Raw genomic sequence first — 57,671 nt, 5'->3', positions numbered from 1 at the left:
CCATTGGAACCGATTGCCGACCGCACGGCTCCTTCCTTCCATGCCTTCGACCTCCATTCCTGCCACGCCGGGCCGCTGTCGTCCGGCGGCTAGGTTCGTCACCTGCCATTTTCGAACTTTCAAGGAGAAAGCCCCGTGCAGAAAATCAGCTTCCAGCTCTACAGTGCCCGCAACTTCCAGCCCTTTTCCGAGGTGTTTCGCGTCGTCTCGCAGGCCGGCTACAGCCAGGTCGAAGGCTACAGCGCGCTCTATGCCACGCTCGACGACGCCGCAATCGCCGCGACTAAAGCCGATCTCGACGGGAACGGGCTCTCCATGCCGACGGCCCATTTCGGCATCGACATGCTGGAGGACGAGGTGGAGCGCGTGCTGGAGATCGCCCGCACGCTCGGCATCGAGGCAATCTACTGCCCCTACCTGCTGCCGGAGGATCGGCCGACCGATGCGAGCGGCTGGCGCGCCTTCGGCGAGCGGCTGCAGAAGGCGTCGGTGCCCTATCGCAAGGCCGGGCTCGACTTCGGCTGGCACAACCACGATTTCGAGTTCTTCGCTCTTCCGGACGGCAGCTTTCCGCAGGATCACATCTTCGCCGGCGGCCCGGACCTCTCCTGGGAGGCTGACATCGCCTGGATCGTCCGCGGCGGTGCGGACCCGTTGGCCTGGATCGAAAAATATGCCGATCGCATCACCTCCGTCCACGTCAAGGACATCGCACCCTCCGGCGAAAACGCTGACGAGGATGGCTGGGCGGATGTCGGTCACGGCACGCTGCCCTGGGGTGACCTGATGAAGGCGCTTTCCGGCACGAGGGCGAAATACTTCATTGTCGAGCACGACAACCCGAAGGACCTGAAGCGGCTCGCAGACCGGTCCATCGCAACGATCAAGGCGTTCTGAGGATGGACATCATGACAAAAGAATTCGGCGTCGGCATCATCGGCTGCGGCAACATCTCCGGCGCCTATTTCAAGCTGATCCCGCTCTACCGTAACCTGAAGCTTGCAGCCTGCGCGGACATCAATCCGGCAGCGTCAAAGGCGCGGTCGGCGGAGTTCGGCGTCCCCGCACAGGAGATCGAGGCGCTGCTTGCCAATCCGGCGGTCGACGTCGTCGTCAACCTGACGATCCCCGAGGCACATTACCCCGTGTCGAAGCAGGCACTGGAGGCGGGCAAGCACGTCTATTCGGAAAAGCCGTTCGTGCTGACGCTGGAGCAGGGCGAGGACCTGCGCCGGATCGCCGATGCGAAGGGGCTGAAGGTCGGATCGGCGCCCGACACCTATCTCGGCGGGTCGCACCAGTTCGCCCGGCACCTGATCGACAGCGGCCGAATCGGCAAGGTCATGTCGGGCACAGCGCACGTGCTCGGACCGGGCATGGAGAGTTGGCACCCGAACCCGGACTTCTTCTTTGCCCCCGGGGGCGGACCGATCCTCGACATGGGGCCGTACTACGTCAACAATCTCGTCAACCTCGTCGGGCCGGTGAAGCGCGTCGTGGCGCTCGCCAACAAGGCGCGGACGGAACGGACGATCGGGATCGGGGCGCGCAAGGGAGAGAACGTGCCGGTGGTCGTTGCGACCAACATCCACGCCGTGCTCGAGTTCGTCAGCGGCGCGCAGATTTCGCTGATGGCGAGTTGGGACGTCTGGGCCCATCGCCACCAGAACATGGAGCTCTACGGCACCGACGGTGCGATCTTCGTTCCCGATCCGAACTTCTTCGGCGGCGCTGTGGAGGTGGCCGGCATGGACAGGGAACCGAAGCCGGTCGAGGTATGGGACCATCCGCTGACGGCGAAGAATTATACCTTCGACTGGGGTACGCAGGCGAACTACCGCGGTGTGGGGCTTGCCGACATGATGGCGGCGGTTGCCACGGGCGGCGATTACCGCTGCTCGCTCGATCGCTCGCTGCACACGATCGACGTTCTGACGGCGATACTGCGCTCGGCCGAGGAGGGCCAGGCAATCGACATCGTCACCACCTGCACCCAGCCGGAGGCGCTGGGTATCGAGGAGGCGCGGGCGCTGTTGCGCGACGACGTCGAGGCGCCGGCCGTCGAAGCGGCCGCCGAGTAGGCGGCGGGGACGGCTCGATCGCCTTGCGGCGTCGCGCGCCCCCTTGCCGGAACGGCTCGGGCGGGAGTATCCATTCCCGCCCGATACATGAATTGGAGGACAGACATGGCCTGGTCACCTGCGGAAAACCGCTACGAAAGCATGAAATACAACCGCGTTGGACGCTCCGGCCTGAAGCTCCCGGCCATCTCGCTCGGCCTCTGGCACAATTTCGGTGGTGACACGCCGCACGAGCGCAAGGTCGAGATGTGCCGCACCGCCTTCGATCTCGGCATCACCCATTTCGACCTCGCCAACAATTACGGTCCGCCGCCGGGTTCGGCCGAGACCGCGTTCGGGGAAATCCTGCGTACCGATTTCGCCGGTTTGCGGGACGAACTGATCATCTCGTCCAAGGCCGGCTATGACATGTGGCCGGGACCGTATGGCGAATGGGGCAGCCGCAAGTACCTGATCGCCTCCTGCGACCAGAGCCTGAAGCGGATGGGGATCGACTATGTCGACATCTTCTATTCGCATCGCTTCGATCCGGACACGCCGCTGGAGGAGACCTGTGCGGCCCTCGACCACATCGTCCGCTCGGGACGCGCGCTCTATGTCGGCATCTCGTCGTACAATTCGCAGCGCACCCGTGAGGCGGCAACAATCCTCAAGGACCTCGGCACGCCCTGCCTGATCCACCAGCCGAGCTACTCCATGCTCAACCGCTGGATCGAAACCGACGGACTGGTCGATACGCTCGATGAACTCGGCATCGGCTCCATCGTCTTCTCGCCGCTGGCGCAAGGCATGCTGACGACGAAGTATCTCGGCGGCATTCCCGAAGACAGCCGCGCGGCGCAGAACCATTTCCTGAAGAAGGACTTCATCCGCCCGCAGACGATCGACAACATCCGCAAGCTGAACGACATCGCACAGGCGCGCGGCCAGACGCTGGCGCAGATGGCGATCGCCTGGGTGCTTCGCGGCGGCCGCATCACCTCGGCGCTGATCGGCGCCAGCCGTTCCTCGCAGATCGTCGATTGCGTGAAGGCGCTGGAGAAGGCGGAGTTCAGCGAGCAGGAACTGAAGGCGATCGACGTCTATGCACGCGAGGCGGACATCAATCTCTGGACCCGTTCTGCCGAACTTGTCTGATGAAACAGCGCAGGCGCCGTGCGGCAGCTCTGCCGTGCGGCGCTTTCCTGCTGAAGAGTTCGCATTATTATTTGTTTATAACTCTCTGATATAATTACGAAAGTTTAATTTAAATTTCAGTTTCCGTTCATCGGTCGAGCCGTAGTTTTGGGCCGTCAAGACGAAAGGAAACACCCATGAAAAAGCTCCTCACGCTTCTCATCGCCACCTCGGTCCTCGCCACCCCGCTGGCGGCGGTGCAGGCCCAGGCACAGGACCATCGCGGGCATCAGGTGGAACGCAAGGTCGTGACGACCACCACCACAAAGACCAAGACCCGTGAAGTGACCAGGAAGCACCGGTGGAACAAGGGCAACAAGCTGACGCGCTCGGAGCGACGGCAGATCATCAATTCCCGCGACTACCGGCGTCATCACCTGCATGCGCCGCGCCGCGGAGAACAGTGGGTGCGGGTGGACAACCAGTTCCTGCTCATCAGCGCTGCAACGGGCCTGATCCTCGGGATCGCAGCAGCGAACTGACCAATTCCCTCACGTGATCGAAGGGCGGCACGTGTGCCGCCCTTTTTGCGTTTGCAGTCCGGTGCCTGCTAAATCAGCGGGTAGCCTCTTGCCGGTGCCTGCCGCACGGCCGCTTCAGACCTCGGCTTTGACGATACCATCGAGCCCGGTTTACCGGCAGACCTTGCCTGAATGTCGAAAGCGGATCTTCCGGCTTCCCAACGGAAAAGGCCCGCGCTTTCGTCGCGCGGGCCTTTGGGGCTTTGTCTCTGCTGCACTCCGCGTGGGTGCAGGTGTCTTACGAACCGGCGCTGACAACATCCGCATGGGCGGGGAAGAAGCGCTCCAGGCTGCGGCGCTTGCCGAACATGATGTCGTGCTGGAGGTAGCGGTAGTCTCGGATCAACGGATCGATCTTCTTGTTGCGCGCCCAGTCGGCGGCCGCCTTGCCGTCGTGACGGATCAACTGGTAGCGGTCGATGACGTCGTAGCGCTCCTGCACGCGGCCTAGGAAGCCGGTGTAGTAGGGATGCTCGTAGCCCGCCTCCTTGAGGATATGATAGGGGAGCAGCGACGGGCTGATCGTGCCGATATCCTTCTTGGCGCCGGTCTTGTTCGACCAGACCAGCAGGGGGGTCTCGTGCTCGCGCTTCATCTGCTCGACTGACGCGCGACGTGCGGCGGTGATATCGTTCATGTAGCCGGTCGAGGTGTAGACGGTGTTGAGCGGCGGCAGGTGATCGCCGAACATGACGATGATGGTTTCGCGATCGCGTTCCCTTGCCCAGTTCATCAGCGTCTTGAGGCTATCGTCGGCCTCCTTTACGCCCTGCGCGAAGGTCGCCAGCATCTGGCGGTCCGCATAGGGAAGATCGCCCTCGATCTTGATCGTGTTCTTCGCGTAGCGGCCTGCCTCGTAGGGGCCGTGGCCCTGTAGCGTCACGGCGAAGAAGAAGAACGGATCTTCCTGGGCATCGGCCTGGCGCATGATCTCCTTGGTCAGCGATTCGTCGGAGGCGAAGATGCCGCGCTTGGTCATTGGAGGCATCGTCTCTTCGGTCTTGAAGGTCTCGAAGCCGAAGGAACTGTAAACCGAGGTGCGGTTCCAGAACCAGCCCGCGAAGGGGTGGATGGCGCGCGCCGCATAGCCTTCGCCGCGGAAGAAGGTCGCAAGCGAGGGGATCGGATCGCGCACATACTGCTGGTATGGAATGCTGCCTGTGGGCAGGAAGGCATTCGAGAAACCCGTCAGCGCTTCGAACTCGACGTTGGCCGTCAGGCCGCCGAATTCCGGCGAGAACACCGCGCCCGCGGCGTTCTTGCGGATGGTCGGCATCGGATCAGGGCTCAGCTTGACGTTGGTGAGCTTCGTCGGATCCCACAGGGATTCGCTCATGATCACGATCACGTCCGGCTTGCTGCGGTGGCTCGTTCCGGCCGGCAGCGGATCCTGGTTGATCTGGTCGATGGCATCGGCGGAATAGCCGCCCGGCGCCTTGACGTTGGCCATCGGCAGGTTGATCGCGAAGGCGAGCATGAAACCGTTGTGACGGTAGTTTTCGGCCTGGTCCCACATGATCGGAGAGACCTTCAGGCGATCACGGACCCAGAAATATTGGTTGTAGTCGATGATCGAGGCGAATCCGGTGATGAGGGGGAGGGCGACGGCAAGCCGAGCGAGCCGTTCCTTGCGGCTCAGCGGACGGAAACGGCGCCAGGCGAAGACCCAGAGCGTTACGAGAGCTGCGAGGGCGGCGATCGAGCCGACGACGATGGCGACTGCGGTCATCGGGCGATCGCGCACGAGCGCCGGCATCAGTTCCATGATCTGGCGGCCAAAGAGCAGGTCGGTCGGATAGAGCGGGTCGGTGAGGAAGATCTGCTTCTGCTCGGAAACGAGCGCAAGCAGGATCGCGGCCGGCGCCAGAACCAGGACAGCCTTGTGCTGCTTGCCGATCAGCGCATCGAAACCGAGAAAAGCGATGAAGAACAGGCCGAACGTGGTCCAGCCGGGCTGGGCAGCAGACGTCAGGAAGGTGAACGTGTCGCCGAACGACTTGCGGGTGATGAACTCGACCGCAGCAACGGTGACGACGGCAAAGAGCAGCGTCAACGCAAGCGATCCTATCGTCTTGGAAAGCCCGGAGAAGCGGGTGGACGTGCCGACACCGACGGAATAGTTCTCCTTGACAGCTGTCGCCGCTACGGCAGAGGTCGAAGATCTCACGCGCTACTCCAAACTTCACAAAATTTTCGCTTATCTGTCATATCGGTGTCATGTTGAACAGGGGATGAATGCGGGCCTGAACGCCGCTCGTCACCTTTCGTTTCCGGCAGGGCGGCCCGTCCGGCGCTCGCGCCGCCGCCAAAGGCGTCCATCGAAAAGCCTTCGTTTTCAAACGGGCCGTCATCCTCTAAAGAGCATTTGGCCCCGATGTGTTCGGGCAAGACGCTTGAGGATCGAAATGACTGGTAACAACGACAGGACGACACTTCGCATCGCGGTTGCGCAGCTCAATCCGACGGTAGGCGATGTGGCCGGCAATCTGGCCAAGGCGCGGGCGGCCCGCGAGGATGCGGCCCGCCAGGGCGCTGACCTTCTGCTTCTGACGGAGCTTTTTATCTCCGGCTATCCGCCGGAGGACCTCGTGCTCAAGCCTGCATTCCTCAAGGCCTGCCAGGCGGCGGTCGATGGACTTGCTGCGGACACGGCCGATGGCGGGCCTGGCGTGATCGTCGGCTTTCCCCGGCAGGGCGAGGCCGGGCGGCACAATTCGGTCGCCGTTCTGGATGGCGGCAAGGTCCTGGTCCTGCGCGACAAGCTCGACCTGCCCAATTACGGTGAGTTCGACGAAAAGCGCGTCTTTTCCGAAGGGGCGATGCCGGGGCCGGTGAACTTTCGCGGTGTCCGGCTCGGCATTCCGATCTGCGAAGAGATCTGGAACGATCTCGGCGTCTGCGAGACGCTGGCCGAAAGCGGGGCCGAACTCCTGCTGGTGCCGAACGGTTCGCCCTACTATCGCGGCAAGGTGGAGGTGCGCCATCAGGTGGCGCTGAAACAGGTGATCGAGACCGGGCTTCCGCTCGTCTTCGCCAACCAGCTCGGCGGTCAGGACGAACTGGTGTTCGACGGCGCAAGCTTCGGCCTCAATGCCGACAAGACACTTGCCTTCCAGATGAGCCAGTTCGAGGAAACGATTGCGCTCGTCACCTGGAAGAAGGTGGACGGCGTCTGGCATTGCGACGGTGGCCCGATGTCCAAGCTGCCCGAGCGCGAGGAGGCGGACTACCGCGCCTGCGTCTTGGGCTTCCGCGACTACGTCAACAAGAACGGCTTCAAGAACGTGGTGCTGGGCCTATCCGGCGGCATCGATTCGGCCATCTGCGCGGCGATCGCAGTGGATGCGCTCGGCGAAGAGCGCGTGCGCTGCGTCATGCTGCCCTACCGGTATACCTCGCAGGAATCGCTGACGGATGCTGCGGCCTGCGCCAGGGCGCTCGGCTGCCACTACGACATCGTGCCGATCGAGGCGCCGGTGACAGGCTTCATGGAGGCGCTTTCGGATATGTTCGAGGGCACCGAGCAGGGGATCACCGAAGAGAACCTGCAAAGCCGGGCGCGCGGCACGATCCTGATGGCGATCTCCAACAAGTTCGGCTCGATGGTGGTGACAACCGGCAACAAGTCGGAGATGTCCGTCGGCTACGCCACGCTCTACGGCGACATGAACGGCGGCTTCAATCCTATCAAGGATCTGTACAAGATGCAGGTGTACGCGCTTTCGCGGTGGCGCAACACGACCGTGCCGCCCGGCGCGCTCGGCCCCGCCGGCGAGGTGATCCCGAAGAACATCATCGACAAGGCTCCGTCTGCGGAGCTGCGGCCAAACCAGACCGACCAGGATTCGCTGCCACCCTATCCGGTGCTGGATGACATCCTCGAGTGCCTGGTCGAAAACGAGATGGGCACCGAAGAGATCGTGGCGCGCGGGCACGACGAGGCGACCGTGCATCGCGTCGAGCACCTGCTCTACATCGCGGAATACAAGCGCCGGCAGTCCGCGCCGGGTGTGAAGATCACGAAGAAGAATTTTGGTCGTGACCGGCGCTATCCGATCACGAACCGATTCCGCGACCGCTAAAAAACGGGAAATTGCGATGCGCAGCTCCGTCGAGATCTACGACGTCCAAACCGGGGAGAACTACGTCGTCTGGCAGACCGGCGAGCTTGTCGAGGCGCCGAACTTCGCCCCCGATGGCAGCCATCTGATCGTCAACGGTGACGGCGAGCTGTTCAGGCTGTGGCTCGACGGCGGCGAGCCGGAGCCGATCGACACGGGATTCGCCATTCGCTGCAACAACGATCACGGTCTTTCGCCGGACGGGCTGTGGCTTGCGATCACCGACAAGACGATGTTCGGAAAGTCGGCCGTCTACGTGCTTCCGTCCGAAGGCGGCATGCCCCGCCTCGTTACGAAGGCACTGCCATCCTACTGGCACGGCTGGTCGCCTGACGGGGCGCATGTCTGCTACTGCGGCATCCGCAACGATGTCTTCGACATCTACACGATACCGGTCGCCGGCGGAGAGGAAACGCGCCTCACCTTCGGCGAGGGGCGCAACGACGGGCCCGACTGGTCGTCGGACGGTTGGATCTACTTCAATTCCAGCCGGACGGGCCGCATGCAGGTCTGGCGGATCAGGCCCGACGGAAGCGGTCTTCAGCGGATTACGGACAGCATCTACGGCGACTGGTTCCCGCATCCGTCGCCGGACGGAAAGTCGCTGCTGGTCCTATCCTATGACGGCGACGTGGTCGATCATCCTCGCGACCACAAGGTCCGCCTGCGGCTGATGGATGCGGATGGCGGCAATGCGCGCGAGCTTTTCGAACTTTTCGGCGGGCAGGGGACGATGAACGTTCCGAACTGGTCACCGGACGGATCGGCCTTCGCCTACGTCCGCTACGCGCCGTGAAGCGCGCCGGTCGGCGCCCGGCTGTTTAACGTTTTGAATACCAGCCTGATTAAGCGAATTTTCCGTCTTCCCCCCTATTCTTTCACCAACAAGAACGAAACGCGGCAGAATGACCGCGCGCATGTCGGTGGGGATGGGCATGTCGGATCTGGTGATTGAGCTGGGGGCTCAGCGCCGCAGACGGATGAAGATTACGATCGGCATCGCGGCTGTCGCGATCGTCGCGCTTTTTGCCTGCGCCAATTTCTTGGTGCTGGAGTACTCCGTCCGGCAGGCAAACGACTTCGTCGCGGCCACCGAAAAGACGCTGGTAAAGAACGAGTTCCGCCACCAGATCGAACAGGTAGTGCTCTACCAGAGCGGCATCTCCTTCTGGGACAAGAGCTTCGACGAACTGGGAACCGGAACGGTCAGCGAAATATTCGTCCGGCGCGATCTGCGCCATTTCATGCGTGCGGATTCCGGCTTCTCGTGGATGGTGTTTGCCACCAGCGCCGGCGGGCCGCTGTTTGCGATGAGGGACGGGCGCGTCGTCGAAGCAGAGACCTCCGGCAACCTGCTTTACTGGATCATCGACCTGACGAAGCGGGCCGAGACTAGCTACTACGAGGCGTTGCGGCGCACGCGCGACGGCTGGAACCTCGACAGACCGAAAGCCTCCGACGACCTTCTCTCTCCGTCCATCCCCCGGATCAGCGCGACCGGCATGCGCATGATCGAGGGAACCATGAGCATCGTCGTGGTCCAGGCAGTGGTGCCGCGCCGGCTCTTCATTCCCGATCATCGCAAGACGCCGGTGCTGATGATCACCGTCAAGCCGATGACGGCGGAGATGCTTCAGAGGTCGCAGCAGCGACTGGGCCTGACCGATCTCGGCTTCTCGCCGATCACGCTTGTTGACGACGATCTGCTGACGACCGGCGTCGGCGGCGATTCGTTCAATCCGATGGTGGCGTCCTGGCGTCCGAACCGGCCCGGCTCGTTCGTCTGGACGATGGCGCTCCCGCAGATCACCGCACTGGTGGCGATCTTCGTCGCCGTCATGGGGTTCGTTGCCTGGAAGTTCTCCTCGCTTGTGCGGGCGCTGGAGCGGAGCGAGGCGCGCAACGCCCGTCTTGCCCGGCACGACGCGTTGACGGGGGCCCTCAACCGCTCCGGCTTCGAGGAGGTCGTGCGCGGTCTCGTGGCCAAGGCGATCGAGCCCTTCGCCGTCATCGCCGTGGATCTCGATCGCTTCAAGGAGGTCAACGACAGTCACGGCCATGCTGCCGGAGATGCGGTGCTGAAGGCGATCACGAAGCGTTTCCAGACGAGAATCGGCGCCCGCGGCACGCTGGCGCGGCTCGGCGGCGACGAGTTTGCGGTAGTGATGCCGGGCGAGGGCGACCCGGCAGTCATCCTTGCGCTGGCGCAGGCGCTGGTGCGCGACGCGCAGGTGCCGATCCCCTTTGCCGGCCAGCTACTGGGCGTCGGCGGAAGCGCCGGCGCGGCGATGTTCCCCGAGCATGGGCGAACGCTGGACGGGTTCATGCAGATGGCGGACCACGCCCTCTACGAGGCGAAGAACGGCGGCCGCAATCGCGCGATCTTCGCCGGTGCCGAATTCGGCAAGGATGATCCGAATTCCAATACCCAGGCCGCTTGAGGGAAGGCGGCGCGCGTCATTTGCGACATCGCTGAGCCGTCGACGGGCTTGCGCGGCGCGCCCGGCTGTGGGCAAATGGCGCCGCCAGGTGCCTCACGCCATGCGTGGGGAGAATCGGGAATCCGGTAGGGCCGCGCGCCCGAAGCCGGAACGTGCCCAACGCTGTGACGGGGACGGCAAGGCCAGGAAGGGTATTCTTCCGTTTCATGCCACTGGCTTTCGGGTCGGGAAGGCTGGCTTTGCCGGAGGAACCGGAGTCAGAAGACCGGCCTGGCGAGATGGGCCTGCCCGCGCGGACGGCGGACGGTCGAAGGCATTGTTGGGGAGATGACGATGCGACCTTCCAGCCGGGGCGAACAGGCCCCCGCATACCCGTTTTCGCCTGCCGAGAGGGATGCCGTCTATCGCGCCATCGAAACGCGCCGCGACGTCCGTGACCAGTTTCTGCCTGACCCCATTCCCGACCCGGTGCTGCGCCGGCTGTTGCAGGCCGCCCACAACGCGCCTTCGGTCGGCTTTATGCAGCCATGGAGCTTCGTCGTCATCCGCGATGCCGCGGTCAAGGCGGGCGCGCACCAGGCGTTCCAGCGGGCCAATGCCGAGGCTGCCGACCTCTTTGAGGGCGAGCGGCAGGACCTTTACCGCTCGCTCAAGCTGGAGGGCATCCTCAAGGCGCCCGTCAGTCTCTGTGTTACCTGCGATCCGGACCGGGCCGGGAGCGTCGTGCTGGGACGCACGCATAATCCGCGCATGGACGTCTATTCGACGGTGTGCGCCGTGCAGAACCTGTGGCTTGCCGCGCGCGCCGAAGGGGTCGGCGTCGGCTGGGTCAGCATCTTCCACGAAGACGACATCCGCACGCTGCTCGGCATTCCCGATCGGATCGAGATCGTGGCCTGGCTCTGCCTCGGCTACGTCGATGCGCTCTACCAGGAGCCGGAACTGGCCGTGAAAGGCTGGCGGCAGCGGCTGCCGCTGGAGGAACTCGTTCATGCGGACCGCTGGGGGCAGCCGGGCTAGGCGCGTTCGAAGCGCTTAAAGCTTGTCGCGCCAGAAAGGATGCATGGGCACGCTTCAATATTGGCCTGTACCCATGTCGGCATCGCAAAACCACCGCACATTCGCGCGACATGCTTTAGTCGGAACCGGCGGGATTGTGAAGATCGAGCGCCGGCTGGTCGTTCGGCAGGAAGATCGGGCCAACGATGCGAACCTTCCTCTGCTCCGGATCGTAGGGACGCTCCTCGACGGCCTTTGCCTGCTCGGGAGCCTTGGCGACGGGATGGATGCGGATCGTGGTGACCGAACCGACATCCTGCCGCGTCGTGCCGGACGCGCGTCCGCCGGAACCGTTCGGGGAGGACGGATCCGTCACGCTCATCTTGCGATGGTAGGCGCCGAGGTCGCAGCCGCAGCTGCTATCCATCGAAAGGTCGCGGCTTTGATAGGCGAAGGCATTGGGCAGGGCGGAATAGGGCTGGCCCGTGACGGTGGACACCATATCGCGGCTGTCGGGCGATTCGAGCGGCTGGTAGAAGAGTTCCGTCTCCGTCTGCGGGCACATTGCCGCGCAGGCGCGCTGGTCGCGGCGGAAGTCGATCGGCGAGGCAGCGGACGATACGGGGAAGAAGCCGCCGTCGCAGGTCCGCACGCAGACAGTTCTCAGCGCCCCGCCCGACGGTGCGGCACCCGGCATGACGGCGCCGGCGGCATTGCTGAAAGTGGTGGGCGTGTTGCGCCGACGCTCGCCGTCCCATCCATCTGCACCCGGTGACCGGGCATCCCGGTCGTCCGTGGCAGCACCCTCGATCGATGCCGTCGTGTCGCAGCCGTTCAAGGACATCTCTGACAGGATGCGCGTGCGGACGGCCCGATCGCCGGCGACAAACGATGCTTCGCTTCGCTTTTTCTCGAGGATTTGCAGGTTGCGCTCCATCTCGCTGACGGATGCGGCGATCGCGGCGCATTCGCCGCCTCCGGACGAGCCATAGACCGTGATGCTGCCGCCACTGCAGCCGAGCTGGCGCAGGTCCGAGCGCGCCTTGCGCAGTTCGAGGTTCTGGCGGCTGATCGCGCTGGAATAGACCTGCGTCCGGTCCTGAACGTCCGCAGTCACGGGCACGCTCGCCAGGCGGGTTTGCAATTCGGCGCAAATCTCCGACGCCGCAGCCGGCAGCGAAACGCATGACAGCACGATGGCGACTGCCAGGATCTTCGATCGGCGGAGGCGAGCAGGCACTTGAACGGTTCCTTTGGCGAGTCTGGGGCCTTGTGGCGAGGCTGGGGCACGAGCCCTGCCGTCGATCATAGGTGGCTGTCCTGTTTGCGCAACGCGCTCCTGGAAATGTGATTAACCCGCCTGACGAATGTCAAAAATAGATGAATTCGGTACTCATGTTTCTGGCGTCCGAATTGCTATCGCCCTGTCCTTGGTGTAGCAAAATGCAGCCGGACCGGCCGATCCTGCGTGTGGTGTCTGCATCTGCGCAGCCGATTTCGCCGGTTTCTTCAGATCATCAGCAAAAGCAGGTTTTGCATGCGCCTTTCTTCCGTTCTGCTAAGCCCGTTCTATGCCCTCCAGCTTGCCTCGGGCGCCAAGTCCTTCGCGGACAACCCGATCATCGGCAGCAAGACGCTGAACCGTATGGGGCTGCACGCAAAGCGCGTGTCGCTGGCCATGGACATGGCCGACTGGCGGCGCAAGTCTCTGGCCAGGCTGGTCACGCCGGAGCAGCGCCGGGAATATGAGGAAAACGGCTTCGTCAAGATCGAGAATTTCCTGCCGCCGGAGGTGTTTTCGAAGGTCACCTCCGAGCTGGAGAACGGCGATTTCGATCGCTACGACATGCTGCAGGGAACCACGGTCACGCGCCGGGCGCTGATCGACGACAGCGACCTGGAACGCCTGCCGGGCTTCAAGGCCGCCCGCAACGATCCGCGCATGAGCAACCTCCTGCGCTACGTTTCCTCGAGCGACGGCCAGCCGCTTCTCGTCGTGCAGGTGGTGATGGCGCTTGCCTCGACCCCGTCGAAGGAAAGTTCCGCCGATCCGCAGACAGCACTCCACAGCGACACCTTCCAGCCGACCGCCAAGGCCTGGCTGTTCCTGAAGGATGTCGGAGAGGAGGATGGGCCATTTTCCTATGTTCCGGGCTCGCACAAGGTCACGCCGCAGCGGCTTGCCTGGGAGCAGCGCATCAGCGAGAGCGCCGATACGATCGAGAACAAGTATTCCGCCCGCGGCTCGCTGCGCATCATGCCGCACGAACTTGCGGCGCTCGGCTACGGCCAGCCGGTGAAGATGGTGGTGAAGGCCAACACGCTCATTGTCGCCGATACGCACGGCTTCCACGCCCGTTGCCCGAGCTACAGGCAGACGACCCGCATCGAGATCTACGGTTCGCTGCGGCGCAATCCGTTCCTGCCCTTCACCGGCCTGCACGTCGCATCGCTGCCCTTCATCAAGTCGCAGATGAACCGCCTGATCATCGGCGCCATGGGCCTGCGCGGCAAGCTCGGCCTGAAGGGCTCGCCGTGGGTCCCTGCGGGCCTTGGCAAGGCCGGGGAATGGTCGAAGCGCCTGAAACAGCCGGGGACGTAAGGCCGGTTCCGGGTCGCCGGCGCCGTCTGCGTTCCCGCAGCCAGGCGGCCCGCAGGACGGGTTCATCAAGTTTTGTTCATCTGGCAGCGTGTCAAAAAGACGGGGCCTGCGCTTTTCCGTTCTCCGCTGCCGTGCTATCAGCGCGCCTGACCGAATTGTTTGGCCGGAACGGAAGCAAAGACAGCCATGCCTGACGAAGGCGACAGTACCAGCGAAAGTCGATCCCGATCCGGGCTGGCATCGTTTCTGCGATGCCAGCGGAACTACAGTTCAATTCATTTCCCTAAGCGCGCTATAGGCCCTGGATCATCCGTCCGGGGCTTTCGGTGTTTTCCCGATATCCTCTGACAGGTCTCACCATGGAAATCCTTGCAGATCCAAACATCTGGATCGGCCTCGTTACCCTCATCGTCCTTGAAGTCGTGCTTGGCATCGATAATCTCGTCTTCATCGCGATCCTTGCCGACAAGCTGCCGCCGCACCAGCGCAACAAGGCGAGGATGCTGGGTCTCTCGCTGGCGCTGGCCATGCGCATCGCGCTGCTGTTTTCGATCTCTTGGATCGTGACACTGACGCAGCCGCTCTTCACCGTTGGCGGCCTCCCGTTCTCGGGGCGCGACATCATCCTGATTCTCGGCGGCGTCTTCCTGTTGGCCAAGGGCACGATGGAACTGCACGAACGGCTGGAGGGCGCGCACAAGCCCAAGGACGGCAAGGTCGTGCATGCCGTCTTCTGGCAGGTCATCATCCAGATCATCGTGCTGGACGCGGTGTTCTCGCTGGACAGCGTCATCACCGCGGTCGGCATGGTCAACAACCTCTGGGTGATGGTCACCGCCGTCTGCGTGGCCATGGCCGTGATGATGCTTGCCTCCAAGCCGCTGATGGCGTTCGTGTCCAAGCATCCGACGGTCGTCATCCTGTGCCTGGGCTTCCTGCTGATGATCGGCTTCAGCCTCGTCGTAGAGGGCTTCGGTTTCCATATCCCCAAGGGCTATCTCTATGCGGCGATCGGCTTCTCGGTGCTCATCGAGGCCGCAAACCAGGTCGGCCGCCACAACCGCGAGAAGCGCATCACGACGGGCGACCTGCGTGAACGCACGTCCGAGGCGGTGCTGCGGCTTCTCGGCGGACGCGTCGGGGAGGAGACCCTTGGCGAGGCCGCCGACGTCATGGCCGAGCAGTCGGCGCAGGGCGCCCTCTTCAAGCCGGAAGAGAAGGAGATGATCCGCGGCGTGCTCGATCTTAGCGACCGTCCGGTCAGCTCGATCATGTCTCCGCGCAACGAGGTGGAATGGCTCGACCTGAACGACAATCCGGAGGATCTGAATGCCGCGATCCGCCAGCTGACGCATAGCCGCGTCATCCTGGCGCGCGACACGGTGGACGAGTTCGTCGGCGTGGCGATCACCAAGGAACTGCTCAATGCGCTGATCGAAGGCAAGCCGATCGACTGGGCGCGCGTCGCGCGCCAGCCGGTGATCGTCCACGAGACCACCGACGTGCTGAAGGTGATGGAACAGCTCCGCCGTTCGCCGGTGCAGATGGCGATGATCGTCGACGAGCACGGCTCGCTCGAGGGCATTGCCACACCGACCGACGTGCTGGAGGCGATCGCAGGCGAATTTCCCGATTTCGGCGAAGAGGCTGCGACCTTCGAGCAGCAGGAGGACGGCAGCGTGCTGACCGACGGCTTCATCGACATCCGCCAGTTCAGCAGCGCCATCGGCCACGATCTGGTGGACGATGCCGATCGTTATTCCACGCTTGGCGGCTTTATCATGACGCAACTCGGCCACCTGCCTGTTGCCGGCGAGAGGCTCATGGTCGATGGGCTTGAGTTCGAAATTCTCTCGCTCGACAAGCGCAGCATCGGAAAGATCCGGGTGCGAGCCGCGGAACAGGCTGTCGCCTGACGCCTCGCCGCCATATCGATGGCGGCCGGATTCCATGATCGCTCAAAATGAGCCGGCGCGTCGCAGGCCGGGTCGGCTTCGAAGCTGCGACGCCGGCTTGAGCGGCGAATCCGGACGATGCGCGGTGCGCAACGTCCGAAGCCATTTCTCCTGGCAAGGTTTGCGCCACCCGGCTCAGACCGGGTGGGATGCCTCCACCACAGCCAGTGCGGCCATGTTGACCACGCCGCGGGAGGTCACGGACGGTGAGAGGATGTGCGCGGGCATGGCCGCACCCAGCAGGATCGGGCCGACATGCAGGCCATCGGTCATCGTCTTCAGCACACCGAGCGTGATGTTGGCGGCGTCGAGGTTCGGGAAGACGAGCAGATTGGCCTCGCCGGTCAACGTGCTGCCCGGCATGACGCGCTGGCGCAGGGCCTCGGAGATCGCCGAATCGCCGTGCATCTCGCCGTCCGCCTCCAGTTCCGGCGCCATTTCGCGCACCAACGCCATCGCCTTGCGCATCTTGAAGGCGCTGGCGGAATCGCGCGAACCGAAATTGGAATGCGACACCAGCGCCGCACGCGGGGTGATGCCGAAACGGCGGATTTCCTTGGCGGCCATGACCGTCATCTGCGCCACTTCCTCCGCGGTCGGGTCGAAGGTGACATAGGTATCGGTGAAGAAGGTGGCGCCGCGCTGGGAGATCAGCAGGCTGAGCGCGGAGAAATCGGTCACGCCCTCACGCATGCCGATGATCTGGCGGACGTCGCGCAGGTGCTTGGCGTAGCGTCCCTCGACGCCGCAAATCAGCGCATCGGCCTCGCCGCGGCGCACGGCGAGCGCGCCGATGACCGTCTGGTTGGTGCGCACGATCGTGCGCGCCGCTTCCGGGATCACGCCCTGGCGGCCGACGAGCTTGAAGTAGTCGTCGACATATTCACGGTAACGCGGATCGTCCTCGGGGTTGATCACCTCGAAATCGGCGCCTGGGCGGATGCGCAGGCCGTAGCGCTTCAGGCGCGTCTCGATGATCTGCGGACGGCCGATCAGGATCGGGTTTGCTGTGCCTTCCTCGAGTAGGACCTGGGCGGCGCGCAGCACGCGTTCGTCCTCGCCTTCGGCGAAGATCACCCGCTTCTTGTCGGCGTTCTTCGCTGCGACGAAGATCGGCTTCATGATGAAGCCGGAGCGCCAGACAAAGCGGTTCAACTGGTCGAGATAGGCGTCGAAATCGGCGATCGGCCGGGTGGCGACGCCGCTCTCGGCAGCGGCCCGGGCGACGGCGGGCGCGATCCGCAGGATCAGCCGCTGGTCGAAGGGCGAGGGGATCAGGTAGTTCGGCCCGAAGACCGGCGTCTCGCCCGAATAGGCGCGGGCGGCGACGTCGGAGACTTCCTCGCGGGCAAGGGCTGCGATCGCGCGGACCGCCGCCATCTTCATCTCCTCGTTGATCGTGCGTGCGCCGCAATCCAGCGCGCCGCGGAAGATGTAGGGGAAGCAGAGGACGTTGTTCACCTGGTTGGGGAAATCGGAGCGACCGGTGCAGATCATCGCGTCGGGGCGGGCGGCGCGCGCCTCTTCCGGCATGATCTCCGGGTTGGGATTGGCCAGCGCCATGATCAGCGGCTTTTCCGCCATGCGGGCCAGAAGCTCCGGCTTCAGTACCCCGGCGGCGGACAGGCCGAGGAAGACGTCGGCGTCGTCGATCGTCTCCGAAAGGCTGCGCTTGTCGGTTTCCTGCGCATAGACGGACTTCCACTGGTCCATCAGGACCTCGCGGCCCTTGTAGACGACGCCCTCGATATCGTGGACCCAGATGTTCTCGATCTTCGCACCGAGGATGACGAGCAGGTTGAGGCAGGCGAGAGCTGCAGCGCCGGCGCCGGAGGCGACGATCTTCGCCTTGGAAATGTCCTTGCCGGCCAGCTCGAGGCCGTTGAGGATTGCGGCGGCGACGATGATGGCGGTGCCGTGCTGGTCGTCGTGGAAGACGGGAATGTCCATCTTCTCGCGCAGCCGGCGCTCGACCTCGAAGCATTCGGGCGCCTTGATGTCCTCCAGGTTGATGCCGCCGAACGTCGGTTCCAGCGCGGAGACAACGTTCACCATCTCGTCAACCGTCGCCGCATCGATCTCGATGTCGAAGACGTCGACGCCGGCGAATTTCTTGAACAGGACCGCCTTGCCTTCCATGACGGGCTTGGAGGCGAGCGGGCCGATATTACCGAGGCCGAGGACGGCGGTGCCGTTCGAAATCACCGCGACGAGGTTGGAACGCGCCGTGTACTCGGCCGCCATTTCCGGATTGTCGCGGATCGCGAGACAGGGTGCTGCGACGCCCGGCGAATAGGCGAGCGCGAGGTCGCGCTGGTTGCCGAGCGGCTTGGTCGGCTGGATTTCAAGCTTGCCGGGGCGGGGATGGCGGTGGAAGAAGAGGGCCTGCTGGTCGATGTCTCCGCTTGCCGGAGTGGGTTTCGTCTTCGATTTGTCGCCAGTCGTCATCGTCATCCTGCCAAGTCCAATCCTGCCGCGTCTCTTCTGCTGCCCCTGGTGAGCTGAGCGAAGCGCGCCCATGCCATAAAGCCCCAATTGCCGTTCCTTGCAACCGTCAATACCGCCGCATGGGGCTCAATCGGCGGATAGGCGCTGCCAGTCCTGCAAATGCGGCGGATAGCCGCCGGGTGGCTGCGCGCTGTCATGCTGCTGCAACACGAGTCTGGTTTTGAGCGTGCATGCGGCTTACGCCAGCCCGAGCCCGATTGCCGGAGTGCAGACCATGACCGTCCACAACGCAGCATCGAACGTCCGCCGCGTGAGAACCCTGTTCCTGTCGGACGTTCATCTCGGTTCGAAGGCGGCAAAGACCGACTTCCTGCTCGATTTCCTGCGCTGCCACGAGGCGGCGACCATCGTTCTGGTCGGCGATATCGTCGATGGCTGGCGGCTGAAGCGGAGCTGGTACTGGCCGCAAAACTGCAACGACGTGGTGCAGAAGCTGTTGCGCAAGGCGCGCAAGGGAGCCCGCATCGTCTACATTCCCGGCAATCACGACGAATTCCTGCGCGATTTTCCGGGTGTCCATTTCGGCGGCATCGAGGTCGCCAGGCAGATCGTTCACGAGGCAGCCGACGGCAAGCGATACCTGGTGCTGCACGGCGACGAGTTCGATGTCGTCGTGCGCAATGCCCGCCTGCTCGCCTATCTTGGCGACTGGGCCTATGACGCAGCCATCGTCGTCAACATCGCGCTTGCGGCGATCCGCCGGCGGCTTGGATTGCCCTACTGGTCCTTCTCGGCCTGGGCGAAGCTGCAGGTGAAGCATGCGGTGAACTTCATCGGCGCCTTCCAGAAAGTGGTGGCCGAGGAAGCCCGCAGGCATGGCGCAGACGGCGTGATTTGCGGCCACATCCACCATGCCGTGATTGAGGACATCGACGGGATCCGCTACATCAATACCGGCGACTGGGTCGAGAGCTGCACGGCCGTCGTCGAGCATTGGGACGGCACGATGGAGCTGATCACCTGGCAGATGCCGGCTGCCCGAACGGCGGCGGTGGCGGCGCTTCCGCGGCAGGCCGAAAAGGCGGCCTTGAGCGACAAGGCGCAGGAAGCAGCCTGATTTTCTTGACGCGCGTGGCGGTTCGGCAGAGCGCGTTCGCCCGCCGCCGGGACGGTGAAAAATCGCACATTGGCGGACGCCCGTCCGCGTGATAATCGTGCACCGTTTCTCTTTACAGGTTTCCCATCATGAACGCGCCTCACGGCATGGTCGCGATCGGTGCTCCGCCGCGCTATTTCGTCCTGCGAACTGCGATCGTTTTCTGCGCCCCGATGCTCGTCAACGGCATAGCTCTGCCGTTCTTTCCGGTCTGGCTCAGTTCCCTCGCTATGACGGATTGGGAAATCGGCATGGTATTGGCCGTGCCGCTCGTGGTGCGCGTCATCTCCGCTCCGATTGCGGGCGCGATCGCGGACCGGATCGGGGATCGCGCCAGCGTGCTCGTCTGGTCAGGTGCCATGTCGCTTGCCACGGCGGTGGCGCTGCTGTTTGCTGAAAACTTCTGGCCGGTGCTGCTGCTCTACACGCTGCAGGGCATCGTCTACGCTCCCTACCTGCCGATCACCGATGCGATCGCGCTCAGCGGCGTGCGGCGCTGGAACTTCGACTACAGTTCGATGCGATTCTGGGGTTCCGTCGCCTTCATCGTCGCGACCATGGCAGGCGGTTGGCTCTCGGGCATCTTCGGCGGCGCGATGGTGCTGCCGGCGATGACGGTCGGGTTCGTCTCTACCGTCATCGCCGCGTTCGTCGCGCCGAGGATCGGCAAGCCGCGCCGGCCGTCGCCGATATCCGCGCTGGCCGTGGCGCCTGCCGCGCCGACGCGACAACTCGACGTCCAGCTGATGCTGATCGGTGCGGCACTGGTCAACGCCAGCCACGGCATGTTCTATGCCTTCTCGGCGATCCTGTGGGGGGCGGAAGGCTTTTCGGGTACCACGATCGGATTGCTCTTCAGCGTCGGCGTGGCAGCCGAAATCGTCTTCTTCATCTTTGCCGCTCGCATGAGACGGCATTTCAGCCTGTGGGCGATGATCATAACCGGCTGTTTCTTTGCCATCCTGCGCTGGATCATCTTTCCGCACGATCTGGGCTTTTCCGGATACATGGTCCTGCAATGTCTGCACGCACTCACCTATGCGAGCATCCACGTCGGAGTACAGGGACGGATCGTCGAGCGGGTCGCAGAACAGAAGGAGGCCTCCACGCAGGGCCTCTATTTCTTCTACAACGGTATCCTGATGGCGCTGACGACATTCCTGTCGGGATATCTCTACGCCTGGTACGGCATCGCCGGTTTCTATGCGATGTCGCTGGTGGCGGCACTCGGTTGCGCGCTGGTGCTGTCGGCGCGCGCCGTTCAACCCCAGAGGCTGGCTTTCGGCGGAAAGACCAGCGAGCCCTCGTAGCGCAGGCCCGGGTCCCGGTCGCGCGCCAACAGCAGCGGGCCGTCCAGGTCCACGAAATCGGCCCCCTGCGCCAGCAGCACCGCCGGGGCCATCGCCAATGACGAGCCGACCATGCAGCCGATCATCACCTTCAGGCCGAGATGGGAGGCTTCCGTGCGCAGGCCAAGCGCCTCGGTCAGGCCCCCGGCCTTGTCGAGCTTGATGTTGATGGCATCGTAACGGTCCCGCAGATGCACGAGATCGGCGGCAAGATGCACGCTTTCGTCGGCGCAGACAGGTACCAGCCGTTCGATACGGCAAAGGGCAGCGTCGTTGCCCGCCGGCAGCGGCTGCTCGACAAGGGCGATGTTGGCCTCGGCGCAGACCGCCATGTGGTGCTCCAGCGTGTCCTCGCTCCAGCCCTCGTTGGCATCAAGGATGATCTGCGCATTCGGGGCTGCCGCGCGGACGGCACGGATGCGCTCGGCGTCGTCGCCCGTGCCCACCTTCACCTTCAACAGGGTCCGCCCGGCATGCTCCGCCGTTCTTGCGGCCATCTCGGCAGGTTCGCCAAGCGAGATCGTATAGGCGGTTGTGAGCGGTCCCGGTTCGCCGACATTGATGCTCTTCCATACAGGAAGATCGGTCAGCTTCGCCTCCAGATCCCAAAGCGCGCAATCGATGGCGTTGCGGGCAGCGCCGGCGCGCATGCCCCTTCGCAATTCCTCCCGGGAGGCGCCTGCCTCGACGGTTTTCTTTGCCGTCTCGATTTCGGCCAGCACGCTGTCGATCGATTCGCCATAACGGGCATAGGGAACGCATTCGCCCCAGCCGGTGCGCCCGTCCTGGGTGATTCGGCAGACGATGACGACCGCTTCGGTCTTCGTGCCGCGGGATATGGTGAAGCTGCCGGCGATCGGGAAGCGCTCGACGGACGAGCTCAGGTATCTGCGCATCTCTCGTGCTCCCTCCCGAACTTTTTAACTGCCTCAGGGCGTTGCAGCGGCTTCTGTCGGTGACAGATCATGGTCGAGCCGATATGAATCGCGATCATCTGATCCATATCACCATTCGGTCGAGTCGTCCGGGAAGAAGCAAGAGCATTGAAATCTTCAGCCGTTCCAGCCGCTGAAATTGAGGTCGCAGACAATCCGCAAGGCAGCGGGTCGGTCTGGCGGTTGACGGGTGCATGGGGCGCGCAGACGGCCGTGGGTGCCCAGCGCAAACTCGATTCGCTCGTGAAGGGCAATTCGAACGTGCCGCTTGAGATTGATCTCAGCGCGGTCGAACGGATGGATACGGCCGGCGCCTGGCTGCTGCGGCAGGCGATCGGCGAGCGGGAGGAGGCGGGCGGAGAGGTCAAGCTGACCGACCCGCAGGGACGCTTTTCCGACCTGATCAAGGCGCTGCCGGGCAAACTGCGCGAGCCGGCGGGACCGAAGGCCGGCAAGCCGAGCCTGTTCGTGCGCTTCTTCACCCCCATCGGCCGAAATGTGGTGGAGGTTTGGGACGACATGGTCGCGGCGATGTACATCCTCGGCTCGGCCGTTCGCGGGGCGCAGCTCAAGCTCGGCCGGCGCAGCGGCGTGTCGCCGGCGGCGATCGTCAACCAGATCGACCAGATGGGCGTCAAGGCCGTGCCGATCATCATGCTGATGTCGTTCCTGATCGGGGCGATCATCGCCCAGCAGGGCGCTTTCCAGCTTCGCTATTTCGGCGCCGAGGTTTTCGTCGTCGATCTCGTCGGCATCCTGCAGTTGCGTGAGATTGGTGTGCTCCTGACTGCGATCATGATTGCCGGCCGCTCCGGCAGCGCGATCACCGCCGAAATCGGCTCGATGAAGATGCGCGAGGAAATCGACGCGCTGAAGGTGATGGGGCTGTCGCCGGTCGGCGTGCTGGTGTTCCCGCGACTGGTGGCGTTGACTGTGGCGCTGCCGCTTCTGACGATCATCGCCAACTTCGCGGCGCTGGCCGGCGCTGCCGTCGTCGCCAACGCCTATTCCGGCATCACCTACGACACCTTTCTTTCGCGCCTGCGGGAGGCGATCGATATCTCCACCATCGTTTCCGGCATGATCAAGGCGCCCTTCATGGCGCTCGTGATCGGCATCGTCGCTTCGGTCGAGGGGCTGAAGGTGGGCGGCAGCGCCGAGTCGCTCGGCCTGCACGTCACGACGTCGGTGGTCAAATCCATCTTCGTCGTCATCCTCATGGACGGCCTCTTCGCCATGTTCTATGCGGCGATCGATTTCTGATGGAAGAGACGCACGTGGAACGCAAGACGGCACAGGGCGAAAAGACGGATCGCGAGGTCGTGCTCTCGGTCAAGGACCTGACCGTCGGCTTTGGCGACCACCTTGTTCTCGACAAGCTGAACCTCGATATCTATCGCGGCGAGATCCTGGGGTTCGTGGGCGCGTCGGGAGCCGGCAAGTCGGTGCTGATGCGGACCGTTCTCAGGCTTTTGCCCCGCCGCGGCGGCACGATCCGCATCCTCGGCGCCGACTTCGACAAGACGAGCGAGGCGGAGCGTCTTGCGCTCGACATGCGGCTTGGCGTGCTGTTCCAGCAGGGGGCGCTGTTTTCCTCGCTGACGGTTCTGGAAAACATCCAGGTGCCGATGCGGGAATACCTTGACCTGCCGCAGGCGATGATGGACGAGCTGGCGCGCTTGAAGATCGAGCTGGTGGGCCTGGCGCCGGAAGCGGCGGAGAAATTTCCCTCCGAGCTCTCGGGCGGCATGATCAAGCGCGCGGCTCTTGCGCGCGCGCTGGCGCTGGACCCGGATCTCGTCTTTCTGGACGAGCCCACGTCCGGCCTCGATCCGATCGGGGCTGCCGAATTCGATGAATTGATCGCCAAGCTACGAGACACCCTGGGACTTACCGTCTATATGGTGACTCACGATCTGGACAGCCTGTTTTCGGTCTGCGACCGCATCGCCGTGCTCGGCAAGAAGCGGGTGCTGGTCGAAGGGACGGTCGAGGACATGCTGGCGTTCGATGATCCCTGGGTGCAGGCCTATTTCAAGGGAAAGCGCGCCCGCACGATCGTGCGGTCGTAGCGCCACCGACTGGACGCCGCCCGCAGGGTGGGGTTGAATTGCCGCGTCCGAGCGCCGATTCCCGGTGCTTGGGTATTCTGCGACTGCGCACTTTGGCGGTTGCGGTGGATACGGATGGACTGAGAGATCTATGGAAACCAAGGCAAACTACGCAATCGTCGGGTTCTTCACGCTTCTGGTGATCGCGGCCGCCTTCGGGTTCGTCTACTGGATGTCACAATATGGACGCAGCGGCGAGATGGCGCCGCTGGCGATCCGTATCCCGGGGTCGGCCAACGGCCTCAGCGTCGGTTCGCCCGTACGCTTCAACGGTATTCCGGTCGGTTCGGTGCGCAGCCTAGCCATTGATTCAGACGATCCGCGCTATTCCATCGCGCTGACGGAGGTCTCCACAGAGGCGCCCGTCAAGCAGTCCACCTCCGCGGTCCTCGAAGTGCAGGGGCTGACCGGTGCGGCCTATGTCGAGCTTTCCGGCGGGCGGCCGGAGGACCAGAATATCCTCAAGATGGCTCTGGAGTCGGATGGGACGGCCGTTCTAATCGCCGAGCAATCGAGCGTCACCAATCTGCTTGCGACCGCCGACAAGATTCTCAAGCGTGCAGACGACGCCATTTCCGACGTGCAGGGTTTCGTGGCCGATGCGCGCGGACCGCTGACGACGACGATCCGCAATGCGGAGAAGTTCTCCGACGCACTGACGCGCAACTCCGGCAATATCGACAAGTTCCTGCAGAGCGTCGGCGGGCTGTCCGATACGTTCAGCAGCGTTTCGGGTCGCCTCGATTCGACGATGGCGGCGATCGATTCGCTGATCAAGGCCGTGGATGCGCAGAAGATCGACCGCGTCGTCTCCAACGTCGACAAGGTCACCTCGGACCTCGCCGCGGCGTCGGGGGAGGTAAAAGGCACCATCGAAAGCTTCAAGCGCACGGCGGATACCTTTGACGTCGTCGGACGCAACGCCACAGCAACGCTTGACAAGGTGGACAAGCTCGTCGCGGCCGTGGACAGCCAGAAGGTCCAGCTGACGATCAACGACATCAATGCCGCCAGCTCCGACGCCCGCCAGGCGATCGCCTCCATCCGGCAGGTGGCCGACAAGCTCGGTGCGCGCAAGGACGACATCGACCAGACGATCACGGACATTCGCCAGATGGCCGGCAAGCTGAATGCCGCTTCCAGCCGCGTCGACGGGGTTCTGGCCAAGCTCGACGGTTTCCTCGGTGAGGGCGATTCGCAGTCGCTGTTTGCGGACGCAAAGGCAACGCTGGAATCCTTCAAGCAGGCGGCTGACACGCTCAATGCACGGATCGGACCGATCGCCGACAATCTGCAGCGCTTTTCGGGCGGTGGCCTGCGCAATGTCGAGGCGCTCGTCGGCGAAACCCGTCAGACGGTTCAGAGCCTGCAGAACACCATCTCCGACTTCGACAAGAACCCGAGCCGGCTGCTTTTCGGCGGCGAAACGGTGAAGCAGTACGACGGCCGCACCCGCCGGTAACATTCATTCCCGGGGTGCTGCCGGATCACGCCGAACGCGATTAGCCGGCGTCTCTTCTCCCGCAGGTCCGCGGCAACCATTCCGAATGGCCGATTTGCATGGCATGGGCGGCGAATGAAGCGTGTGCCACCGCGTCGCACGCGCCGGCAACTGTGGCGACATTTCCACAGCGCGTGAGGCGATTGGCTTTCCTAGCATTTGTGCCTTCTGCCAGCGGTGACAGCCCGCTGCGCCGCTGCTACAGATTGCATATCGGAGAGATTCGCACAGCATGACGAGTTCTGAAACGGCGAGACGGGGATACGGGTGGACGACGAAGGTCGCGTTCGCGTTCCTGTCGCTATCGGTCTTGCCCGCCTGCGGCACCAAGCCCGTCAACGACACCTACAGCCTGACGTCCGTGCCCGTCGTCGAGGGGCGATCGGTCCGCGGGAAGCAGATCCTGGTTCCCGAGCCGACGGCACTGAAGGCACTGGGAAGCGACCAGGTCGTGGTGCGACCGACGACGTCCGAGATCCAGTATCTCGCCAAGGCGCAATGGAGCGATACGCTGCCGAAGCTGGTGCAGTCCAAGCTCGTCCAGGCCTTCGAGGCCTCCGGTGCGCTCGGCGGCGTCGGCAAGCCGGGTGAGGGGCTGGCGATCGACTATCAGGTCGTGAGCACGCTCAGGGCCTTCGAGGTGCGCACGAACGGGCCTGCGACGGCCGTCGTCGAACTATACGTCAAGATCGTCAACGACCGGAACGGCACGGTGCGGGCTCAGCAGCTGTTCCGGGCCACAGCGCCGGTCTCCGGCAGTGGCGGCCCCGCCTTTGTCTCCGCCCTCGATGCTGCCTTCGCGAGGGCCACAGCGGACATCGTCGGCTGGACGCTGAAGGCGATCTGACAGCCCGGCCAGGCACGTATCGGGGTTCCAGCAGGAACCGCGCGCGCCTGGATGGACAAGCCTCCGTTCCTCACCAATCTTCAGACCCTTTTCCCCTTAGAACGCGCTTCGTGTTACGAAGCCTGCAGCCATCTCTGCCGGAAGTAGGCATAGAGCGGTTCTGACAATCCGAAACGCTCCTGCAGCGTACCGCGAATGGCCGCGAAGTTTGCCGTGGATTGAGGTGATCGAACGAGCCGGTTCAGCCTGTCGCTGGAACGGCGCCGCCGCGTGTGGTGGCGATGATTTCGGATCACCGCTTGTGAACGATATGTGGGAATCTTGAGGGGCCTGCCACATGTAGGCGGCCGGCTGCCTGGCATGCGGGCCAGCCGCTGGCGTTTCTCTTTGGGCGCTACAACTCCTGCCGGGTGCAACGATGCCTGCGGCAGACCGACGCGAAGTCGTGCCGGATAGCCGTACCGGCACAGACTATTCTGGCGCCGGGTTGTCCGATTGCACAGGAACGTAGAGCAACCTGCGATGTCCTTCCTCGGTGAACGAGCCGCTCTTGCAAGGCGGTGCGCAAGCATCGCTACGGAGCGAAGCGGGCGGCGATCGAACAGTGAGGCCATTCAGAAAACAGAAACGGCCGCTCGCGCGGCCGTTTCCCCGTTATCGTTCGGCGTCACGTCTCAGTTGAAGCGACCGGCGGCATGCGCCAGCATGGTGTAGACCTTGCCGGTGTCCGACGTCAGGTAGGACTGCGTCAGAACCTTGTCGCGATCGTTGCGGGCGACGTCTGCCAGAAGTTTCTCGAAGTCGCTGATGTAGCGGTCGACGGCCGTGCGGAACTCCGGCTCGCGCTCGTACTTGCGCTTGATCTCGTCGAACGTCTGCTGGCCCTTCAGCGTGTAGAGGCGACGGGTGAAGACGTCGCGCTCGCCGCGCTGGTAGCGGCGCCACAGGTCGACGGAGGCATCGTGGTCGATGGCGCGGGCGATGTCGACGGACAGCGAGTTCAGCGATTCGACGACGTGATGCGGGTTGCGGGTGTCGGCGCTGCGCTGCGGCTGGTTCTCCTGCCGCTGCGGCTGGCCGAACTGCTGCTCCTCGCGGGAGGCGCCGCGCAGGAGGTCGCTCATCCAGCCACCGCCAGCGGCTGCCGGACGGGCGGCTTCGGCAGCGGCCGGCGTTGCCGGTGCCGCTTCACGGATCGTCGGGGATGCTGCGCGTTCGATGCCGAGCGTGCCGCGCAGTGCCGGGGCAGACTCTTCCTGACGCGGCTGCGGCGCAGGGGTGGAAACCTGCTGGATCGCCTGGGCGACCGTCTGGGCCGCAGTCGGACGTGGCGCCGGCCTGGAGATCTCGAGCCCGTGCGAGGACTTGCCGATGATGTCGGAAAGGTCCTGCAGGGCCTTGATCTGCTCGGATACGGCCCGACGCATGCTGGCTGCGTTTTCCTTGGCCTCCTCCGGCAGGTCGAAGGCGCCGCGCTTCAGTTCGGTGCGGGTCTGGTCGAGCTCGCGACGGATCTCGGACGCAGCGCGGCGAATCTCGTCGGTCGCGCCGGAGAACTTGCCGAGCGCATCCTCCACCGCTTGGCGAAGCGTTTCGCCCATCTGCTTGGTGGTCTCGTCGGACTTCTGGCTCGTCTCGGCGACCAGGCGATCCACGTCGGAAAGCGTCGCACCGACGCTGCCGCGCAGGCGGTTGGCGACGGAACGGCTGCGTTCCTCGGCGTTGGCGAACGCCTCCTCGACAGCCTTTCCGGCATCCTCGCCGGCGCGCGACAGGGTGTCGCGCAGCGTGTTCGACGCGGTCTGGGCGCGTTCTTCCGTCTCGCTCAGGAGGCGGCCGACATCGGCGAAGGACGCCTGAATGCCGCTGCGCAGATTTGTTGCGACCTGTCCGGAACGCTCTTCGGCGCGGGTAAAGGCACCCTCGACCATGCCTTCCAGCGAACGCATCGTGTTTTCGATTTCCTCGGAACGCTGGACCAGGCCGACCGACAGGTTGCGGAGCGCGTCCTGACGTTCCTCGAGCGTGCTGACGAGGTTGGACTGGGCGGCCGACAGCAGGTCGGAGGCCTGCGACAGCAGCTTGGAGTGGTCCTCGAAGCGTCCGACGATGCCGCCGATCTGTGACAACGTACCGGAGGCGACGTCCGAAAGGCGATCGATCTTGCCTTCCAGCAGGCGCGAGGTCGTCGAGACCATGTCGGCGGAGGCGCTGAAGCGTTCGCTCGAGGCGGTGAGCTGGTGATCGACCTTGGAGAGGGTCGACGTCGCCTCGCTGACGAGGTTCGCGATTGCATCGTTGCTGCCGGAAAGCCGGTCGATCAGGCTGAGAACACTACCTTGCAGGCTCGATTCGACGTCACCCAGGGCGCTCGCCGCCTGCTGCGTGCGGGCGGAGATCGCTTCGAGCGTGTCGTTGGTGCGGGCGGAGATCGCATGCAGAAGGGCGGAGTTTTCCGAACGCAGCCGGTCGGTGTTCTCCTGCATCGCGGCAGAAATTCGCTCGGCGGCCTCGCGGCCGGTGGCGGCATACTGATCGATGATCGGCTTGGCCTGCTCGTCGATCAGCCGGCCGAGTTCGGCCGAACGGCTCGCGAGCATCGAGTTGAGCTCGCGGGTGCGGTCGTCGAGCGTCGAGCGGATCGAGTTGCCGCGGGTATCCAGCGCCTTCTCGATGTCGGAGAGGCCGGTGCGGATCGACTGGCTGTGCCCCTCGATGCGGCCCTCGACTTCGGCAAAGCGGGTGACGGCAGCGCTCGTCGTCTCCTCGACGTTTCGGGTGAACGCCTCGTTGCGGGCGGCCAGGTTCTCGGCGAATTCCTCGCCGGCCCGGGAAATGGTTTCGGCCGCACGCTGCGCTTCCGTGCCCATGTCCTGGGCTGCGCGAGAGACCGCACCCCGCAGCGAACTGCTGAGGCTTGCGAATTCCTCGCCGGTCTTGGCGAGCGACTGGGCGGAGCGGACCGCCTCGGTGTCCATTTCCTGGGCTGCCTGCGTGACGGCCTGACGCAGCGTCTGCGCCAGTCCGGCAGCCTTGCCGTCGATCGTGCGGTTGACGTTTTCGAGGCCGATGGACAGGGCTTTGTCCATGGTGGACAGGCGTTCCTCGATGCGGCCGGTGCGTTCGTCCAGCGTTCCGGAAATACGGCTCGTCGCTTCCTCGGTCACGCGGTCGATCTCGGAAGCATGGCCGGTCAGCGTTGCCGAAATGCGCTGGGCGACGGCGTCGCTGGCGTTTTCCAGAGCGCCGATGCCGGAGGAAACCGCGCGGCCGATCGTGCTGGTGGAGGTGGAGGTCGCCCGCTCGATCTGGTCGAGATTGCCCGAGATCGCAAGGTTGATCGCATCGGCGGAAGCCGCCGACGCCCGCTCCAGCTCGCTGATGCTGCCGGAGATGGACGAGCCGATCTGCGCCGATGCATCGCTTGCAGCCCGCTCGAGATCGCTCAGGCGATCGGAGAGAGTGTCGGCGATACGGTTGCCGGCGGCGTCGACCAGGCCGGAAACGTGTTCCACGCTGTTCTGGATACGGCTTTCGAGTGCGCCGAGATTGCCTTCGATACGGCTGCCGGTGTTGTCCAGGCGGACGTTGACGTTGTTGAGCGTCGCATCCATCCGGTTGCCGAAGCTATCAGCAGCCTGGGTGATTTCCTCGGAAGCGGCGCTGAGGCGATCGGCCACGGCGCTTGCGCCATCACGGACTCGGCGTTCGAGGCTGGCGGCGCTCTCGTCGATCGTCTTGCGGAAATTCTCCTCGTGCTGCTCGAGCGACATTTCAAGCATGCCGGCGCTCGTGGCAATCGAGGTGCCGATGGCGGTCGCCTGGTCGCTCAGGGTATCCGAAAGCTGCTGCTTGCCGTCGGCAATCGCAACGTTGATCGCGTTGATGCGGTCGTCCAGCGTGGTGCGGATCTGCTCGTGCGTGGAGACCAGCGACCCGGCCAGTTCGGTGGCGCGCTCGGAAAGGGTGCCGGCGATTTCGGCGGCGCGGCCGGAGAACGCATCCGCAAACTCGGCCACCTGGCCGTGTAGGACACCGCCGATCTGCTGGGTGCCCTCTGAGAGGACGCCCTCGACGCGGTCGGCAGCCTCCGTCATGGCAGCCTTCATGGTCTGCGTGCTGCTGTCGAGCAGCGAGCCGAGCGCAGCCGTGCGGACGCTGACGACGTCGTCGATATCCTGGGCGGCGCCGGCGATCTGGCGGGCTGCGCCGGACACGGCGCTTTCGACGCGATCGGCCGCGCTGCGCACGGTCGATTCCAGCGCGCCACCGGACTGCTCGAGCATCGCCGCCAAGGCAGCGGTGCGCTCGGAAAGCGCGGTGTCGATACGGTTATGGCTTGCGGCGACCGACGACGTGATCTCGTCGGCGCGGCCTGCCAGTGCCTCTTCCATGCGCGTCTGCGCGGTGTCGATGCTGACGACGAAGCCAAGCGTGCGAGCGTCGAGCGCGTCGGTGAGGCGTTCCTCGCCGGCGGCGATCGTTTCGACCAGCCGGTCGGCGCGACCTGCCAGTGCCTCTTCCATGCGGGTCCGGGCGGTGTCGACGCTGGTGACGAAGCCGAGCGTGCGAGCGTCGAGCGCGTCGGTGAGGCGTTCCTCGCCGGCGGCGATCGTTTCGACCAGCCGGTCGGCGCGGCCTGCCAGTGCCTCTTCCATGCGGGTCTGGGCGGTGTCGACGCTGGCGACGAAGCCAAACGTGCGGGCGTCGAGCGCGTCGGTGAGGCGTTCTTCGCTCGCGGCGATCGTTTCGACCAAACGGTCAGCGCGGGCGCCGAAGCCGCTTTCAAGGCGATCCTGGGTCTGGCTAAGGCCGCCGAGTAGGGCGTCGGTACGCTCGCTCAGGGCGGACTGCATCTTTTCGTGGGCGTCGACCAGCGAGCCCTGAAGACGCTTTTGGGCGTCCTTCATGACGCTGCGCATCTGCTCCTGGGCGCCGTCGACGGACGCGCGGATCTGGTCCGCATGGCCCTTGACGGCGCTTTCGAAGACCTCCTGCCCAGTGCCGAGCGCGGTGGTGATGGCGAAGGACTGGTCGGTGAGCGTCGTGCCGATACGTTCGATGCTCGAATTGAGGATACCCTCAATTGCTTCGTTGCCGCCGCTGATGGTCTCGTTCAGGCGGCCGAGGCTTTCCATGAGCTTGGTGTCGAGCGAGCCGGCGCGCTGGTCGAACGCTTCGGCGAAGTCCGACAGCCGCTGGTCGAATGCACCGGCGACATGGCCGATCGTCGCCTGCAGCTTCTCATCGAAGAAGCCGGAGCGAAGGTCGAGATCCATGATGGTGTCTTCGGCGGCGCTCTTGAGGTTCTGGCGGAACTGCGCCCCCTTCTCGTCGAGGGTGGCGTTCATCGTCTGGATCACGTCGTCGAGGCCGCTGGTGATCGCGTGCTGGCCGACAGTCAGGCTTTCGTTGATCTCGCGGGTGCGGGCGATCAACGTCTCGTTGAGCTGGCGGGCGCGCTCATTGAGCGCGGCGTTGAGCTTTTCGGTGTTCGCATCAAGCGATGTTGCACGGGTCTCGAACTGCTTGAGCAGCGCTTGCCCCTGCTTGTCGAGGGTTGAGGAGAGGTTCTCCAGACGATTGTCGAACTCGTTTGCCAGCGCGAAGCCCGAAGAGTTGAGCGTCGACAGCAGCGAGTCGGTGCGCGCGGCCAGCATGGCGCCGATCGTCTGCGTCGCGCCGTCGGACTTCTCCATCAGCATGGCGGAGCGGGTATCGATCATCGCGGCGAAGGCCTCGCCCGAGGTGGCGATGCGCGAGGCGATGTTCTCGCTTGCCGATTCCAGGTCCTGGCGAAGCTGTTCGTTGGCGCTCGAAATGGTGGTGCGGATGCGTTCGGAGTGATTGACGATCGCCTCGCGCTCGGTGCCGAGTTCCTGCACCAGCGTGCGGACGCGGATCTCGTTGTCGGCGTAGCTGCGCTCCAGCGCATTGACTTCGGAATGGACGAGCGTCTCGAGTTCGGTGGCGCGCGCGATGGTCCGCTCGATGCCTTCGTTCATGGCCGAGACTTCGCGGCGGACGGCCTGGCCGACGGACATGATGCGCTCGGCGGCGACCGTTTCCGGCTCGGAGAGGCGCAGGGCGACCTCGGCCATCGAGCGGGCTGCGTTGCGCAGTTCCTGGGCACGGGAGATCATCGTCGCAAAGGCGAAGAAGAGCATGATCGGCATGATGATCGCGACCAGCATGCCGATTGCGCCGGGCAGGGCGATCAGATCGGCGACCGAGCGGATCTGCCAGATCTGCGGCGCATAGAGAAGGTTGGCGATGCCGAGGCCGCCGATGACCCAAAAGGCAGAGATCAGCGCCGCCATGCGGATCGCCGAACGGCTGGAGCGCATTTCGAGTGTGCGCAAGATCGCGGCCGGGGACTTGCGGGAGGCGTCGTTGGCCGGCGTAAAGGCCGGGCTCTTGGGGGCGGGTTCGGGCGAGGCGGCTTTCTTCTCGGCCTTCTCCGTCTGTGCGCTGGCACGCATGGCCGGCTTGAGCGCGGCATCGGCGCTATTCGCAGCCGCCGTGTCTCTCGTCGAACTTGCCGATGCCGAACTTGCGGGAGGCGTGGGGGCCGGATTTTCTGGTGTCGCCGGTGCGAGATCGTCGAAGTCGATTTTCAGCGCTTCTTCCAGGGCCTGGAAGGCGGTGTCGTCGATCGACTCTGTTGTTTTCTTCGTCGCCATGCGAATACGCCTCGTTACATTGTACGGAAGCGATATGGGTCTCCTGCCGCCAAGTCAGGTGACCGAACCGTCCTTCCGATCGCGGCGGGTGCCAGATGCAGAGGCATCATGCCGTCTGCGGCGTGCCCGCCACTTCCTACTCTAAACGCGTCTGATAACCCGAAATTCTTAAGGCTGTTACCTTTGGAATTCGTTTATCCACCAGGACTGCCCCCCGATCTGGGATGAACATGTCCTAATCGTATCGTAGTGACACATTAGCGTGTCTCGCACAATTGACGGGCATGACGGCAGGTATGGTTCCTAACAGAAAGTTAATGGCAAAATCCGGTGTATCATAGCGGAAAGACACGAAATTCGCACATTCCGGCAACCGTTAACCATAGTTGGCGAATTTCGCGCGCCGGCGGGGACGGATTTACCTGAGCGCACATCTCTCGCATCCAGACTGCATTGGCCGGCACGAGCGGGCGGCGCGGTTGCCAAGGGCACGAAATCGCCTGGTCGCACCTTCAGGGCTTTGCGGCCACGCGCAGAAACTGGTCAGGAGATATCGCCATGATAGCAGAAGGCACGCTTTCGCAGTCGGCTCCGGCATGCGCCGGAACGAAGCCGGCGCCGGCGGTCGATCTCGACCATCTGGCACGGCAGACGATGGGGGACGACGACATCCGACGCGAGGTGCTGATCCTGTTCGTGGAGGTCGCCGACGGTGTCCTGGCCGAGCTTGCCACCGCCGACGAGGCGAACCGCGGCGCGCTGGCGCACCGGCTGCTGGGGGCCGCGCGCGGTATCGGTGCGCATTCAGTCGCCGCAGCCGCGCAAGTGCTCGAAGACGAGCCGGCCTCTTCGAGAGGTCTGAGCGACCTGGCGGAAGCCGTCTCTTCCGCAAAGGCGTTCATCGCGGGTCTGCGATAGGCGAGGCCGCCGCATCCTGTCCTCCGGCAGGGAACCGTTGTGACGCAGGATGAACAGCGCCTGCCGCCGTTGTGCTGGCGCAGGCCCCGGCGGGCGGGCGATGTTGACTGTCGTTTGGAATTGTTGGAAGTAACCGGCAACGCAATACAGCGTCTTCCTTCGGGAGTTGCAGGCGCAGCATGCCCGCATTCGACGCGATACGAAACAATCGATCCGGAATTCACGATGACCAAGCTTACAATCGTCGCATTCGATGGAACCGCCAACGATCTGGAGGTGGCCAACGGTTCAACCGTCATGGAAAATGCGGTGCGCAATTCGATCCCGGGGATCGAGGCCGAATGCGGCGGGGCGTGTGCCTGTGCGACCTGTCATGTCTATGTCGACGAGAAATGGACCGAGATCGTGGGACCTCCGGAAGCGATGGAGGAGGACATGCTCGACTTCGCCTATGACGTCCGCCCGACGTCACGGCTCAGCTGTCAGATCAAGATGTCCGATGCGCTGGATGGCCTTGTGGTCCATGTGCCCGAGCGCCAGGGCTGAGCGGCATTGCGCCGTCCTGCCGTGTGCGCGAGCCTGTGAGGGCTGGCGGGTGCGGCGATGACGGGCGGCGAAAACGCTGACGTGCTGATCATCGGGGCTGGGCCTGCGGCGCTGTTTGCCGTCTTCCAGCTCGGCATATACGGCCTGCGCTGCCACCTGGTGGATGGGCTGGACAAGGCAGGTGGCCAGTGTGCCGTGCTTTATCCGGACAAGCCGATCTACGACGTGCCGGGCTTTTCGCAAATCGACGGCGACGAACTGACCGAGCGGCTTCTGGCGCAGGCCGCACCCTTTGAACCCCGTTTCCGCTTCGGCCGCACGGTCATGGACGTCGCCCCCGTAGGCCATGGGCGGTGGGAGCTGCGGCTGGATGACGGCACTTGCATCCGGGCCGGCTATGTCATCCTTGCGGCGGGCCTCGGGCTTTTTTCGATGCCAGCCGGTGGACGCACCGATGAGGCGCAACTCGTTCCCGGCCCTGTCGCGGACTGGCCGTTCGCGCGTGGTCGCGCCGGTTTCAGCGTCGATCCGGCGACATACGAAACGTCATGTGCGGGCATCTTTGCGATCGGTGACGCCTGCGACTACCCCGGCAAGGTCAAGCTCATCCTGTCGGGATTTCACGAAGCCGCTCTCGCAACGCAGGAAATCCGCAAGCGCGTGGCCGGCGGCGGGCGTGTTCCGATCGAATATACGACGACATCGAAGCGAATTTGGGAGCGGCTCGGGCGGAGTTGAGGACAGGTTCCAAAAAAGTGCCTCGCCGGTCCAAGGACAAGCGAGGCGAGGAGGGCGCATCGTTAGCTCGCGTGGGAGGTGACGCCAGCATCACAGAGAGGACGCGCCAGGAGAAACCGCAAAAAATCCGCAAACTTCCTTTCGAAAACTGCTTGAAGTCTTCGAACATTTGTCATTTGCCAAATTATGCCGATTCGCCCCTTCACGCTATCGCTAGAATTCACCATTCATTTTGTGGGCTGATCCGTGCCGAAAGCGTTCACCACAGGACGCGCGGTGCAGGTCTACTGCGTCCGCTCAAGACGATGGGTCAGAAGCCGCAGCATGCGCTCGTTGAAATTGTGGGCCTCGACGCGGTCGAAGCGGGCCTGATCCTTGTCATGCGCCTCCACCGCGGCGGCGGTGATGCGATCCACCCTGGCCTGCAGCCTGGCGCAGTCCTTTTCGGGGCGCAGCGCCTTCAGGGAGCGTTCGAGGTCGCGGGCGTGGTTGCGGGCGATTTCCGCATGGCGCTCCTCGTGGCGCTTGATGTCGGACGAAAGCGTATCCCAGATCAGGCCGAGCGACTTGGAAGCGGAACGGCGATGTTTCCAGCGTGGCAGGATGATATTGGTCGTCAGCGTGACCTTTGTATCGCCGACATAGCATTTTCCGCCTCGCTTGACGTAGGTGACTGAACCGCCAAAACGGATGCGCGTGGCGCCGGGATGGCGCGAACCGGTGTTCTTCATCTTCGGGCCGCGCTTGCTGAGTTCGTCGTCAAGCTCGGCTGCAGTACGTCCGCCGACCGAGAAATAGGAGAAGGTCTTGTTGGTGATCGTATCGCCATGGGACGGCGTTGCTACGGCGGCCAAGGAGGCAAGAACCAGGAGCGGGCGGAGCTTCTTGGCGATGGACTGCATGTTTTTCCTCGGGCGCCGTGTCGGTCGGTCTGTGAGATGGCGCCACTCTAGGCGGGTTTATTGTTCAAAGGTTTAATGCTGTCGCGGTCGCTGTGGACGGTCGCCGCCGATGGCAGTTGAACTCGACCTGAGCTTGGGGCATAGCCTCAGCGCGCGCAACAGCTTTCCGGACTGATCGCGTCCTGTTGAAGGAGCTTGCCATGTTCTCAGCCTTCGCGCCTTTCGAGCCTTTCCAGTGGTCCCTTGCACACGGACGTAGCCTGCTACTAGGGCCTCAAGGCCTGATCATGGCAATCGTGAACGTCACGCCCGATTCTTTTTCCGATGGCGGACGCCACGATACGGTCGACAGGGCAGTCGAATATGCGCTGCGCTGTCTGGAGCAGGGGGCGCACATCGTCGATATCGGCGGCGAATCCACCCGCCCCGGCGGGGCATCGGTTTCGGCCGGCGAGGAGCAGGACCGTGTGCTCCCGGTCATCGAAGCGCTTGTGCGGGCGGGGCAGGCGGTGATTTCCATCGACACCTACCGCGCCGAGACCGCGCGGCTGGCAATCGCCGCCGGCGCCCATATCGTCAACGACGTGCACGGCCTGCAACGGGAACCAGCGATCGCCGAAGTGGCGGCGGCGACCGGCGCCGGACTCTGCATCATGCATACCGGGCGCGACCGGCAAAAGCTGGCCGACGTCATCGAAGACCAGTTCTCCTTCCTGGAAACATCCCTGCGGATCGTCCGCGAGGCGGGCGTTGCCGACGGCGCGATCGTGCTCGATCCCGGTTTCGGCTTTGCCAAGGATACCGACGAGAACATCGAGCTGATGGTTCGCTTCGAAGAGCTGTCGCGATTTGCGCGGCCGATCCTCGTCGGCACCTCGCGCAAGCGGTTCGTCGGTGCGGTCACCGGGCGCGATGCCGCCGACCGTGACGCCGGCACCGCGGCGACGACGGCGCTGCTGCGAATGGCGGGCGCGGCGATTTTCAGGGTCCACGATGTCGCAATCAACAGGGATGTGCTCATGATGGCTGATGCTATGGTGGATGCACGACTTAGGCTTTGCGGGCGCACGGGCGCCTGAAGAAAGAACGCAAGATGACGACGATCTACACCATTACGCTCAAAAACTGCGCGTTCTTCGCCCGGCACGGACTGCACGACGCCGAGGAGTTCCTCGGCCAGCGCTTCTTCGTCGATGCCGAACTGGAGGTCTCGCCGTCGCAACCGCTTTCAGACGACCAGATCGAATCGACGGTGGACTACGGCGTGGCCTTCGAGGCGATCGAGGCGATCGTGACGGGACGCCGCCGCTTCCTGATCGAGGCGCTGGCGCAGGAGATAGCGGTCGCGCTCTGCGCGCGCTTTCCGCAGATCCGGCGGGCCAAGATTTCCGTTCGCAAGCCGAACGCGCCGGTGGCCGGTGTGCTCGACTACGTGCAGGTGACGGTCGATCATGTCGTCTGAGGTAGGGCCCCATCGCGCGACATTGGGGCTGGGCGGCAATATCGGAGATCCAGTTGAGGCGATGCGCAAGGCACTTGCCGGTCTCGACCGGCGGGGGGATTGCGGCGTTCTCGCCGTTTCGCGCCTCTACCGTACGCCGCCATGGGGAAATACCGACCAGGACTGGTTCTTTAATGCCTGTGCGCTGATTTCGACCGATCTTTCGCCCGAGGCGTTGCTCGACGCCTGCCTTTCGGTGGAGCGGGAGATGAAGCGCGAGCGCATCGAGCGCTGGGGGCCGCGGACGATCGATATCGACGTGCTGACCTACGACGACGTGACGCTTGCCGGCGAGACGCTGGAAATTCCCCATCCGCGCATGACGCAGCGCGGCTTCGTGCTGATGCCGCTTGCCGATATCGCGCCGGATCTCGTCGTGGCGGGCAGCCCGGTCTCGTCATGGCTCGCGCAGGCCGACGTTACGGGCATCGAGCGGGCAAGCGACGATGGCAACTGGTGGCGAAAAGCGGCCGATCCTACTTGATCGAGCCGACCGCCATCGTATCGACCTTGCGGTTCAGTGACATGCCGATCACCGGCACCATCTTGTCCTCGACCTTGACCGAGATCGTGATGTTCATCGTGTTGTCGTCCTGGAGGCGGGCGATCATGGCGCCGTTCAGCTTCTGGCGGTTGATCGCGACGACGACCTTGTCGCCGGAGACGTTACCCGACAGGATATCCAGCCCCTTGCCGGCCGCGCCGTCGAGGAACTTGCCCTTGTAGGTTCCGCCTGCACGGGTGATGAGCGCGGACATCGGCTGCTTGAAGACGCCGACGCGGCAATGCCCGTCGAGCTTGATGCCGGTGCCCTCGGACACTTCGGAATCACCGCTGAGATTGCAGGTGAACTTCGTGCCCTTGTACTTTCCGGCGACGATTTCGCCCGGGCCCTGCCAGTTTCCGCTCACCTGATCGAAGAACGCCTTGTCGCGCTCGGCAGCCTGCACCGGGGTTGCGACGGTGGAGGCGGCGAGGAGAGCCGCTGCGGCGCCGCGGGCAATCAAAGAGGTGCGCGAGTACATGAACGATCCTTGACGGGCTGGTCGATTGTTGGGTTCAGCCTTGCGCTAAAATGGTTAATGAACGGTTTCGCGTGGGGCTCGGCAGCATCGTTTTGAGGCGGCTTGCAGCGGTTGTCCACCGGCCCGTGCCGCGCGCTACACCGTTTCCTTGCCCTTGCCGCCGAGCGCTGCGGGGGCGAGGTCGGAAAGGAAATCGCCGATGCCCGGACGCCTCAATGCGCGGAAGGGCATGGGGCGGCAGAGGTCCATGGCGGCAATGCCGATCCGGGCCGTCATCAGCCCGTTGATCACGCCTTCGCCGAGCCGTGCCGAGAGCTTCGATGCCAGGCCGTGGCCAAGGACCTGCTGGACGAGGCTGTCGCCGACGGCGATCGAGCCGGTGACGGCGAGGTGGGCGATGACGTCGCGCATCAGGCGCAGCATGCCGAGACTGCCCGGCCTGCCACCGTAAAGCTCTGCCATGGCGCGGATCAGCCGGCTGCTTTCGAACAGAACGTAGCCGAGATCCACGAGCGCCCGCGGCGAGACCGCGGTGACGATCGAGACCCGTTTGGATGCGGCGAGGATGAGGGCGCGGGCCTCGCGGTCGAGCGGCGCCAGCATCTCGCGCTCGGCGAGATCGAGGAGATGCGGTCCGTCGATGATCTCCCCTTCGGTTTCCAGCAGGCGGGTTCGCCCGCGGGCCGTCTGCGGCCGGCCGGCAAAGAGATGGACGAGTCGGGCGACGACCTTTCTGGCGGGCGCGGGGGCAGGCAGGGCTGCGGCCTCCATCGCTTCCTGCTTGATGTCCTGCACGGCCGCCAGCCGACGCAGGCCGAAGAGCTCGCGCGCCACGAGGGCAAGGACGGCAAGGACACCGACCGTGGCAGCACCCACGGCGAGATAGCCAAGCCCGTCGCTGCGGGTGAAAAGGTCACGGATGAGGCTGTCGATCCACAGGCCGACCGCAAGCGAGAACAGGATGCCGAATGCGGCGGAGGCAACCTTGCCGAGGGTCAGCCGGCGTCGCCGCGGAAGCGCCTCTTGCGGCGGGGCGAGCTCAGGCAGGTCGATCGTCGTCGCCGCGAACGGATCGTCCGTGTCCGGCGTCAGGATCAGGCCCTCGTCATGGTGCGAGGGTGCGCGCGGCGTCCTGCGGGCTTTCGGTTCCTTCTGTTCGCCTTGCGGATCGTCGGGGATGGCAAAGGCTGCGGGACGCCGGCCGGCGTTGGGTTTGTCGGTCATGCCAGCCGGTCTCCGATCAGATACTGCATCGCGCGGTCGAGCCGGATGTGGGGGATTGCGAGCCTGAGTTCGCCGCCGGGCGCCTCCATTTCCGGCGGTCGGAAGCGGACGAAGTTGAGTGTCGGCGCCAGCGGTTCTTCGGAATTCGATTCAATGGCTTGAAAAAATGAATCCGGATTCTCCGGCAAGTCACCGGGAAATATGGCGGTTTTCCGCTTTCCGTCGAAGGTCTCGCCGTCGATGCACTCGCCCGCAATCGGCGTGCCGACGATGACGGGAAGCGTCGTGCCGTCCTGCTTGACCGTCGCCTCGCGGGTGGCGCGGACGGATGCCAGCGCCATCACTTCCACGCCCGCGCCACTGAGACCAATGCGATTGATCGCGCGGTCGACGAGCCGGCGCGTCAACGCCTCCAGATGCGGATGGCTCTCGTGATGGAGGTGATCGGCCTTGGTCGCCGCCACCACCACGCGATCGATGCGGCGTGTCAGGAACGAGGACAGGAATCCGTTTGCGCCGGGGCGGAAGCACGCCATGACGTCGCCGAGCGCGCGTTCGAGATCCTGCACGGCTTCCGCGCCGCGGTTGACCGCCTGCAGCGCGTCGATCAGCACGATCTGGCGATCCAGGCGCGCGAAGTGTTCCCGGAAGAACGGCTTGACAACATGGGCCTTATAGGCCTCGTAGCGGCGCTCCATCATGGCCCAGAGCGACCCCTTCGGTGCCCGGCCTTCCGGTAGTTTCGGCAGCGGCGCGAAGGTGAGCGCCGGCGAGCCTTCCAGATCGCCCGGCATCAGGAAGCGGCCGGGTGGCAGCGTCGACAGAGACCGCTCGTCGGACTTGCAGGCTTTCAGATAGGCCGTGAAGGCTTGCGCGAGGCGGCGCGCATCCGCCTCGTCGGCGGGGGCGCGTGCATCTGACAGCGCCATGGCGGAGAACCATTCCGCCGACAGGACGCGGCGGATCCCGGTCTGCGCGAGCGCAATCGTCGTCTCGCTGAAGGTGCGGAAGTCCTGCGCGAGCAGGGGCAGGTCCAGCAGCCATTCGCCCGGATAGTCGATCACGTCGACCGAAAGGCGGCCGGGAGACCACAGCCTTCCCCAGCCGCTGGCACTTTCGTAGTCGAGCGTGATGCGCAATTGCGAGATCGCGCGCGTCGAATCCGGCCAGACCCGTTCGCCGACGAGCGCGCGGACGTGGTCCTCGTACTGGAAGCGGGGTACGGCATCGTCCGGCTGGGGCTCGAGGCGGACGCGCGAAATGCGGCCGGAGCGCATGGGTTCGAACAAGGGCAGGCGGCCGCCGTTCAGCAGATTATGCACGAGTGAAGAGATGAACACGGTCTTGCCGGCGCGCGAAAGGCCCGTCACGCCGAGCCTGATCGTGGGGTTCACAAGGCTGGCGGCGCGGTCGCCGAGGTTGTCGAGTGCGATCAGCGCATCGTCAGCAAGGTTGGTCAGTGTCGGCAATCGCTTCTTCCACGTCGGTCGGCTTCAATGGCGATATAGGTGCCGGCGTCAGCCGGGAAAAGGCGAGGACGACTGAAATGCCGCTACCAGCCACTCAGCGGCCGGAGCGCGGCGTCATGAAGCATGAGAGGCGGCCGCCCGAATAATCCCTGTCGCTCGGCCGGCGGTCGAAGTCGATCGTAGCGAGTGCTGCCGTCGGGAAGCCGTTCGGGGCGGTTGCATCGGCGATCGGCTGGCCAACGACGATTCGGAAGAATTCCTCCACCATCGGATTGTGGCCGACGATCAGCACAGCAGTTTCCTCGCGCTCCGCAAAGGCGACTTCCGCATAGGAATCGATCGTCCCGCCATACAGTGTGTCGACATATTGGATCGGCAGGTCCTCACCGAAGACGCGGCGCAGCGGTTCTGCCGTTTCCTTGCACCTGATGGCGGTGGAAGAGATCACGAGCTGGGGATGATAGCCCTGGTCGGCCATTTCGGCGGCGATCACTTCCGCTTCCGCATAACCCTCGTCGTCGAGCGTGCGGTCGAAATCGGTTTTTCCGGGGGACGCCCAGCCTGCGCGTGCATGCCTGAGCAGGTACAATCTGTAGACGCCTGATGCCGTCGCTGCCAAGTCCAGGTCCTCTTTGCCCGCCGCGCTGCCTTCGCGTTTCGTTTTCGATCCGCCAGCAAAAAAGATCAACTCATTTTGCTTCCCTGGCAAGGCGGGGAACCAAATAGATCGGCTATCCGTTACTTGCCTGCGCCGGAGGCGCTTGACGCGTCGACGGAAGGAACGGCGAACATCCCTGTGGAAGGCGCGACTGACGCGGCGTGAACCCGGCAAACGGGCGAAAGTTACAAGCTGCTGTTATCGTGATGAAATATTAGCCGGATAGACTGAATTTCGAGCAGATTCAAAAATCGGTTTACAAGATCAGTCAGGCTTGAATCGGCTCTTTCAGAGGGATATACAGCGCCCTTGAGATGTTCTTCAGGAGAATCGCGTTGAGTGAGAAGATCGATCTTAGTACCTTTGTCCTCAATGAAGACGAAGAGTTCATGAATGCCAACCAGCGTGCCTACTTTCGAGCGAAGTTGAACGCCTGGAAAAACGACATTCTGCGCGAGGCGCGCGAAACCCTCGATCACCTCGCCGAAGAAAGTGCCAACCATCCCGACCTTGCGGACCGGGCATCCTCCGAAACCGACCGTGCCATCGAACTGAGAGCCCGCGATCGACAGCGCAAGTTGATCTCGAAGATCGACGCAGCCCTGCAGCGGCTCGACGAAGGCACCTACGGCTATTGCGAGGAAACCGGCGAGCCGATCGGTCTCAAGCGCCTCGACGCCCGACCGATTGCAACGCTGTCGATCGAGGCGCAGGAGCGCCACGAGCGTCGCGAGAAGGTCTACCGCGACGAGTAATCGCCTGTGGCGTGCGACGAGGAGGTCGTCACGCGGTCTGGTGCATTGCTCGAGCGTTCACAGTCTGTCCCTGTCAAAAAGGGACGAACAAAAGCCCGCCGGCTGTCGTCGGCGGGCTTTTCTGTTTCGACCGGGATCGTTGGACGTTGAAGGAGGCGGTGGACATCCACCGGCTGCGGCATCGCCGGCTCGGGATAGGTTGCTGACGTGGCGAGCGATCTCAGGCGCCGTACCCCGGCTTGGCGTGGTTGCGGCGGTATTCACCTTGCGACCAGCGCCGAAAACATCCGGTCGGCGCTGGGCCTTTTCAGGAGTTGCGGGTGACGGATATCTCGCCGAGCAGGCGCGCCATCTCGGCCTCGGTTTCCTCGCGGCTTTTGGGCTGTTGCGGGCCTGCCTCGGGTGCTGCCGGTTCCGTTCGCGTGCCAGGGGCGACACTGCCGGTGCTGCGCGCCGGTGCGGTGGCGATCTCCTGCTCCAGAATGCGCTCGAATTCGCTGACCAGCGCTGCATTCTCGACCGCCGGTCGTTGCGGTTCGACGGCCGGAGTCTGCGGCTGCGCCGGTGACGGCGTTGGCATGGCCTGCGGCGCAAGGCGTTCGCTGCCGGTGCCGACCGGACTTGTCAGGACGCGATCGCGGGCGCGATCGAGCGCATCGATGGCATTGCGTTCAAGCGACGGCGCAGGTGCATGGACCGGCTGGAGTGACGGGGCGGGCGGCGCGGCGCGCGCGGGCGCGGCCTCCGGCAATGGCTGGCTCGCGCGCGGCGTGGCGACAGCGGGGCCGGTGTCTGCGCCGTAGAGCATGTTTCCCATCGCAGAGATGCCGCTTGCAGGCATTGGCGGTGCCGGCTGTTCGGCGCGCGTCGGCAGGACGGTCGCAGTCGTGCGCACAACAGCCGGTGCAGACGGAACAGCAACCGCGGCGGGGGCGGGGCGGGCCGCAACAGTGGCCGGTGCCGGTTCCTGGGCGGGGATGATTGCGGCAATCGCCGGCTCCGCCGGCATCGGCTCGCTCGGCATGGGCGCAGCGATGGTGCCGGAAGTTGCTGTTTCCGGTGCGTCGGCTTGCGTTGGGGCGAGGATGCGGCTTTCGATTACGATGTCGGTCGGCCCGCCGATCATCAGCAGGTGTTCGACATCGTCACGCCTGACGAGGACGAGCCGGCGGCGCGTATCGACGGCGGCGGCATCCAGCACGGAAAGCCGGGGCTGGCGGTTGCGCCCGCCACGGATGAAAGGCGATGACGGGCGGCGCCGGACGATCCACAGCACCAGCGCCAGGCAAGCCAGGCCAAGCAGAACGGCGAGTGCGGCAACCAGGAACTTCGTGCCGTGTTGAGCGATGGTCTCCTCGAACATGAAGGCTAACTCCTTGGCCACAGGTTGCGTTCATTTGACGGCTTTTTTCGGGCTCGCACAAGTTCGGCGGGCAGGTTGTCCTCTAACGGCTGGCACCGGCCCACGCAATCGCCGGCCGGGACATAGCAGTGAGCGAGCGATATTCCCTGTGAATTGGGGCTTGCAGCTTTCATTCCTTTGCTTTTTGGGTTTCCCTCAAAAAGCTAAAGTGATTCCAATGGCTCCCGCGCCGCGCGGCCTTCAGGAGTTTCAGGCCAAGAGAGAGGGCGATGTCTAAGATCCGGCAGGAGGTTGAGTATCACGCACCGATCGTCGAGCGGAGCAGCCGGCCGGGCGTGATCCTGAGGATCGTGCTTCTGGCGATCGTGCTGACGGCTTCGGCAGGCGCCTTCATTCTCTTCAAGAACCAGCTCGAGAACGAAATCGTGCTCGGCATTCTCGGCGTGCTCGCGATGGTGGGCATATTTTTCTTCGTCTCGGCCATGATCGGTTTCATCGAGATCATGCCGCAGTCGCGCCCGGACGAACTGGCCCGCACCTTCGTCGATACCCAGCCGGACGGTACGCTGATCACCGATCGCAAGGGCCGCATCATCTATGCCAACGCCGCCTATGGCGCGCTCACCGGTGCTGCGCACGAAAACGAGGCGCAGACGCTGGAGACGTTGTTCTCGCGCGACCGGGAAGCCACCGAATCGGTCTACCGCCTGACCAACGGCCTGCACGAGGGCAAGGAGGGAGCGGAGGAGTTCCGGCTGCTGAAGCCGCTGAACACCGCCGTTGCGGGCGGAACCGGTGCCCGCTGGTACCGGCTCAAGGCCCGGATCCTGCCCAATCGCGAGCGAAGCGGACCGTCGCTTTATGTCTGGCAGATCGCCGACATCACCTCCGAACGCGACGACCAGGAGCGCTTCTTCAAGGAGCTTCAGAACGCGATCGACTATCTGGACCATGCGCCTGCCGGTTTCTTCTCCGCCGGGCGCAAGGGTGAGGTGGTCTATCTCAATGCGACGCTGGCCGACTGGCTCGGCATCGACCTGACGAAATTCCATCCCGGAACGCTGTCGATGGGTGATCTCCTCGCCGGCGAGGGACTGGCCCTGGTGCAATCGGTGCAGGCCGAGCCGGGCGCGAAGAAGACCGTGGTGCTCGACCTGGACCTGCGCAAATCGAACGGCCAGAGCCTTCCGGTCCGCCTCGTCCACCGTGTCACCGCCAACCGCGACGGTGCGCCCGGCGAAAGCCGGACCATCGTGCTTGCGCGCGACGTGACCGACGACAGCGACCAGTCGGCCTCGGTGGCCGCCATGCGTTTCACGCGCTTCTTTAACAATACGCCGATGGCGATCGCCTCTGTCGACGGCGACGGGCGCATCCTGCGCACGAACGCGCCGTTCCTGAAACTGTTCTCCGGCGTCGTCTCGCGCGACGACATCGACAAGGGCGCGCGGCTGGAAAGCATCGTGCATGTGACCGACCGGTCGCGGTTGGAGGCAGCGCTTGAGGCAGCGCGCGACCGCCAGGGCGACATCGCGCCGATCGATTCGCTGCTTCCAGGCGACGAAGGACGCCATTTCCGCTTCTATGTGAATGCCGTCATCGACCAGAACGACCAGTCCCCCGAAGAGGCCGCGATCGTCTATGCCGTCGAGATTACCGAGCAAAAGGCGCTCGAGAAGCAGATGGCGCAGACGCAGAAGATGAATGCGGTCGGCACGCTTGCCGGCGGCATCGCGCACGACTTCAACAACGTGCTGACGGCGATCCTGCTCTCTTCCGACCACCTGCTGCTGTCGGCGCGGCCGGCCGATGCCAGCTTTGCCGATCTGATGGAGATCAAGCGCAACGCCAACCGGGCCGCGGTGCTGGTGCGCCAACTGCTGGCGTTCTCGCGCAAGCAAACCATGCGCCCGACCGTACTGCAGATGACCGACGTGATCGGCGACCTGCGCATGCTGGTCGACCGGATGACCGGTACCAACGTCAAGATCGAGGTAGACTACGGACGCGATCTGTGGCCGGTGAAGACGGATCTCGGCCAGTTCGAACAGGTGCTGGTCAACCTGGCGGTCAACGCCCGCGACGCGATGCCGGACGGGGGAACCATCACCTTCCGCACACGCAACGTCGAGGCGGCGGACGTGCCGGCGCTCGGCTACCGCGAATTGCCGGAAGGCGACTATGTCGAGATCGACGTCATGGACCGCGGCACCGGCATTCCGCCGGAAATCCGCGACAAGATCTTCGAGCCCTTCTTCACGACCAAGGAAGTGGGCAAGGGCACCGGTCTCGGCCTGTCGATGGTCTACGGCATCATCAAGCAGAGCGGCGGCTACATTTTCGTCGATTCGGAAGTGGGACGCGGCACGATGTTCCGCATTTTCATGCCGCGCCATGTCGAAGAGATTCCCGCACCGGCGCTGCAGGCCCCTGGCGTGTCCGGCGGCGAGGCTGTACCGCGCGCCGTTCCTGCGCCGACAACCGATCCCGCCAAGGAGCCGCGCGACCTGACCGGTTCGGCCGTGGTTCTGCTCGTCGAGGACGAAGAGGCGGTGCGCCGTGGGGGCAAGCGCATGCTGGAGACCCGCGGCTACACCGTGCACGAGGCTGGCTCCGGGGTGGAGGCGCTCGACATCATGGAAGAGCTCGGCGGCGCAGTCGATATCGTCGTGTCCGACGTCGTGATGCCTGAAATGGACGGGCCGTCGCTGCTGCGCGAACTGCGCAAGAACTACCCCGACCTGAAGTTCATCTTCGTTTCCGGCTATGCCGAGGATGCCTTTGCCCGCAACCTCCCGGCGGACGCGAAATTCGGCTTCCTGCCGAAGCCGTTCTCGCTGAAGCAACTGGCCGAGGCCGTGCGCGAGATGCTGGACGGATAGGACCGAATCGGTGACCGGAGCCCATTGCGTGGACTGTATCCGGTCATCCCGCTAGCAAAAGACCGGGCGATGCCATGGCATCGTGCGAGGATTTTGCCGCCGCCGGGGAGCGGAAATGGTACACAGGGCCGGTCGCTTTTGGTTCGCGGCCGTCGTTGAAAATCCTGACAAGACCGGGTGGTCCGGATGTGGTTTTCGCCTAGCGGAAACCGAAATCGATCCGGATCGATGGGGTCTGCTCATCGATCATTGGCAAAAGGCCTGTCCGCCCCGCTTTCTTCCCGTGTTCGTGCGAAAGGATCCCGATGAGGCTCGGCCGGATACTTCTCTACGTCAGGGATATCGAGGAGACTGCGCAGTTCTATCAGCGCTTCTTCGGCTTCGAGGTGTCGCAGCGGGATGATGACCGCATCGTGGAACTGTTCGGTCCCAATGGCGGCGCGAACATCATGCTCCACCCTGCCGCCCGCGGCCAGCGCTTGGGGCGGTCGACGGTGAAGCTCGTGTTCGATGTGGAAGACGTCGATGCCTTCTGCCGGGATAGTGCCGCGGCGGGTCTTGAATTCGGCCCGGTGCACAGGGCGGAGGGTTATGCCTTTGCCAATGCGAAGGATCCCTCCGGCAATCCGATCCAGGTTTCGAGCCGAGCCGTTCGCCTATCCATATAGCGAAGGCCCGGCGTCGCCAGTTGGCAGCTCTCAGTCTGCCAGCGCCACCGCGATTTCGGCCGCCAGCCGCGCATTGTTCTCAACCAGTGCGATGTTGGTCGCCAGGCTGCGCCCATCGGTGAGGCGGAAGATGGTATCGAGAAGGTACGGGGTCACCGCCTTGCCGGAGATTTCGTCGCGCTCGGCATTGTCGAGCGCCCGTTCGATGTAGATCTCCATCTCCCGGCGGGGGATTTCGTTTTCCTGCGGGACGGGATTGGCGATCAGCATGCCGCCGCCGATGCCGAACTGTTCGCGAACCTTCTGGAAATTGGCGATCGCGGCCGGGCTGTTCAGCATCAGCGGGCTCGCAAGCCCCGAATCGCGCGACCAGAAGGCCGGGAAGGTGGGGCTGTCATAGGTGACGACCGGTACGCCGCGCGTCTCCAGCACTTCCAGCGTCTTCGGAATGTCGAGGATCGCCTTGGCGCCGGCGCAGACGACGATGACGCCGGTTCGCGAAAGCTCGTCCAGATCTGCCGAAATGTCGAAGCTTTCCTCCGCCTTGCGATGCACGCCGCCGATGCCGCCAGTCGCAAACACGCGGATGCCGGCAAGGCTTGCCGCAATCATCGTTGCGGCGACGGTCGTGGCACCGGTGCGGCGTTCGGCGATGGCGAAGGCGAGGTCGGCCCGCGACAGCTTCATCGCGCCGCTCGTCTGCGCCAGCGCCTGCAGTTCCGCATCGTCAAGGCCGACATGCAGGATGCCGTCGATGACGGCGATGGTGGCTGGAACAGCGCCTTCCTCGCGAATGATCCGCTCGACGCTGCGCGCCATCTCGAGATTGCCGGGGAAGGGCATGCCATGGGTGATGATGGTGGATTCGAGCGCCACCAGCGGAGCGCCGCGTTCCTTGGCGGCCGCGACCTCTGCGGAATAGGCGATTGGCAACAGCCCGGAAGCCGATTTCGTCATCTTCATTACCTCGAATATCTGGGTGCCGACTGCGATGCGTGCCGGCTTCGATTGGCCGTGGCCGGCATTCTCATTGTCTCATGACAGCATTTCCGCCTCGGGGACAAGCCCCGTGACGCGGTCGAGCAGGTCCGGCTCCAGTTCCTCGGCGACTGCCAGCGGCGACCGGACGGCGATCAGCGCCGCTGCCGCCCCCTGGCGCAGCGCCGCCGCCAGCGGCTTGCCCGTCAGCCGGGCGGAAAGGAAGCCCGACGCCATCGCATCGCCCGCACCCGTCACGTCGCCCAGCGTCTCCAGGGCGGGAGGCGCCAATGCTGCGACGCCGGTCGGATCGAAGGCGATCGCCGCATCCTTGCCCCGGGTCACGACCGCGGATGTCAGGCCGATGTCGCGAAGGAGGTTTGGCCAGTGCCGCGGATCGTCGGGCCGCGCATCCGTCAGCGCGCGCGCTTCGGCTTCATTCATGAAGAGGCCGGTGAGCGCCGGAAGGGCGTCGCGGAAGCGGACGATCTTTGCCGGCGAGATGGCGATGCCGTAGACCGGCTTCCCCGCAGCGTGCGCCGTATCGGCGATCGCCAGGACCGTTTCTGCCGGCAGGTTGGCGTCGGTCAGGATCGCGTCGGCCTGTGCGAAGGCGTCGCGCACGGCGCGTTGCTGCAGCCTGCGCGGAGAAAACAGCCGGTAGAGTTCCATGTCGGCGAGCGCGATCACCAGGTTGCCGTCGCGCTCGATGATCGCCGTATAGCTCGGCGTGGCGCGGTCCAGAAAGGTGAAGGGCGTGTCCTCGACGCCGGCGGCAAGGGCGGCTGCGGCAACGATCTCGCCATCGGCATCGCCGCCGCGTGGGGCGATCAGGCGGACGGCATGGCCGAGGCGGGAAAGGTTGCGCGCGGCATTGAAGGCGCCGCCGCCGGCTTCCACGAACCAAGTGCCCGGATTGCTGGCGCCGGGGGCCGTATCGCCATGGATGCGGCCGCGCCGGTCCACATGGGCGCCGCCGAGGACGAGAATGTTGGCGCCGGTCATCGTGCGGTCCCCGCCTTTGGTCGATTCGCACCGCAAACGCGGTTTTGGCCGCCGCGGATGGGGTGGTATACTGTCTTGGAAGGCGTTGGAAACATAATGCGAACACGCCCCCGAAACGCGAAACTAATCAATTGCATGGTGTGCAGTTGCCAAAAGAGAACAAAGAGTGTACATAGCTTTCATCGGCGGCTTCATTGCCTGTCTGGCCCCAATAACCTAAAGGTGGAGCAAATGGCACAAAACTCTTTGCGGCTCGTAGAGGATAAATCGGTGGACAAAAGCAAGGCACTCGAAGCGGCACTTTCTCAGATCGAGAGGTCCTTCGGCAAGGGCTCGATCATGAAGCTCGGTTCGAAGGACAGTGTTGTCGAGATCGAAACCATCCCGACCGGCTCGCTCGGCCTCGACATCGCGCTCGGAATTGGCGGCCTGCCGAAGGGGCGCATCATCGAAATCTACGGCCCCGAGAGCTCGGGCAAGACGACGCTCGCCCTGCAGACGATCGCGGAAGCCCAGAAGAAGGGCGGCATCTGCGGGTTCGTCGATGCCGAACATGCGCTCGACCCGGTCTATGCCCGCAAGCTCGGCGTCGATCTGGAGAACCTCCTGATCTCGCAGCCCGACAACGGCGAGCAGGCGCTGGAGATCACCGATGCGCTGGTGCGCTCCGGGGCGCTCGACGTGCTGGTCATCGATTCGGTCGCGGCACTGACGCCGCGGGCGGAAATCGAGGGCGAGATGGGCGACAGCCTGCCGGGACTTCAGGCGCGTCTGATGAGCCAGGCGTTGCGCAAGCTGACGGCGTCGATCTCGAAGTCGAACACCATGGTCATCTTCATCAACCAGATCCGCATGAAGATCGGCGTCATGTTCGGTTCGCCGGAAACCACCACCGGCGGTAACGCGCTGAAGTTCTACGCCTCTGTGCGCCTCGACATCCGCCGCATCGGTGCGGTGAAGGAGCGCGACGAGGTCATCGGCAACCAGACGAAGATCAAGGTCGTCAAGAACAAGATGGCGCCGCCCTTCAAGGAGGTCGAGTTCGACATCATGTATGGCGAGGGTGTGTCCAAGACCGGCGAGCTGATCGACCTCGGCGTCAAGGCGGGCATAGTGGAGAAGTCCGGCTCGTGGTTCTCCTATAACAGCCAGCGTCTGGGGCAGGGCCGCGAGAATGCCAAGCAGTTCCTGCGCGACAATCCGGATGCGGCACGCGAGATCGAGATGGCGCTGCGGCAGAACGCGGGCCTGATCGCCGAAAAGCTCCTGGATGGCAAGCCGGAAGAAGACGACGGTGACAATCTCGCCGAGATGTGAGCCGCCTGCCACTGCAGGGTGAATTTGCTTCGACGAACCGGTCCTCGCCTTGCGGGGACCGGTTTTCGTGTCTGGACAGGCAGGAAGGCGAACGATAAAAGCCTTCAGTTTTCCGAGGTCCGGGAGGAGGCCGGCGCGTTTGCGCCGCAGAATGCCGAGGCCGCACGGTCGGGCGCCGGCGTCTTTCGCCATCCTGCCAGTAATGGAAACGGCTATGCCGAGCGATCGACCACGACCGGAACCGGTGCCGCACCATGCGGATGCAGGCGGGCGGGTGGTTCGAAGCTGCGGCGACCCGATGGAACATGTGATGGACGGCGGGGCTCGGCCCGGCCGCCGGTAGGTATGAAGGACGCAACATGAGCGGCGTGAATGAGATCCGGTCGGCCTTTCTCGACTATTTTCGCAAGAACGGTCACGAGGTCGTGCCCTCCAGTCCGCTGGTGCCGCGCAACGATCCGACACTGATGTTCACCAATGCGGGCATGGTGCAGTTCAAGAACGTGTTCACCGGCCTGGAACAGCGTCCCTATTCGACGGCGACGACGGCGCAGAAATGCGTCCGCGCCGGCGGCAAACACAACGACCTCGACAATGTCGGCTATACCGCCCGCCACCACACCTTCTTCGAGATGCTCGGAAATTTCTCGTTCGGCGATTATTTCAAGGAGCGCGCGATCGAACTTGCCTGGGGGTTGATCACCAAGGAGTTCGGCATCGACAGGAACCGCCTGCTCGTCACCGTCTACCACAACGACGACCAGGCCTTCGACCTGTGGCGGAAGATCGCAGGGCTGCCGGAGAGCCGCATCATCCGCATCGCGACCAGCGACAACTTCTGGGCGATGGGCGATACCGGCCCGTGCGGCCCGTGCTCGGAAATCTTCTACGACCACGGCGACCACATCTGGGGCGGCCCTCCGGGTTCGCCGGAAGAGGACGGCGACCGGTTCATCGAGATCTGGAACCTCGTCTTCATGCAGTACGAGCAGTTGACCAAGGAGGAGCGGATCGATCTGCCGCGGCCCTCGATCGATACCGGCATGGGGCTCGAGCGTATCGCGGCCCTGCTGCAGGGCAAGCACGACAACTACGATATCGACCTGTTTCAGGCGCTGATTTCCGCCTCGGTGGAGGCGACGGGCGTCGATGCGAACGATCCGGAACGGCGCGCGAGCCATCGCGTGATCGCCGATCACCTGCGCTCGTCCGCTTTCCTGATTGCCGACGGCGTCCTTCCTTCGAACGAGGGGCGCGGCTACGTGCTTCGCCGGATCATGCGCCGTGCCATGCGCCATGCGCAGCTGCTGGGCGCGCGCGATCCGCTGATGTGGAAGCTTCTGCCGGCGCTGGTCCAGCAGATGGGGCGCGCCTATCCGGAACTCGTGCGCGCCGAGGCACTCATCTCGGAGACCCTCAAGCTCGAGGAAACCCGTTTCCGCAAGACGCTCGAGCGCGGCCTTTCGCTGCTTTCGGATGCATCCTCCGATCTGCACAAGGGTGACATCCTCGACGGCGAAACAGCCTTCAAGCTCTATGACACCTACGGCTTCCCGCTCGACCTGACGCAGGACGCGCTGCGCAACCGCGGCATCGGCGTCGATCTCTCCGGTTTCACCGATGCGATGGAGCGCCAGAAGGCCGAGGCGCGCAAGAGCTGGGCGGGTTCGGGCGATGCCGCCGCCGAGACGATCTGGTTCGAGCTGCGCGAGAGGCACGGCGCGACCGAGTTCCTGGGCTACGACACCGAGGCAGCCGAGGGCGTCGTCCAGACGATCGTCCGCGACGGGACGAGCGTGGATGCGGCATCGGCCGGCGATATGGTCCAGCTCGTGCTCAACCAGACGCCGTTCTATGGCGAATCCGGTGGCCAGATGGGCGATACCGGCGTCATCAGCCACGATCATGCGCGTCTGCGCGTCACCGACACACAGAAGAAGGCCGATGGACTCTTCGTCCATAACGCGATCGTGGAAGAGGGTACGGTCAAGCTTGGCGATGCGGTCGCCCTCGACGTCGACCATGCCCGGCGCGGTCGCCTGCGTTCGAACCACTCTGCCACGCATCTGCTGCACGAGGCGCTGCGCGAGGTTCTCGGCACGCATGTCACGCAGAAGGGCTCGCTGGTGGCGCCGGAGCGGCTTCGCTTCGACGTCTCGCATCCGAAGCCGATGACGGCGGAAGAGCTGAAGGTGGTCGAGGAGATGGCGAATGAGATCATCGTGCAGAATACGCCGGTGACGACCCGCCTGATGAGCGTCGACGACGCGATCGCCGAGGGCGCGATGGCGCTGTTCGGCGAAAAATACGGCGACGAGGTTCGCGTCGTTTCGATGGGCACGGGCATCCGCGGCGCCAAGGCCGGCAAGCCCTACTCGGTGGAACTCTGCGGCGGTACCCATGTCGGCGCCACCGGCGAGATCGGCCTGGTGCGGATCGTCGGCGAAAGTGCTGTCGCCTCGGGCGTACGGCGCCTGGAAGCACTAACGGGCGAAGCTGCGCGGGCCTACCTTGCGGAGCAGGACGAACGGGTGAAGACGCTGGCCGCAAGCCTCAAGGTGCAGCCGGCCGAGGTTCTTTCCCGCGTCGAGACGCTTCTCGACGAACGCCGCAAGCTGGATCGTGAACTGGCGGACGCCAAGAAGAAGCTGGCGCTCGGCGGCGGCGGCGCCAATGGCGGCGACGCCGTGCGCGAGATTGCCGGCGTGAAGTTCCTCGGCAAGGTGGTGAGCGGCGTCGAGCCGAAGGACCTGAAGGGCCTGGCCGACGAGGGCAAGAAGGGGCTGGGCTCGGGCGTCGTCGCCTTCGTCGGCGTTTCCGCCGACGACAAGGCCAGCGCCGTGGTCGCCGTCACCGACGATCTGACGGGCCGCTTCAGCGCCGTCGATCTCGTGCGCGTCGCATCGGCCGCACTCGGCGGCAAGGGCGGCGGCGGGCGGCCGGACATGGCGCAAGCCGGCGGGCCGGACGGTCAGCGTGCGAACGATGCGATCGAATCCGTCGCAGCCGCATTGGCTGGATAACGGCATCCATTGAACCTTCGAAGTTTTTGGCAACGGCGGGATTTTCCCGCCGTTGCTGTTTGTGAAGTCTTCAATTTTCCGTAGTAGCTTCCGAGTCCCGACGGAGTGTGATTCCTTGCTCGAAGTTCTCGTCAGCGTCCCGACGCTGCTGCTCTGCACCTTCTTGTCGACGCTCGTCGTCGCCGTGTTCCTGAGCCAGCATTGGGCATCGGGGCGCGCGCCCGCCGCTGCCGTCTACTGGTGCGTGGCCATGTGGATCGGTTCGGCGGCGAGCGTGTTTCTGGCGTTGCGCGCGGTTATCGCGCCGGAACTGTCGATCGGTCTTGGCAACGCGCTTGCGGCCCTGGCCTATGCGATGACCTGGGGCGGGTTTCGCTCCTTCGACGGCCGGCGGGTGTCGCGGCTTGCCGTCGCGGCCGCCCCGGTGGCCTGGTGTCTCGCCTATGGCCTCTCCGATACCTTCACCGCCGACATGAACCTGCGCGTGATCCTGATGTCGGTCATCGTCGTGGTGTATTCGCTGGCGATCGCAGCGGAAGTGATGCAGGGCCGGAAAAGTGAGCCGCTTCCATCGCGCCTCTTCATCGCCGTCCTGCTCGCACTGCATGCCGTCTTTTATGGATTGCGCATTCCCTTCACCCTGCTTGCGCCGGTATCCGATGGCGCGCAACCTTATATTTCGCCCTGGTTTGCGGCCTTCGCCGTGGAGATCTTCATTCACACGGTTGTCCTTTCGGTTTCAGTCCTGATCCTTCTCAAGGAGCGCAGCGAGGCGATCTATCGTCAGGCAGCACGCTCGGATGCGCTCACGGGGATCCTGAACCGCGGCGCGTTCATGGAGGAGGCGGCGAGCATGTTGGGGCGGCATCCGCAGGGGGGCGTGCTCATGTTGCTCGACCTCGATCATTTCAAGGCGATCAACGACACCTACGGCCATCAGGCTGGAGATAAGGTGCTGCAACGGTTCACCTCGGCCGTATCGGCGAAGCTTCGCGGCGAAATGGTCTTTGGCCGGTTTGGCGGTGAGGAGTTCGCGCTCTTTGCCGCGGCGCTGGACCTCGACGAGGCGGCCGCCTTTGCCGATGCGCTGCGCCAGGACATCGAAGGGCTGGAGATTGGCCACTACGGTACGATGATATCAGCGACGGTCAGCATCGGCGTCGCCTCCGTGGTTCTCAGTGGCGGCGACATCGACAGCCTCGTGGCATCGGCAGACTTCGCACTCTACCGGGCCAAGGCGGAAGGGCGGAACCGGAGCTGCGTCGCCGGGCCTGCGGAAAGTCTGATGCAGATTGCCGGTCGCATGCGCCTGCCCGATTTCGACGCCCCGGTGACGTCTGCAGCGCGATAGCAAGGCATCCGCTCGCGCTGTTGCCGCAAGCACATGGTCGCCAATGTCGCAAGACGGTGCACTTTCTACGGCGCGTCAGCGGATCGCGGTGGTTGCCCGAGACGGCGCCGCATTCATCCAGTGCTGCAGGCCTTCGACGACACCGTCGGCATTTGCCCGGCGCGCCTGATAGTGCCTGCCGGTGGCCGATGCGAGCTGCCGCAATTCGTCCAGCGCATTGCCCACCACGATCCCGCTGACGGCCGGCAGCAGGAACATGTCGGCGTCATTGCCGGTGTCGCCCGCCACGACGACCTCATCGAGGTCGATGTCGAGTTCACGACAAAGCCAGGCAAGTGCTGCACCCTTGCTGGCCTGGCGCGGAAGAATGTCCAGGTCCCGCTTGCTGGAATAGACCAGCCGCGCCGCGACGCCGGCGTCAGCCAGGCCCTGTTCCAGCTCGGCGATCGCCGCCTCGCTCGCATCGTGCAGATGCCAGCTGGACTTGTGGGCGTGCTGATACACCGCGTCCTGCAGCTCTATGCCGTCCACGTGACGCATGACGCGCAGCAGTGCGTCACGGTCGAACGGCGCACCAAGCGTCTCGCCGAACTGGCGGCGGCGCGTTTCGTTCAATCCACCGCCGATCATCGTTCCGACCCCGCCGATCAGATAGTCCGGCTGTGGCAGGTCGGAGACGGCGAGCAGGGCTTCTATATCGTCGAGCAGCCGGCCGCTATTGTAGACCAGCAGCGGGCGGGTCGACGGATTGAGGCTTTCCCAGAAGCTTCGGAATCGCTGGGTCGCCCGGTGGTCGCCGAGCAAGGTGCCGTCGAGATCCGATGACAGCAGCCTGACCGTCATGTCAGTCTCCATCGTTCCAGGGTTCCGCCCAGTCGTCGCCGTCGAGCGCGTGGCGCATCGGTCTTCCCTCGACAAGGGCAATCAGCTGCTGGGCGATCCCGGTCCAGGTGAAGAGACTGCGCGCCTTGTGGGCGCCCATGCGCGAAAGGCGGTTGTAGAGCCGTGGATGCTTGAGTGGCTTCATCATCGTGATGCCGAGGTCGTATTTGTCGAAAGGATCGGCAAAGAGCGCGTGCCGGCCGTAGCTGACGGAGCGAAACAGGCCACCATGGATCGTGATGATGGTGGGCGTTCCGCTTGCCATCGCCTCAATGGCCGTCATGCCGAAGGGTTCGTAGCGACTGGACAGAACGAAGAGATCGGCCGCGCGGTAATAGTCCGGCAGGTCCTCGTCGGAAACGAAGCCGGCGAAATCGACCCGGTCCTTGAGTCCCCGCTCGTCGACCAACTGTTTGAGCTGGTGGAGAATGGCGGTTTCCTGATCATCCAGGTGTTCCCCGCCTAGGGCCAGATGCAGCCGCGCTTCCGGCTCGCGCTCCGCCAGAACGGAGAAGCCTTCGATGAGCAGGTCGTACCCCTTGTTGGTCGCAAGCCGGCCCAGCGCCAGCACGGTCTTGCCATGGAAGCCGAATTTCTGGCGGGCCATCTCGCGCGTTGCACCGGAGACGGGGAAGAAACGGTTGTCGTCGTAGCCCGGCGGGATCATGTGGACCCGGTCGGGCTTGAGCCCATAGTCGGTGGTCAGCATGTCGAGCTGGATCGGGGTCGTGGCGATGACGAGGTTGCAGCTGCGATAGACGATGAGCTCGTGCTTGATGCGTTCGGAGAAGTTGAATTCGGCCTCGAAACTGTCGGCCTTGTCAGGATAGTCCGTCTCCATCTGCCGCTTCTTCCAGATGCCGAGCGAATGCGGCGTGTGGATATGCGGCACCGCGAGCGCTTCCGAAAGCCGCTGACCGGCGACGCCCGCGTCCCAGTAGTGGCTGTTGATGAAGAAGTAGTCGAGGTCGTTCGACTTGATGAAGCGGATCGCAGCCTCACACCAGGCCATCAGGTGGTTATGAAGATATTCCTTGGGGATGAAGTCGCGGCCGCCACAGGGGATACGCACGACCCGGACCCGATCGTCGACTTCGTCGAACTGCGGCTGATCCTCGAATTGTCGCGTGTATATGTCCACGAGAAAGCCGAGCCGCCCAAGTTTCTTGGCGAGTTCAAGAACATAGACGACCTGGCCGCCGGTATCGGCCGCGCCCAACGGCGGAATTGCTGCAACATAGCCGTGCGTGGAGACGAGGGCTATTCGTGGAAGAGATTCTGTTTCTGTTTTTTCAATCATGTCACTGATCTAGGATAGGGCAGGCGAACTGACCTTCAACCCCTGTGCCCGCATTTTGTTCCATCGATCGGCACCTTAATACTGGGTTCTCCCTTACAGGTGAAGCGGGCAAAAAAAGACCCGGCGCGAGGCCGGGTCCGTCCGATGGTGTGGTTATGTCGGTGTCGCCGTTCAGGCGGCCATGGCCTTCTTCAGGTTCTCGTCGATCTTGTCGAGGAAGCCGGTGGTGGAGAGCCAGGG

General features: G+C 64.2%; 44 protein-coding genes and 1 riboswitch (1 of these 45 running past the window's edge). Of the genes, 29 read left to right on the top strand and 15 right to left on the bottom strand.

Translation table 11 applies throughout. From position 1 onward, the window contains the following. The 5 genes from HV823_RS17705 to HV823_RS17685 form a co-directional block, all read left to right on the top strand. Positions 1–93 carry the 3' end of a beta-mannosidase gene (locus HV823_RS17705; RefSeq protein WP_176951070.1) on the top strand. The gene continues 2,388 nt to the left of window position 1, outside the view, so only the last 93 of its 2,481 coding nucleotides appear in the window; the start codon falls outside the window, past its left edge; its stop codon occupies positions 91–93. Positions 94–135: 42 nt separating this feature from the next. Then, entirely contained in the window at positions 136–897 is a 762-nt protein-coding gene (locus HV823_RS17700) for a TIM barrel protein (protein ID WP_176951069.1), read from the top strand. 11 nt (positions 898–908) lie between these two features. Further along, on the top strand, positions 909–2,081 hold the full coding sequence (locus HV823_RS17695; protein ID WP_176951068.1) for a Gfo/Idh/MocA family protein: 1,173 nt from the start codon (positions 909–911) through the stop codon (positions 2,079–2,081). 105 nt (positions 2,082–2,186) lie between these two features. Next, on the top strand, positions 2,187–3,218 hold the full coding sequence (mgrA, locus tag HV823_RS17690) for an L-glyceraldehyde 3-phosphate reductase (RefSeq protein ID WP_176951067.1): 1,032 nt from the start codon (positions 2,187–2,189) through the stop codon (positions 3,216–3,218). Positions 3,219–3,394: 176 nt separating this feature from the next. After that, positions 3,395–3,739, top strand: a complete 345-nt coding sequence (locus HV823_RS17685) for an RcnB family protein (protein ID WP_176951066.1) — start codon at positions 3,395–3,397, stop codon at positions 3,737–3,739. A 277-nt stretch (positions 3,740–4,016) separates the two neighbouring features. On the opposite strand, the gene HV823_RS17680 is transcribed toward HV823_RS17685, so the two are convergent. Next, entirely contained in the window at positions 4,017–5,945 is a 1,929-nt protein-coding gene (locus tag HV823_RS17680; protein WP_176951065.1) for a sulfatase-like hydrolase/transferase, read from the bottom strand. 238 nt (positions 5,946–6,183) lie between these two features. On the opposite strand from HV823_RS17680, the gene HV823_RS17675 reads away from it, so the two are divergent. From HV823_RS17675 to bluB, 4 genes are all read left to right on the top strand, one after another. Continuing rightward, the gene (locus HV823_RS17675; RefSeq protein WP_176951064.1) at positions 6,184–7,860 is read left to right on the top strand and encodes an NAD+ synthase; all 1,677 of its coding nucleotides are present in this window, start codon (positions 6,184–6,186) and stop codon (positions 7,858–7,860) included. Between the two features lie 16 nt (positions 7,861–7,876). Beyond that, positions 7,877–8,695, top strand: coding sequence for a TolB family protein (locus HV823_RS17670; RefSeq protein WP_176951063.1), 819 nt, complete (start codon positions 7,877–7,879; stop codon positions 8,693–8,695). Between the two features lie 109 nt (positions 8,696–8,804). Next, positions 8,805–10,340, top strand: coding sequence for a diguanylate cyclase domain-containing protein (locus HV823_RS17665; protein ID WP_176951062.1), 1,536 nt, complete (start codon positions 8,805–8,807; stop codon positions 10,338–10,340). Positions 10,341–10,409: 69 nt separating this feature from the next. Then, positions 10,410–10,628, top strand: a riboswitch (cobalamin riboswitch). A gap of 45 nt (positions 10,629–10,673) precedes the next feature. Beyond that, entirely contained in the window at positions 10,674–11,360 is a 687-nt protein-coding gene (gene bluB, locus HV823_RS17660; RefSeq protein ID WP_176951061.1) for a 5,6-dimethylbenzimidazole synthase, read from the top strand. 115 nt (positions 11,361–11,475) lie between these two features. Here bluB and HV823_RS27235 read toward each other — a convergent pair whose 3' ends face one another. Beyond that, on the bottom strand, positions 11,476–12,579 hold the full coding sequence (locus HV823_RS27235; RefSeq protein ID WP_176951060.1) for a DUF2865 domain-containing protein: 1,104 nt from the start codon (positions 12,577–12,579) through the stop codon (positions 11,476–11,478). 297 nt (positions 12,580–12,876) lie between these two features. Between HV823_RS27235 and HV823_RS17650 the strand changes: the two genes are divergently transcribed. Both HV823_RS17650 and HV823_RS17645 read left to right on the top strand, forming a co-directional pair. Further along, positions 12,877–13,941 (top strand): phytanoyl-CoA dioxygenase family protein, encoded by a 1,065-nt coding sequence (locus tag HV823_RS17650; protein ID WP_176951059.1) that lies wholly within the window; start codon positions 12,877–12,879, stop codon positions 13,939–13,941. A gap of 359 nt (positions 13,942–14,300) precedes the next feature. Beyond that, a complete protein-coding gene (locus tag HV823_RS17645; RefSeq protein ID WP_176951058.1) occupies positions 14,301–15,857 on the top strand; it encodes a TerC family protein in 1,557 nt (518 codons plus the stop codon). Positions 15,858–16,031: 174 nt separating this feature from the next. Here the strand turns inward: HV823_RS17645 and HV823_RS17640 are convergent, their stop codons facing one another. Next, on the bottom strand, positions 16,032–18,344 hold the full coding sequence (locus HV823_RS17640) for an NADP-dependent malic enzyme (RefSeq protein WP_176951184.1): 2,313 nt from the start codon (positions 18,342–18,344) through the stop codon (positions 16,032–16,034). Positions 18,345–18,618: 274 nt separating this feature from the next. Between HV823_RS17640 and HV823_RS17635 the strand changes: the two genes are divergently transcribed. Further along, on the top strand, positions 18,619–19,461 hold the full coding sequence (locus tag HV823_RS17635; RefSeq protein ID WP_176951057.1) for a UDP-2,3-diacylglucosamine diphosphatase: 843 nt from the start codon (positions 18,619–18,621) through the stop codon (positions 19,459–19,461). 128 nt (positions 19,462–19,589) lie between these two features. After that, on the top strand, positions 19,590–20,810 hold the full coding sequence (locus HV823_RS17630) for an MFS transporter (RefSeq protein WP_176951056.1): 1,221 nt from the start codon (positions 19,590–19,592) through the stop codon (positions 20,808–20,810). Here the strand turns inward: HV823_RS17630 and dgcA are convergent. Beyond that, entirely contained in the window at positions 20,762–21,745 is a 984-nt protein-coding gene (dgcA, locus tag HV823_RS17625) for an N-acetyl-D-Glu racemase DgcA (protein WP_176951055.1), read from the bottom strand. The genes HV823_RS17630 and dgcA overlap by 49 nt on opposite strands. A gap of 147 nt (positions 21,746–21,892) precedes the next feature. Here dgcA and HV823_RS17620 point away from each other — a divergent pair, with 147 nt between their 5' ends. The 4 genes from HV823_RS17620 (at position 21,893) to HV823_RS17605 (ending at position 26,243) form a co-directional block, all read left to right on the top strand. Next, positions 21,893–23,047 carry an ABC transporter permease gene (locus HV823_RS17620; RefSeq protein WP_176951054.1) on the top strand — a complete coding sequence of 385 codons (1,155 nt, stop codon included), beginning with the start codon at positions 21,893–21,895 and terminating at the stop codon, positions 23,045–23,047. Next, positions 23,047–23,856 carry an ABC transporter ATP-binding protein gene (locus HV823_RS17615; RefSeq protein WP_176951053.1) on the top strand — a complete coding sequence of 270 codons (810 nt, stop codon included), beginning with the start codon at positions 23,047–23,049 and terminating at the stop codon, positions 23,854–23,856. Before HV823_RS17620 ends, HV823_RS17615 begins: the two co-directional genes overlap by 1 nt. A 130-nt stretch (positions 23,857–23,986) precedes the next feature. Next, a complete protein-coding gene (locus HV823_RS17610; protein ID WP_176951052.1) occupies positions 23,987–25,357 on the top strand; it encodes an MlaD family protein in 1,371 nt (456 codons plus the stop codon). Positions 25,358–25,628: 271 nt separating this feature from the next. Further along, a complete protein-coding gene (locus HV823_RS17605) occupies positions 25,629–26,243 on the top strand; it encodes an ABC-type transport auxiliary lipoprotein family protein (RefSeq protein ID WP_176951051.1) in 615 nt (204 codons plus the stop codon). A gap of 674 nt (positions 26,244–26,917) precedes the next feature. On the opposite strand, the gene HV823_RS17600 is transcribed toward HV823_RS17605, so the two are convergent. Continuing rightward, the gene (locus tag HV823_RS17600; RefSeq protein ID WP_176951050.1) at positions 26,918–32,926 is read right to left on the bottom strand and encodes an apolipoprotein A-IV repeat region-like domain-containing protein; all 6,009 of its coding nucleotides are present in this window, start codon (positions 32,924–32,926) and stop codon (positions 26,918–26,920) included. Positions 32,927–33,484: 558 nt separating this feature from the next. Here HV823_RS17600 and HV823_RS17595 point away from each other — a divergent pair. The 3 genes from HV823_RS17595 to HV823_RS17585 all read left to right on the top strand — a co-directional run bounded on the left by HV823_RS17595 (position 33,485) and on the right by HV823_RS17585 (position 35,128). After that, positions 33,485–33,844, top strand: coding sequence for an Hpt domain-containing protein (locus HV823_RS17595; protein WP_176951049.1), 360 nt, complete (start codon positions 33,485–33,487; stop codon positions 33,842–33,844). 225 nt (positions 33,845–34,069) lie between these two features. Further along, positions 34,070–34,390, top strand: coding sequence for a 2Fe-2S iron-sulfur cluster-binding protein (locus HV823_RS17590; RefSeq protein WP_176951048.1), 321 nt, complete (start codon positions 34,070–34,072; stop codon positions 34,388–34,390). 57 nt (positions 34,391–34,447) lie between these two features. Next, complete coding sequence (locus HV823_RS17585) at positions 34,448–35,128, top strand: NAD(P)/FAD-dependent oxidoreductase (RefSeq protein ID WP_176951047.1); 681 nt, start codon at positions 34,448–34,450, stop codon at positions 35,126–35,128. A gap of 284 nt (positions 35,129–35,412) precedes the next feature. On the opposite strand, the gene HV823_RS17580 is transcribed toward HV823_RS17585, so the two are convergent. After that, positions 35,413–36,030: a DUF922 domain-containing Zn-dependent protease gene (locus HV823_RS17580; protein ID WP_176951046.1), complete on the bottom strand. Its 618-nt coding sequence runs from the start codon at positions 36,028–36,030 to the stop codon at positions 35,413–35,415. Between the two features lie 200 nt (positions 36,031–36,230). On the opposite strand from HV823_RS17580, the gene folP reads away from it, so the two are divergent. Genes folP through folK form a run of 3 tightly spaced genes read left to right on the top strand, consistent with a single transcriptional unit; the run spans position 36,231 to position 38,015 of the window. Beyond that, positions 36,231–37,109, top strand: a complete 879-nt coding sequence (gene folP, locus HV823_RS17575; RefSeq protein ID WP_176951045.1) for a dihydropteroate synthase — start codon at positions 36,231–36,233, stop codon at positions 37,107–37,109. 14 nt (positions 37,110–37,123) lie between these two features. Beyond that, the gene (folB, locus tag HV823_RS17570; protein WP_176951044.1) at positions 37,124–37,492 is read left to right on the top strand and encodes a dihydroneopterin aldolase; all 369 of its coding nucleotides are present in this window, start codon (positions 37,124–37,126) and stop codon (positions 37,490–37,492) included. Beyond that, positions 37,482–38,015 (top strand): 2-amino-4-hydroxy-6-hydroxymethyldihydropteridine diphosphokinase, encoded by a 534-nt coding sequence (gene folK / locus HV823_RS17565; RefSeq protein WP_176951043.1) that lies wholly within the window; start codon positions 37,482–37,484, stop codon positions 38,013–38,015. Before folB ends, folK begins: the two co-directional genes overlap by 11 nt. Here folK and HV823_RS17560 read toward each other — a convergent pair. From HV823_RS17560 to HV823_RS17545, 4 genes are all read right to left on the bottom strand, one after another. Beyond that, the gene (locus tag HV823_RS17560; protein ID WP_176951042.1) at positions 38,008–38,556 is read right to left on the bottom strand and encodes a hypothetical protein; all 549 of its coding nucleotides are present in this window, start codon (positions 38,554–38,556) and stop codon (positions 38,008–38,010) included. The two genes, folK and HV823_RS17560, sit on opposite strands and share 8 nt — an antisense overlap. A 135-nt stretch (positions 38,557–38,691) precedes the next feature. After that, the gene (locus tag HV823_RS17555) at positions 38,692–39,780 is read right to left on the bottom strand and encodes a YcjF family protein (RefSeq protein ID WP_176951041.1); all 1,089 of its coding nucleotides are present in this window, start codon (positions 39,778–39,780) and stop codon (positions 38,692–38,694) included. Next, positions 39,777–41,249, bottom strand: a complete 1,473-nt coding sequence (locus tag HV823_RS17550; protein ID WP_246301620.1) for a YcjX family GTP-binding protein — start codon at positions 41,247–41,249, stop codon at positions 39,777–39,779. Before HV823_RS17550 ends, HV823_RS17555 begins: the two co-directional genes overlap by 4 nt. A gap of 94 nt (positions 41,250–41,343) precedes the next feature. After that, positions 41,344–41,868 (bottom strand): SixA phosphatase family protein, encoded by a 525-nt coding sequence (locus HV823_RS17545; RefSeq protein WP_176951040.1) that lies wholly within the window; start codon positions 41,866–41,868, stop codon positions 41,344–41,346. A 374-nt stretch (positions 41,869–42,242) separates the two neighbouring features. Between HV823_RS17545 and dksA the strand changes: the two genes are divergently transcribed. Then, positions 42,243–42,662: an RNA polymerase-binding protein DksA gene (dksA, locus tag HV823_RS17540; protein ID WP_097140969.1), complete on the top strand. Its 420-nt coding sequence runs from the start codon at positions 42,243–42,245 to the stop codon at positions 42,660–42,662. 307 nt (positions 42,663–42,969) lie between these two features. Here the strand turns inward: dksA and HV823_RS17535 are convergent, their stop codons facing one another. Beyond that, positions 42,970–44,025, bottom strand: coding sequence for a flagellar biosynthetic protein FliO (locus HV823_RS17535; RefSeq protein WP_176951039.1), 1,056 nt, complete (start codon positions 44,023–44,025; stop codon positions 42,970–42,972). 269 nt (positions 44,026–44,294) lie between these two features. On the opposite strand from HV823_RS17535, the gene cckA reads away from it, so the two are divergent. Together cckA and HV823_RS17525 are read left to right on the top strand one after the other, a co-directional pair. Further along, positions 44,295–46,907 (top strand): cell cycle histidine kinase CckA, encoded by a 2,613-nt coding sequence (gene cckA, locus HV823_RS17530; protein WP_176951038.1) that lies wholly within the window; start codon positions 44,295–44,297, stop codon positions 46,905–46,907. 305 nt (positions 46,908–47,212) lie between these two features. Next, positions 47,213–47,575, top strand: coding sequence for a VOC family protein (locus HV823_RS17525; protein ID WP_176951037.1), 363 nt, complete (start codon positions 47,213–47,215; stop codon positions 47,573–47,575). Between the two features lie 30 nt (positions 47,576–47,605). On the opposite strand, the gene HV823_RS17520 is transcribed toward HV823_RS17525, so the two are convergent. Both HV823_RS17520 and HV823_RS17515 read right to left on the bottom strand, forming a co-directional pair. Next, entirely contained in the window at positions 47,606–48,532 is a 927-nt protein-coding gene (locus HV823_RS17520) for a pseudouridine-5'-phosphate glycosidase (RefSeq protein ID WP_176951036.1), read from the bottom strand. A 78-nt stretch (positions 48,533–48,610) separates the two neighbouring features. Beyond that, the gene (locus tag HV823_RS17515) at positions 48,611–49,558 is read right to left on the bottom strand and encodes a carbohydrate kinase family protein (RefSeq protein ID WP_176951035.1); all 948 of its coding nucleotides are present in this window, start codon (positions 49,556–49,558) and stop codon (positions 48,611–48,613) included. 231 nt (positions 49,559–49,789) lie between these two features. Here HV823_RS17515 and recA point away from each other — a divergent pair, with 231 nt between their 5' ends. The 3 genes from recA (at position 49,790) to HV823_RS17500 (ending at position 55,249) form a co-directional block, all read left to right on the top strand. Further along, positions 49,790–50,875, top strand: a complete 1,086-nt coding sequence (gene recA / locus HV823_RS17510; RefSeq protein WP_097140963.1) for a recombinase RecA — start codon at positions 49,790–49,792, stop codon at positions 50,873–50,875. A gap of 359 nt (positions 50,876–51,234) precedes the next feature. Continuing rightward, positions 51,235–53,898, top strand: coding sequence for an alanine--tRNA ligase (gene alaS, locus HV823_RS17505; protein WP_176951034.1), 2,664 nt, complete (start codon positions 51,235–51,237; stop codon positions 53,896–53,898). Between the two features lie 115 nt (positions 53,899–54,013). After that, positions 54,014–55,249, top strand: a complete 1,236-nt coding sequence (locus HV823_RS17500) for a GGDEF domain-containing protein (protein ID WP_176951033.1) — start codon at positions 54,014–54,016, stop codon at positions 55,247–55,249. Between the two features lie 75 nt (positions 55,250–55,324). On the opposite strand, the gene HV823_RS17495 is transcribed toward HV823_RS17500, so the two are convergent. Together HV823_RS17495 and HV823_RS17490 are read right to left on the bottom strand one after the other, a co-directional pair. Continuing rightward, positions 55,325–56,092 carry an HAD-IIB family hydrolase gene (locus HV823_RS17495; RefSeq protein WP_176951032.1) on the bottom strand — a complete coding sequence of 256 codons (768 nt, stop codon included), beginning with the start codon at positions 56,090–56,092 and terminating at the stop codon, positions 55,325–55,327. 1 nt (position 56,093) lies between these two features. Further along, entirely contained in the window at positions 56,094–57,431 is a 1,338-nt protein-coding gene (locus HV823_RS17490; RefSeq protein WP_176951031.1) for a glycosyltransferase family 4 protein, read from the bottom strand. Positions 57,432–57,671: the final 240 nt, after the last annotated feature.

The organism is Mycoplana rhizolycopersici (genome assembly GCF_013378445.1).
Classification (GTDB): Bacteria; Pseudomonadota; Alphaproteobacteria; order Rhizobiales; family Rhizobiaceae; genus Mycoplana; species Mycoplana rhizolycopersici.
This window is presented reverse-complemented; position numbering and strand designations above follow the sequence as displayed.

Excerpts from the sequence above, each read along its gene's own strand:
- HV823_RS17590 (WP_176951048.1), top strand. The coding sequence starts at position 34,070 with ATGACCAAGCTTACAATCGTCGCATTCGATGGAACCGCCAACGATCTG.
- HV823_RS17640 (WP_176951184.1), bottom strand. The coding sequence starts at position 18,344 with ATGACGACTGGCGACAAATCGAAGACGAAACCCACTCCGGCAAGCGGA.
- HV823_RS17645 (WP_176951058.1), top strand. The coding sequence starts at position 14,301 with ATGGAAATCCTTGCAGATCCAAACATCTGGATCGGCCTCGTTACCCTC.
- HV823_RS17605 (WP_176951051.1), top strand. The coding sequence starts at position 25,629 with ATGACGAGTTCTGAAACGGCGAGACGGGGATACGGGTGGACGACGAAG.
- folK (WP_176951043.1), top strand. The coding sequence starts at position 37,482 with ATGTCGTCTGAGGTAGGGCCCCATCGCGCGACATTGGGGCTGGGCGGC.
- HV823_RS17670 (WP_176951063.1), top strand. The coding sequence starts at position 7,877 with ATGCGCAGCTCCGTCGAGATCTACGACGTCCAAACCGGGGAGAACTAC.
- HV823_RS17675 (WP_176951064.1), top strand. The coding sequence starts at position 6,184 with ATGACTGGTAACAACGACAGGACGACACTTCGCATCGCGGTTGCGCAG.
- HV823_RS17585 (WP_176951047.1), top strand. The coding sequence starts at position 34,448 with ATGACGGGCGGCGAAAACGCTGACGTGCTGATCATCGGGGCTGGGCCT.
- HV823_RS17600 (WP_176951050.1), bottom strand. The coding sequence starts at position 32,926 with ATGGCGACGAAGAAAACAACAGAGTCGATCGACGACACCGCCTTCCAG.
- HV823_RS17535 (WP_176951039.1), bottom strand. The coding sequence starts at position 44,025 with ATGTTCGAGGAGACCATCGCTCAACACGGCACGAAGTTCCTGGTTGCC.
- HV823_RS17595 (WP_176951049.1), top strand. The coding sequence starts at position 33,485 with ATGATAGCAGAAGGCACGCTTTCGCAGTCGGCTCCGGCATGCGCCGGA.
- alaS (WP_176951034.1), top strand. The coding sequence starts at position 51,235 with ATGAGCGGCGTGAATGAGATCCGGTCGGCCTTTCTCGACTATTTTCGC.
- cckA (WP_176951038.1), top strand. The coding sequence starts at position 44,295 with ATGTCTAAGATCCGGCAGGAGGTTGAGTATCACGCACCGATCGTCGAG.
- HV823_RS17580 (WP_176951046.1), bottom strand. The coding sequence starts at position 36,030 with ATGCAGTCCATCGCCAAGAAGCTCCGCCCGCTCCTGGTTCTTGCCTCC.
- HV823_RS17665 (WP_176951062.1), top strand. The coding sequence starts at position 8,805 with ATGACCGCGCGCATGTCGGTGGGGATGGGCATGTCGGATCTGGTGATT.
- HV823_RS17525 (WP_176951037.1), top strand. The coding sequence starts at position 47,213 with ATGAGGCTCGGCCGGATACTTCTCTACGTCAGGGATATCGAGGAGACT.
- dgcA (WP_176951055.1), bottom strand. The coding sequence starts at position 21,745 with ATGCGCAGATACCTGAGCTCGTCCGTCGAGCGCTTCCCGATCGCCGGC.
- bluB (WP_176951061.1), top strand. The coding sequence starts at position 10,674 with ATGCGACCTTCCAGCCGGGGCGAACAGGCCCCCGCATACCCGTTTTCG.
- HV823_RS17555 (WP_176951041.1), bottom strand. The coding sequence starts at position 39,780 with ATGACCGACAAACCCAACGCCGGCCGGCGTCCCGCAGCCTTTGCCATC.
- HV823_RS17495 (WP_176951032.1), bottom strand. The coding sequence starts at position 56,092 with ATGACGGTCAGGCTGCTGTCATCGGATCTCGACGGCACCTTGCTCGGC.
- HV823_RS17685 (WP_176951066.1), top strand. The coding sequence starts at position 3,395 with ATGAAAAAGCTCCTCACGCTTCTCATCGCCACCTCGGTCCTCGCCACC.
- folB (WP_176951044.1), top strand. The coding sequence starts at position 37,124 with ATGACGACGATCTACACCATTACGCTCAAAAACTGCGCGTTCTTCGCC.
- HV823_RS17695 (WP_176951068.1), top strand. The coding sequence starts at position 909 with ATGACAAAAGAATTCGGCGTCGGCATCATCGGCTGCGGCAACATCTCC.
- mgrA (WP_176951067.1), top strand. The coding sequence starts at position 2,187 with ATGGCCTGGTCACCTGCGGAAAACCGCTACGAAAGCATGAAATACAAC.
- HV823_RS17635 (WP_176951057.1), top strand. The coding sequence starts at position 18,619 with ATGACCGTCCACAACGCAGCATCGAACGTCCGCCGCGTGAGAACCCTG.
- HV823_RS17630 (WP_176951056.1), top strand. The coding sequence starts at position 19,590 with ATGAACGCGCCTCACGGCATGGTCGCGATCGGTGCTCCGCCGCGCTAT.
- HV823_RS17615 (WP_176951053.1), top strand. The coding sequence starts at position 23,047 with ATGGAAGAGACGCACGTGGAACGCAAGACGGCACAGGGCGAAAAGACG.
- HV823_RS17560 (WP_176951042.1), bottom strand. The coding sequence starts at position 38,556 with ATGTACTCGCGCACCTCTTTGATTGCCCGCGGCGCCGCAGCGGCTCTC.
- HV823_RS17520 (WP_176951036.1), bottom strand. The coding sequence starts at position 48,532 with ATGACGAAATCGGCTTCCGGGCTGTTGCCAATCGCCTATTCCGCAGAG.
- folP (WP_176951045.1), top strand. The coding sequence starts at position 36,231 with ATGTTCTCAGCCTTCGCGCCTTTCGAGCCTTTCCAGTGGTCCCTTGCA.
- HV823_RS17515 (WP_176951035.1), bottom strand. The coding sequence starts at position 49,558 with ATGACCGGCGCCAACATTCTCGTCCTCGGCGGCGCCCATGTGGACCGG.
- HV823_RS17610 (WP_176951052.1), top strand. The coding sequence starts at position 23,987 with ATGGAAACCAAGGCAAACTACGCAATCGTCGGGTTCTTCACGCTTCTG.
- HV823_RS17650 (WP_176951059.1), top strand. The coding sequence starts at position 12,877 with ATGCGCCTTTCTTCCGTTCTGCTAAGCCCGTTCTATGCCCTCCAGCTT.
- HV823_RS17490 (WP_176951031.1), bottom strand. The coding sequence starts at position 57,431 with ATGATTGAAAAAACAGAAACAGAATCTCTTCCACGAATAGCCCTCGTC.
- recA (WP_097140963.1), top strand. The coding sequence starts at position 49,790 with ATGGCACAAAACTCTTTGCGGCTCGTAGAGGATAAATCGGTGGACAAA.